This window comes from Cryobacterium sp. TMT2-15-1 (assembly GCF_004402345.1).
In the GTDB taxonomy this organism is placed as follows: Bacteria; Actinomycetota; Actinomycetes; order Actinomycetales; family Microbacteriaceae; genus Cryobacterium; species Cryobacterium sandaracinum.
Genome location: NZ_SOGD01000048.1, coordinates 113,943 through 167,395 on the forward strand (window position 1 = coordinate 113,943; position 53,453 = coordinate 167,395).

44 protein-coding genes (1 of these 44 only partly in view) are annotated in these 53,453 nt (G+C 68.5%); 22 read left to right on the forward strand and 22 right to left on the reverse strand.

What is annotated here, in order from left to right:
• From E3O62_RS12880 to E3O62_RS12915, 8 genes are all read right to left on the reverse strand, one after another.
• Nucleotides 1–396: the 5' portion of an FHA domain-containing protein gene (locus E3O62_RS12880; RefSeq protein WP_241973482.1), read on the reverse strand. 309 nt of this gene lie to the left of the window's left edge; only the first 396 of its 705 coding nucleotides appear in the window; its start codon is at nt 394–396; the stop codon falls past the left edge of the window.
• Nucleotides 393–2,789, reverse strand: coding sequence for a transglutaminase domain-containing protein (locus E3O62_RS12885; RefSeq protein WP_241973483.1), 2,397 nt, complete (start codon nt 2,787–2,789; stop codon nt 393–395). The genes E3O62_RS12880 and E3O62_RS12885 overlap by 4 nt, the downstream gene beginning before the upstream one ends.
• The gene (locus E3O62_RS12890) at nt 2,786–4,159 is read right to left on the reverse strand and encodes a DUF58 domain-containing protein (protein WP_241973484.1); all 1,374 of its coding nucleotides are present in this window, start codon (nt 4,157–4,159) and stop codon (nt 2,786–2,788) included. Before E3O62_RS12890 ends, E3O62_RS12885 begins: the two co-directional genes overlap by 4 nt.
• Nucleotides 4,156–5,127 (reverse strand): MoxR family ATPase, encoded by a 972-nt coding sequence (locus tag E3O62_RS12895; protein ID WP_134398761.1) that lies wholly within the window; start codon nt 5,125–5,127, stop codon nt 4,156–4,158. The genes E3O62_RS12890 and E3O62_RS12895 overlap by 4 nt, the downstream gene beginning before the upstream one ends.
• 21 nt (nt 5,128–5,148) lie before the next feature.
• Nucleotides 5,149–11,091, reverse strand: a complete 5,943-nt coding sequence (locus E3O62_RS16630; RefSeq protein ID WP_166786481.1) for an Ig-like domain-containing protein — start codon at nt 11,089–11,091, stop codon at nt 5,149–5,151.
• Entirely contained in the window at nt 11,088–12,542 is a 1,455-nt protein-coding gene (locus E3O62_RS12905; RefSeq protein ID WP_134398762.1) for a serine/threonine-protein kinase, read from the reverse strand. Before E3O62_RS12905 ends, E3O62_RS16630 begins: the two co-directional genes overlap by 4 nt.
• Nucleotides 12,543–12,660: 118 nt before the next feature.
• A complete protein-coding gene (locus tag E3O62_RS12910) occupies nt 12,661–13,467 on the reverse strand; it encodes a PP2C family serine/threonine-protein phosphatase (protein WP_134398763.1) in 807 nt (268 codons plus the stop codon).
• Nucleotides 13,468–13,495: 28 nt separating this feature from the next.
• Nucleotides 13,496–14,605: an FHA domain-containing protein gene (locus E3O62_RS12915; protein ID WP_166786482.1), complete on the reverse strand. Its 1,110-nt coding sequence runs from the start codon at nt 14,603–14,605 to the stop codon at nt 13,496–13,498.
• A 521-nt stretch (nt 14,606–15,126) separates the two neighbouring features.
• Here E3O62_RS12915 and E3O62_RS12920 point away from each other — a divergent pair.
• Together E3O62_RS12920 and E3O62_RS12925 are read left to right on the forward strand one after the other, a co-directional pair.
• Entirely contained in the window at nt 15,127–15,606 is a 480-nt protein-coding gene (locus E3O62_RS12920; RefSeq protein WP_134396423.1) for an Lrp/AsnC family transcriptional regulator, read from the forward strand.
• A 4-nt stretch (nt 15,607–15,610) separates the two neighbouring features.
• Nucleotides 15,611–17,116, forward strand: coding sequence for an aspartate aminotransferase family protein (locus tag E3O62_RS12925; protein WP_134396425.1), 1,506 nt, complete (start codon nt 15,611–15,613; stop codon nt 17,114–17,116).
• Between the two features lie 68 nt (nt 17,117–17,184).
• Here the strand turns inward: E3O62_RS12925 and E3O62_RS12930 are convergent, their stop codons facing one another.
• Nucleotides 17,185–18,381 (reverse strand): DUF4192 domain-containing protein, encoded by a 1,197-nt coding sequence (locus tag E3O62_RS12930; protein ID WP_134398765.1) that lies wholly within the window; start codon nt 18,379–18,381, stop codon nt 17,185–17,187.
• 162 nt (nt 18,382–18,543) lie between these two features.
• On the opposite strand from E3O62_RS12930, the gene E3O62_RS12935 reads away from it, so the two are divergent.
• Nucleotides 18,544–19,725, forward strand: a complete 1,182-nt coding sequence (locus E3O62_RS12935; RefSeq protein WP_134398766.1) for a MarP family serine protease — start codon at nt 18,544–18,546, stop codon at nt 19,723–19,725.
• A gap of 330 nt (nt 19,726–20,055) precedes the next feature.
• On the forward strand, nt 20,056–20,766 hold the full coding sequence (locus E3O62_RS17575) for an RNase H family protein (protein ID WP_134398767.1): 711 nt from the start codon (nt 20,056–20,058) through the stop codon (nt 20,764–20,766).
• Here the strand turns inward: E3O62_RS17575 and E3O62_RS12945 are convergent.
• Nucleotides 20,732–22,219 carry a sugar porter family MFS transporter gene (locus E3O62_RS12945; RefSeq protein ID WP_255573855.1) on the reverse strand — a complete coding sequence of 496 codons (1,488 nt, stop codon included), beginning with the start codon at nt 22,217–22,219 and terminating at the stop codon, nt 20,732–20,734. The genes E3O62_RS17575 and E3O62_RS12945 overlap by 35 nt on opposite strands.
• A 107-nt stretch (nt 22,220–22,326) precedes the next feature.
• On the opposite strand from E3O62_RS12945, the gene E3O62_RS12950 reads away from it, so the two are divergent.
• Nucleotides 22,327–23,190, forward strand: a complete 864-nt coding sequence (locus E3O62_RS12950; protein ID WP_134398769.1) for a DUF429 domain-containing protein — start codon at nt 22,327–22,329, stop codon at nt 23,188–23,190.
• Here E3O62_RS12950 and E3O62_RS12955 read toward each other — a convergent pair.
• On the reverse strand, nt 23,162–23,452 hold the full coding sequence (locus tag E3O62_RS12955; protein WP_134396434.1) for a hypothetical protein: 291 nt from the start codon (nt 23,450–23,452) through the stop codon (nt 23,162–23,164). The genes E3O62_RS12950 and E3O62_RS12955 overlap by 29 nt on opposite strands.
• 211 nt (nt 23,453–23,663) lie before the next feature.
• The gene (locus tag E3O62_RS12960) at nt 23,664–24,686 is read right to left on the reverse strand and encodes a Pvc16 family protein (RefSeq protein WP_166784671.1); all 1,023 of its coding nucleotides are present in this window, start codon (nt 24,684–24,686) and stop codon (nt 23,664–23,666) included.
• A 121-nt stretch (nt 24,687–24,807) separates the two neighbouring features.
• Between E3O62_RS12960 and E3O62_RS12965 the strand changes: the two genes are divergently transcribed.
• A complete protein-coding gene (locus E3O62_RS12965; protein WP_134396437.1) occupies nt 24,808–25,098 on the forward strand; it encodes a hypothetical protein in 291 nt (96 codons plus the stop codon).
• Between the two features lie 344 nt (nt 25,099–25,442).
• On the opposite strand, the gene E3O62_RS12970 is transcribed toward E3O62_RS12965, so the two are convergent.
• Nucleotides 25,443–26,906 (reverse strand): cryptochrome/photolyase family protein, encoded by a 1,464-nt coding sequence (locus E3O62_RS12970; protein ID WP_134398770.1) that lies wholly within the window; start codon nt 26,904–26,906, stop codon nt 25,443–25,445.
• A 75-nt stretch (nt 26,907–26,981) separates the two neighbouring features.
• Here E3O62_RS12970 and E3O62_RS12975 point away from each other — a divergent pair, with 75 nt between their 5' ends.
• From E3O62_RS12975 to E3O62_RS12985, 3 genes are all read left to right on the forward strand, one after another.
• Nucleotides 26,982–27,884: an oxygenase MpaB family protein gene (locus E3O62_RS12975; RefSeq protein ID WP_134396440.1), complete on the forward strand. Its 903-nt coding sequence runs from the start codon at nt 26,982–26,984 to the stop codon at nt 27,882–27,884.
• Nucleotides 27,885–27,893: 9 nt separating this feature from the next.
• Nucleotides 27,894–28,625 (forward strand): SGNH/GDSL hydrolase family protein, encoded by a 732-nt coding sequence (locus E3O62_RS12980; RefSeq protein ID WP_134396442.1) that lies wholly within the window; start codon nt 27,894–27,896, stop codon nt 28,623–28,625.
• A gap of 71 nt (nt 28,626–28,696) precedes the next feature.
• Nucleotides 28,697–28,900, forward strand: a complete 204-nt coding sequence (locus E3O62_RS12985; protein WP_134396444.1) for a hypothetical protein — start codon at nt 28,697–28,699, stop codon at nt 28,898–28,900.
• A 123-nt stretch (nt 28,901–29,023) separates the two neighbouring features.
• Here the strand turns inward: E3O62_RS12985 and E3O62_RS12990 are convergent, their stop codons facing one another.
• Nucleotides 29,024–30,298 (reverse strand): M18 family aminopeptidase, encoded by a 1,275-nt coding sequence (locus E3O62_RS12990; RefSeq protein WP_134398771.1) that lies wholly within the window; start codon nt 30,296–30,298, stop codon nt 29,024–29,026.
• Between the two features lie 86 nt (nt 30,299–30,384).
• Between E3O62_RS12990 and E3O62_RS12995 the strand changes: the two genes are divergently transcribed.
• Nucleotides 30,385–33,573 carry a beta-phosphoglucomutase family hydrolase gene (locus E3O62_RS12995; RefSeq protein ID WP_134398772.1) on the forward strand — a complete coding sequence of 1,063 codons (3,189 nt, stop codon included), beginning with the start codon at nt 30,385–30,387 and terminating at the stop codon, nt 33,571–33,573.
• 28 nt (nt 33,574–33,601) lie between these two features.
• On the opposite strand, the gene E3O62_RS13000 is transcribed toward E3O62_RS12995, so the two are convergent.
• Nucleotides 33,602–33,910 carry a winged helix-turn-helix domain-containing protein gene (locus E3O62_RS13000; RefSeq protein WP_134398773.1) on the reverse strand — a complete coding sequence of 103 codons (309 nt, stop codon included), beginning with the start codon at nt 33,908–33,910 and terminating at the stop codon, nt 33,602–33,604.
• A gap of 106 nt (nt 33,911–34,016) precedes the next feature.
• Here E3O62_RS13000 and E3O62_RS13005 point away from each other — a divergent pair, with 106 nt between their 5' ends.
• From E3O62_RS13005 to E3O62_RS13020, 4 genes are read left to right on the forward strand one after another with little or no spacing between them, the layout of a single operon-like run.
• Entirely contained in the window at nt 34,017–35,543 is a 1,527-nt protein-coding gene (locus E3O62_RS13005) for a proton-conducting transporter membrane subunit (RefSeq protein ID WP_134398774.1), read from the forward strand.
• Nucleotides 35,540–38,023 (forward strand): DUF2309 domain-containing protein, encoded by a 2,484-nt coding sequence (locus E3O62_RS13010; RefSeq protein WP_134398775.1) that lies wholly within the window; start codon nt 35,540–35,542, stop codon nt 38,021–38,023. Before E3O62_RS13005 ends, E3O62_RS13010 begins: the two co-directional genes overlap by 4 nt.
• Entirely contained in the window at nt 38,020–38,337 is a 318-nt protein-coding gene (locus E3O62_RS13015; RefSeq protein WP_104099654.1) for a DUF190 domain-containing protein, read from the forward strand. Before E3O62_RS13010 ends, E3O62_RS13015 begins: the two co-directional genes overlap by 4 nt.
• A gap of 47 nt (nt 38,338–38,384) precedes the next feature.
• The gene (locus E3O62_RS13020) at nt 38,385–39,176 is read left to right on the forward strand and encodes a DUF6671 family protein (RefSeq protein WP_134398776.1); all 792 of its coding nucleotides are present in this window, start codon (nt 38,385–38,387) and stop codon (nt 39,174–39,176) included.
• A gap of 60 nt (nt 39,177–39,236) precedes the next feature.
• Here the strand turns inward: E3O62_RS13020 and E3O62_RS13025 are convergent, their stop codons facing one another.
• Nucleotides 39,237–39,959 (reverse strand): hypothetical protein, encoded by a 723-nt coding sequence (locus tag E3O62_RS13025; RefSeq protein WP_104099656.1) that lies wholly within the window; start codon nt 39,957–39,959, stop codon nt 39,237–39,239.
• Nucleotides 39,960–40,040: 81 nt separating this feature from the next.
• Here E3O62_RS13025 and E3O62_RS13030 point away from each other — a divergent pair, with 81 nt between their 5' ends.
• A complete protein-coding gene (locus tag E3O62_RS13030; protein ID WP_134396456.1) occupies nt 40,041–40,520 on the forward strand; it encodes a PPOX class F420-dependent oxidoreductase in 480 nt (159 codons plus the stop codon).
• Nucleotides 40,521–40,586: 66 nt separating this feature from the next.
• A complete protein-coding gene (locus tag E3O62_RS13035) occupies nt 40,587–42,734 on the forward strand; it encodes a RecQ family ATP-dependent DNA helicase (RefSeq protein WP_134398777.1) in 2,148 nt (715 codons plus the stop codon).
• A gap of 32 nt (nt 42,735–42,766) precedes the next feature.
• Here the strand turns inward: E3O62_RS13035 and E3O62_RS13040 are convergent, their stop codons facing one another.
• Nucleotides 42,767–43,795: an ADP-ribosylglycohydrolase family protein gene (locus E3O62_RS13040; protein WP_134398778.1), complete on the reverse strand. Its 1,029-nt coding sequence runs from the start codon at nt 43,793–43,795 to the stop codon at nt 42,767–42,769.
• A 259-nt stretch (nt 43,796–44,054) separates the two neighbouring features.
• On the opposite strand from E3O62_RS13040, the gene E3O62_RS13045 reads away from it, so the two are divergent.
• The 3 genes from E3O62_RS13045 to E3O62_RS13055 are packed head-to-tail and all read left to right on the forward strand — an operon-like array spanning nt 44,055 to nt 46,350.
• On the forward strand, nt 44,055–44,867 hold the full coding sequence (locus E3O62_RS13045) for an amino acid ABC transporter substrate-binding protein (protein WP_134398779.1): 813 nt from the start codon (nt 44,055–44,057) through the stop codon (nt 44,865–44,867).
• Between the two features lie 12 nt (nt 44,868–44,879).
• Nucleotides 44,880–45,548 carry an amino acid ABC transporter permease gene (locus tag E3O62_RS13050; RefSeq protein ID WP_104170359.1) on the forward strand — a complete coding sequence of 223 codons (669 nt, stop codon included), beginning with the start codon at nt 44,880–44,882 and terminating at the stop codon, nt 45,546–45,548.
• Nucleotides 45,535–46,350, forward strand: coding sequence for an amino acid ABC transporter ATP-binding protein (locus E3O62_RS13055; protein WP_134398780.1), 816 nt, complete (start codon nt 45,535–45,537; stop codon nt 46,348–46,350). Before E3O62_RS13050 ends, E3O62_RS13055 begins: the two co-directional genes overlap by 14 nt.
• Nucleotides 46,351–46,410: 60 nt before the next feature.
• Here the strand turns inward: E3O62_RS13055 and E3O62_RS13060 are convergent, their stop codons facing one another.
• The gene (locus tag E3O62_RS13060) at nt 46,411–47,439 is read right to left on the reverse strand and encodes a TerC/Alx family metal homeostasis membrane protein (RefSeq protein ID WP_134396468.1); all 1,029 of its coding nucleotides are present in this window, start codon (nt 47,437–47,439) and stop codon (nt 46,411–46,413) included.
• 168 nt (nt 47,440–47,607) lie between these two features.
• Here E3O62_RS13060 and E3O62_RS13065 point away from each other — a divergent pair, with 168 nt between their 5' ends.
• Nucleotides 47,608–48,300 (forward strand): Pr6Pr family membrane protein, encoded by a 693-nt coding sequence (locus E3O62_RS13065; protein WP_134396469.1) that lies wholly within the window; start codon nt 47,608–47,610, stop codon nt 48,298–48,300.
• A gap of 13 nt (nt 48,301–48,313) precedes the next feature.
• Here E3O62_RS13065 and E3O62_RS13070 read toward each other — a convergent pair whose 3' ends face one another.
• Together E3O62_RS13070 and E3O62_RS13075 are read right to left on the reverse strand one after the other, a co-directional pair.
• Nucleotides 48,314–48,670 (reverse strand): winged helix-turn-helix domain-containing protein, encoded by a 357-nt coding sequence (locus tag E3O62_RS13070; RefSeq protein ID WP_134396471.1) that lies wholly within the window; start codon nt 48,668–48,670, stop codon nt 48,314–48,316.
• Nucleotides 48,667–49,758, reverse strand: a complete 1,092-nt coding sequence (locus E3O62_RS13075) for a TerC family protein (protein ID WP_134398781.1) — start codon at nt 49,756–49,758, stop codon at nt 48,667–48,669. Before E3O62_RS13075 ends, E3O62_RS13070 begins: the two co-directional genes overlap by 4 nt.
• Nucleotides 49,759–49,990: 232 nt before the next feature.
• Here E3O62_RS13075 and E3O62_RS13080 point away from each other — a divergent pair, with 232 nt between their 5' ends.
• Nucleotides 49,991–50,542, forward strand: a complete 552-nt coding sequence (locus E3O62_RS13080) for a cupin domain-containing protein (protein ID WP_134396475.1) — start codon at nt 49,991–49,993, stop codon at nt 50,540–50,542.
• Between the two features lie 131 nt (nt 50,543–50,673).
• Here the strand turns inward: E3O62_RS13080 and E3O62_RS13085 are convergent, their stop codons facing one another.
• The gene (locus E3O62_RS13085; protein WP_134398782.1) at nt 50,674–51,036 is read right to left on the reverse strand and encodes a DUF2834 domain-containing protein; all 363 of its coding nucleotides are present in this window, start codon (nt 51,034–51,036) and stop codon (nt 50,674–50,676) included.
• A gap of 267 nt (nt 51,037–51,303) precedes the next feature.
• Between E3O62_RS13085 and E3O62_RS17175 the strand changes: the two genes are divergently transcribed.
• A complete protein-coding gene (locus E3O62_RS17175; protein WP_370448930.1) occupies nt 51,304–51,678 on the forward strand; it encodes an HNH endonuclease family protein in 375 nt (124 codons plus the stop codon).
• Between the two features lie 146 nt (nt 51,679–51,824).
• On the opposite strand, the gene E3O62_RS13095 is transcribed toward E3O62_RS17175, so the two are convergent.
• A partial coding sequence (locus E3O62_RS13095; protein ID WP_304990587.1) for an SbcC/MukB-like Walker B domain-containing protein occupies nt 51,825–53,453 on the reverse strand: 1,629 nt, incomplete at its 5' end.

The following is a 53,453-nucleotide window of genomic DNA, read 5'->3' on the forward strand; positions in this document are numbered from 1 at the left end:
GAGCACGAACAGGGACGCGGAAGGGGCGGGGGCGGGTTCCGGAGCCTGGAGCGGCACGGGGGCGGGTTCCGGAGCCTGGACCGGCACGGGGGCGGAAGCCTCCACCGGAACGGCGACGACTGGAATATCAGCCGGGACGTCAACCGGAGCCGAGACAACCGGGAACTCGACCGGGGCGGACACGACCGGCACCACGACCGGCACCGACACGACCGGCACCGACACGACCGGCACCGAGATCACGGAGCGCCGACGGAGCGGCAGGATGACCGTTGTGTCGCTGGGCCGAGGGTCCGGTCGCTTCCGGGTTAGCGGGGTGGCTGTGCTCGAGCTGCCGCATTCGCCGCAGAACATGGCGCCGACGGGAAGCTGCGCACCGCAGATCAGACAGTTCATGGGTGGGCTCCTCCCGGTGCAGGGCCGCTCCCGCGCGGGGCTGTTCGGTGAACGGATGCCCCTCCAGCGTACCGACCCAGCGAACGCAACGACACGAGGGCCCGAAGCCGGTCGGTGCGCCTGCTCCCCGCGTTGAGCGAGCGGCGCAGGTCGGTGACCGCGGTCCACACGTCCTCGGCGGCGGCATTGCCCGGCCGTTCCGGGGAGAACACGGCACGGTCAACGGCGACCGCCAGAGTCAGAGGTTCCGCTCCCGGCACCAGCGCGGCCAGTTCCGTGCGGGTCGCCCCCACCGGAACATCGATGCCGTGGTCCACGGCGGCGTCGGCGAATTCTCGCCAGCCGCCCCGAATCCGGTCGAGCGGTGTGGACCGGGTGCGGCGCAGGTAACGCCTGCGTGCCTTGGCCAGGGCGATCAGCAGGAGGGGTGAGATCAGCACGCCGAGACCGAGGAGTGTCCAGGCGGCGACGGTCGCCGCGGCGAGCAGGAAGACCAGCAGCGGGTTGGGCGGTTCCGGCGGGTCGTTGCTGGTGCTCTCCGGCGGGGCTGGCTCGCGCAGTTCCACCGGGTCGGGGAGGGCCGGGGGCACAACCGACTGTGGCCGGGAAACCACCGACGGGTCATCGGGGGCCCGAGCCGGGATGTCCCGCACGGCCGGATTCGGATCGATCGTGGCCCAGCCCTCGGTGGAGGAAACCTCAATCCACGCCGAGATGTCGGAACCGACGACGGGGACCGCCTCGGCCTCGGCGGCCGCCTGCGGCACGAAGCCGATGACGACCCGGGCCGGGAAGCCGAGCCGGCGCGCCATCAGGGCCGCGGCCACGGCGTACTGCTCGGCGTCGCCGAGCATGGGCTGGTCGGTGAACAGCTCGCTGATGCGGTCGGCGCCGTGCCCGGACCGGCTCGCCGGTTCGTCCGGGAGGATACCGTGGCTGATGTAACCATCCGTTTTCAGGCCGTCGAGCATGGCCTGCAGCTGCACACCGGGCGGGTCGCCGGCTTGCACGTAGCGGGCGAGCGCCTGTTCGACCTCGTCCGGCAGAACGGCGGGCGCAGGCAGCACGGCGCTGCCGGGGCGCAGGTCGGCCAGGCTGTCCGGTGACCGCGGGATGACGCCCACGCTCCGGTAATTATCGCCCCGGACCAGCCCGGTGAGCACCGCGGCCGTGCCGCTGTTGTCGTTGTAGTAGAAGGAGTCGGAGCGCAGGATCCGGGTGGGGCCGGTGAACGTGATGCGTTCGAGCTGGCCGGCGCCGGGCACCCAGACGCCGGTGTAGCCCTCGACGGTCACCATGAGGGTGGCCGGGTCGCCGTCGACCAGGGACTGGTCGAGACGGTCCGGCAACCGGGTGAAGGAGCCGGACGCGCTGCTGACCTGGTCGCTGCCGACCGAGTAGACGATCCCGTCGTAGCTGTCCAGGGTGGCCAGGCGGAGGCGGCCGCCGCTCGGGAGGCCGGTCACCTCGAGGAGCACCGCATCCGCCCGCCCGGCCTGCAGGTAACCGCGGAACTCGCTCAGCGGGCTCGGGTAGGCCCGAGGGTCGAACGGCTGCTGCACCCGAGCGCGCAGCACGTCGCGCGGCACGTCGACCGGCAGCACGACCGCGGCCCCGGTTCCGGCGGCGATCGCCACCGCCACGATCACGGCGGCGCTGACCAGCCCGCGGGCCGCCGCGAGCCGCCGGTCGGACGACGACGCCGTGCTGCGGCGGGATTGCTGCAGGGCGAGCCGCACGCCGGAACGGCGGCGCATCCAGCGAAACCAGAGCAGCCAGAGCAGGAGCACGACGAAGAGGCCGAGACCGGTTCCGATCGGCATGGTCGCGACCGTCGGCCCCAGCACGATGCCGCTGACGAACAGGGTGGCGGGGGCCAGTGTGCCGAGCTCGCCGACCGGGGCGCGGAGGGCGACCGACAGCCCGATCACGGTGCTGAGTAGCACCAGGATGAAGGCTGGCACGAGCAGCGCCTGATAGGAACCGACCGGAAGCACGATGGTGACGAGCTGTTTCCAGCTCAGCGCGGTCGCGGCGAGCAGGTCGAGCAGGCCGTCCGGGGTGGGCAGGATGCCGCGCACCGCCCGACCGGGAACGGCCAGTGGCACCCCGGCGAGAAGGTAGACCCCCACGGTGGAAAGCGCCACCAGCCAGGTGCCCCAGCGGAACAGCGCCCCCAGTATGGCGACGACGGTACCCAGCCCGAAGGTGACGCCGACCAACACGATGAACTCGCGGCTCTGATAAACCGGCCAGAGCGAGGCGCTCGCGATCAGGGTCGCCAGGAGCAGCCCGACGGTGTTGCCGACGATGAAGCGCCAGTCCAGGCGGATGCTGCGGACCGCCATCCCGTCTCGGCGCGCGCCACCCTTCCTCACCCCCCGTGCGCTCATGCCGCCTTCGTTCGGGCGAGACTGTGCTGGAGGTCGTCGAGGTAGCCGATGGTAAGCACACTCAGCTCGGCCACGCGGCGGAGGCTGGGGACGGTTTCCGGGGCGCAGATCACGGCGACCACGTCGACACCGGCCGGGAAACGGCTAGCGGCCGTGCGCACCTGGGTGAGGGTGGTGGCCGACCCGCACACCAGGAAGGCCACCGAGATGCCGGCCACGGTGTCCGCTGCGGCCCTGGCCAGCTCGCCGACCGGCAGGGCGGCCAGGGAGCGCTCCACGCCACTCAGATCGTCGAGCAGCCGGGTGCGGGTGAGGGTGCTCAGCGGACGGAGTCCCGGCATCCGTTGTCGGCTGGAGTCCGGCGGCACCGCACTGGCGACAACGGAGACCGTGCGCGCGTCGCGGATGGCCCGCACCCCCAGGCTGCCGGCGACGCTGACGGCCATCTCGAATTCGTCCTCGCCGGCATAGTCGGACTCCGCCAGGCTGAGAGCGACCATGAGGTGGCTGCGGCGGGATTCCTCGAACTGGCGCACCATATAGCGGCCGGTCTTCGCGGTGCTCTTCCAGTGGATGGTGCGCCGCTCATCGCCAGGCACGTATTCGCGCAGCGCGTGGAACGAGACGTCGCTGTTGGTCAGGTCGCGGGTGGGATTGCCCTCAAGGTCACGGATGAAGCCCGTGCTCATGCTCGGGATCGAGACCGTACGCGGGTGCACGAACAGCGAGACCTGTTCGGCCCAGACGATCTCCCGGCGCAGCAGCCCGATCGGGTCGGCGCGCGCCGTCCGCACCGGCCCGATCGGGATCACGCCGCGTCTGCGGGTCGGCACGATGAAGACGTCCGAGAAGTCCTCGCCGCGGGCGAGGCTCGGCATCGAGAATTCGGCCAGCCCGGAGCCGACCGGCACCTCGACGCCCACGCCCGGCAGCCTCCGGCGGGTCGGGTTCCGCACGCTCACTTGGCCGGGCACCCGCTCCCCCACGACCACCCGATCCACGGTCAGGTGCAGGTGGATCTCGAACGCGTTCCGACCGATCAGGAAACAGGATGCCGCCACCAGGAGCACGAGCCCGGTCCAGCCGACCACGATCAGCTCGGTCCAGCCCAGCGCATAGCCGAACAGGAACGAGACCCCCACGACCGCCAGGACGGCCCAGCCGAGCGGGGTGACCACGGACAAGACGGCACGCAGGGTGCCGGCGACACGAGCGCCGCATTCCCGCCCGAACCGGACTCCCGCCGCGACGAAGTCGGCCAGCCGACCGTCACCGGAGACTTTGACCGGCAGAGCAGCGGGCGGCGCGGGCACGAGCAGCGCAGGCACGGTAGCTGTGCCTGCGCCCGGACCCGGCGCGATCTGCGTCACGCAGCCTGCCTGTCGCTGGGCGGCGGAGTCTCGATCAGTACCCGGGCGATCACACTGGAGGCGGTGACGCCGTCGAATTCGGCTTCGGGGTCGAGCACGAGCCGGTGCGCGAGCACGGCGTCAGCCAGCTCCTTGATGTCGTCGGGCACCACGTAGTGGCGGCCGTTCGCGGCGGCGAGCGTCTTCGCGGTGCGGATCAGCGCGAGCGCCCCGCGCACGCTGACGCCCAGCCGCACCTCGGAGCTCGTGCGGGTGCCGTCGATCAGTCGCGCCACGTAGTCGTTGATGGTGGCGTCGACGTAGACGGTGCGGGCCAGGGCGGCGAGTTCGACGACGGTCGCCGCGGACACCACCGGGGGCACGGTCGCCTCGTGCGCGCGCTGCCCGGCACCTTCGAGGATGCGAATGGTCGAGGCGTGGTCCGGGTAGCCGATGGAGGCCTTCATGATGAATCGGTCCAACTGCGCCTCGGGTAGCCGGTATGTGCCGGCCTGCTCGATCGGGTTCTGGGTGGCGATCACCATGAACGGGGCCGCCACCGGGTGGGTGACGCCGTCGGCGGTGATCTGACCCTCCTCCATCACCTCGAGCAACGCGGCCTGGGTCTTCGGGCTGGCCCGGTTGATCTCGTCCGCCAGCACGATGTTGGCGAAGACCGGCCCGCGGTGGAATTCGAACGCCCCGCTGCGCTGGTCGTAAATGCTCACCCCGGTGATGTCACCCGGCAGCAGGTCGGGGGTGAACTGCACCCGGTTGCTGGTACCGCGCACGCTCTGTGCGATGGCGCGCGCCAGCGAGGTCTTGCCGGTACCGGGCACATCTTCGAGCAGCAGGTGTCCGCCGCTGAGAAGCGCGGTGAACGACATCCGGATGACGTGGTGCTTGCCCAGCAGCACCTGCTCGACCCCGATCACCAGTCGGTCGAAAACGTCGGCGAACTGGGTCGCCTGCTCCGCGGTCATCGTCATGGGGTGATCACTTTCGTTGGTTCACGGCGCATAGGTATAGGTCTGATTATTCACGGTCACCGCCAGAAGCACGGTGCCGGCCGGCGGGGGCGGCGCGTCGGTGCCGAACCTGCAGGTGTTCGGGGAGTCGGCATCCCGCGGGGTCACCGTGGCGTCGCCGGGCACCGAGCAGCTGTAGGCGGCGGGAAGGCCGTTGTTCTGCGGCCCGTTGGTCCAGCTGATGACTCCGGTGGCCGGGTCGTAGGCAAGCCCGGTCACGGTGAAGCTGACGGAGGCCTCGGGCGCGGTCAGCGTGCCCGACCACGGCCCGCACGAGCCCCAGTCGGTACAGGCCGAAACCTGATAACGCACGATCTCACCGAACGGGAGACCCAGAAGCTCGCGCGGCCAGCCGGCCCCGCCGAAGACGACCTCGGATCTCGGAACGACCCCGCCGGAGCCGTCGACCGCGCGCAGCCGGTAGTCCCGGATGCCCGAACTCGGGTTGATCCCGTCGACGCGCAGATCCCAGGCATCGCCCCGCGCCGCCATGGTGCTCTGCACATCGGTGACCGGTCCGGGCGCCGGGCGCACGAGCACGCTCGCCACCGCCGTCGGGGCGCAGCCGGCCTTGTTGTACCCCCAGACGGCGAAGTAGTAGCGGCCGTTGTCCGCGAGGAGGCTGTCGAACACGGTGCTGGTCGCGTCGCCGCCGAGCGTCCTCTGCTGGGCGACGATGCCGCCCTCTGTCGGTGGCCGAAGCTCCCCCGACGCGGACACCGTGCACGCCTGCGCACCCGTGGGAACCTGATCTTCGCGCAGCCGCTGCACGAAGTAGCCGCCGATGAGGGCGCCGCGACCGTCGAACCCGTCCCACGTCACGGTCACCGCTCCGGCGGAGTCGGCCGCGCTGGCCGTGATCGCGCCGGCGCGGGCCGGGCCGAACGGCGTCGCGCTCCCGGCCGCGCTGTTCCAACCGGCCAGAGCCGGGTAGGCGTCGTTGCGGGCACTGACCGTGAAGGGGGTGTTCACGCCGTTGACGAGGCCCATCACGTCGACAGAGCAGGTTCCCGCCGCGCAACTCGATCCGGAAGCGCTGACCTCCTCCTGGACGGCGCCGTTCCGGGTCACCACGTAGCCGCGAATCGCCGTCCCGCCGCCCACCGGGGCAACGATGTTCCAGCGCAGGCGCAGCCCGCCGTCGAGCGGCTCCGCAACCAGGCCGGTCGGCGCGGTCGGCACCGAGTCGGACCAGACCAGATCGGACAGCACGGTCGCCTCGGACAGCCCGATCCCGTTCTGCGCGGCGACCGACACTCGCAGAGCATTGCCCTGGCCGTTGCCGGGCGTTGCGACCTGGCAGGACGTCGCTGAGCAGAGTGAGGTGGACAGCACGGCCCCCGACGCGGCGTCGAGGAGAGAAATCTGATACCCCGTGATCGCCGAGTTGTTGAAGGCCCCGGCGTTGAACGAGAGGGACAGGCCCCGATCGAAGAAGCCGGTGACGCGCAGGCTGGACACCGGATCGGGTTTGTCCTGCACCGAGATGCGCACGGTGCCCCAGGCGTAGCGGGCAGGGTCGTTCGTCGCGTCGGCCACCTGGTACTGCAGGGTCAGGTCGGTCGGCGCAGCGTCCGAGGCCACCCGGACCGACAGCCGACTTCGGTCCGTGCTGGGCGTGATGCTCACCCCGGCCGGAACGGCGCCGCCGTCCAGGCCGCGCACCGCGAGCACGCGCAGCGGCACGGACGGGAACGGATTGGTGGCGCCGTCGTTCGCGAGCACGTCGACGACGGTCGTGCGACCGCGGGGAGCGACCGCGGCATCCGTCACGGGGATGGCGACGGGTCGCGTTGACGCGACCACGCGCAGGTCGATCCGGCCGGCTCGGCCCTCCTGAACGCCGTCGCGCACGCCGATCGTGATCGTGCTCCGCGCGCCCTTCGGGGTGGATTCCGTGGCGCGCAGGGTGAGCGTCTGACCGTCGAGCTCGTAGCTGAAACCGGTCGGGAGCGGGTCGAGCACGGTGTACGCCAGCTCAGGCTGGTCGTTCGGGTACGGGTAACTGGTGAGTCGGGGCAGGTCGATGACCTTCTCCTGATCGGGCTCGAACTCGAGCACCGCTCCACTGAAGCCGGGCGGCTGGTTCTCGCGGGGCGTGACCTCGATGGGCAGCACGATGGTCGCCGTACGCCCATCCGGGTCTTCAGGCCCCGAACCGTCGGTGACCTCGAACGAAATGGACGCCGGCCCGAAGTATTTGTCAGTGCTCGTGAACGCGAGGCCGGTGTCGTTCCGGGCCAGGTCGGCCCCATCCGAATGCGTCGCCCGCACGAGGCTGCGGTCGGTGAGGCGCACCTTTTTTCCGCCGACCGCGACGACGTAGTCGTTGATGTCGATGGAGAGCAGCGCCTCGCTCTGCACGGTCAGCGGTGGGGCACCGCGGCGCACCTGGGGTAGGGCGTCGTCGGTCCCGGGAACCCAGATGAACGCGTAGGACACGATGCTCGCGTCCTCCGGGTGGGCCACCGCGAACGGGATGATCTGGCTGGTCGGGCCCACTGTGACCCGGATGCGCCGGGCCGGCGTCACCTCGGCGATTCCCGAGAAACGCTCGGGCACCGTCAGAGCCAATGCGGCGGCCGGCCCTTCCGCGAAGAAGACGTTGGCCAGCACGTCGACGTCGACGGTCCGGGCCTCGAGCACGTCGGACAGCGGCACGTGGGTGTCGCGTGCATCCGGACGCGAGCGCGGGGCGTCCTCGCGGACCACGACCGTGAGGAAGGTGGAACTCGTTCCGCCGCGCACGTTCTGGATTTCATAGATGAAGCCGTAGCGACCCGGTGTCACGGGTGAGGTCACGGCCACGGTGTCGCCGTCGACGACGGCGGTGCCGGGGTCGGCCTGGCCGCTCGCCTGGCCGCTCGCCTCCACGCCGGTGATGCTCAGGGTGCCGCCGTCGGGGTCGGAGTCGTTGCCGAGCACCCGCACGGCAACCGTGCTGCCGGGGCGCACCACGACCTCGTCCGGAGCGGCGACCGGGTTGCGGGCGCCGTCGAGGCGCGGGCTGATCCCCACCCGCACGGTGCCGACGGCCCGGGCCCCGAGCGCGTCGACCACCGAGTAACTGAACGTGTCCGTGCCGGCCGAGTACTCCCCGGCCGTGTAGTCGAGCGAGTCCACGCCTGTGACCGTGACCGACCCCTTCTCCGGACTGGTCTCCTGGCCGACCAGTTGCACGGAGTCGCCGTCGGGGTCGATGCCGGACAGCGGGATCGGGATGCTCACCGTGTCCCCGGCGAGCACGCGGGCCGTCACGGTTTTCGGCACGGGGGCGCTGTTCGAGGTGGGATCGGCTTCCCGCACCGCGATGCTGACCTCGGCGTTCGCGAACTGGCCGTCCGGGGCGTTCACTCGGTAGACGGCGGTGACGTTGCCGGCCGTGTCCGGCGCCAGGAACCGCAGCACCCGGCCCGAGACGAAGAGCAGACCGCCGCCGGCGGGCAGTTCGGTCGCGAGCTCCGGCGCCAGGGTGAGGGTGTCACCCTCGGGATGCTCGTCGTTCGCGAGCACGGGGATGTCGATGGCGTCGCCGACGCGCACGGAGATCGAGTCCGGCACGGCGATCGGAGCCTGCTTCTGGGCCGGCGGCGGGATCTCGATCACGGTCACCGTGCCCGCGGCGTCGGCGAGGCCGTTGCTGACCCGGTAGCCGAACACGGCCGTTCCGCCCTCGAGGGGTTTGGTCAGGGTCACGCGCAGGATGCGCTGGTCGAGGATCTCGATTCGAAGCCCGCTGTCGGCGGGGACATCCGTGATGCCCGTCACTAAAAGCACCCCACCGGCCGGATCGGAGTCCGTGGCGAGCACGTCCACGAGGGTGGCCTGCTGGCCACGGATGAAGGCGGTGTGCGGCACGGTGACGGGGGCGCTGCTGGCGTCGGGCGCGGCCGTCACGTTCACTCGGATGCGTCCGGTGGCGGTGAGTTCGCCATCCGTCACCGCGTACTCGATCTCGTGCACCCCCACCACGCTGCTCTGCAACCGGAAGGTGCCGGCGTCGAAGTCCGCGGTGATGTTCACCTCGGGTTTGGCCGGCACGCTGCTCAGACGCAGCGGCGCCGATCCGCCGCGCACATGCTCCAGCGGCAACACGGTCACCTCGCTGCCGGCGGTCGCAAGCACCACGAACGCCTCGGCGACGATGGGCACCGAGCCGCTCGGCCGCACCATCACCGAGAGCGCGCCGGCCCCGCCGGCACGGCCGTCGGAGACGGTGAGGCCCACCGTTTTCGCGCCCCCACCCGCGCCGGCATCCGTGTAGACGACGGACCCGGCCGGCGTGAAGCTGACCTGGTCCGGTGCGGGAGCGGTCGCCGCCGCCAGATAGAACGGGTCGCCGTCCGGGTCGACCCAGTCGCCGAGCACCGCTGTGGTCACCCGCCCACTGGCGCGCACCGTGGTGTTCGTCGTGCGGGCCTGCACGGGTGCGGCGTTCTCCTCGGGGGAGCGCACCGCGACCGTGACCGTGGCCGAGGCACTCCCGCCGCGCCCGTCGTCGATGGTGTAGTCGAAGCTCAGTGATCCGGATGCCTCCGGCGTGAGGGTCAGCTGCACCTGCTGAGTGTCCGCCACGAGCTCGAGCCGCCCGGCCGACTCGGGCACGGGGGTGAGCGCCGAGATCACCAGCACGTCGCCGTTGGGGTCGAAGTCGTTGAGCAGCACGGGCAGGGTGACGGTGCGTCCCGGCCGGCCGCCGAAAGCGTCGTCGACAGCGACGGGTGGCACCTGGGACTTCTCGAACTCCGGCGGGGTGTCGTCAGCCGCCTGCTCGACCTGCTGCTGATCGGGGTCGGTGTCGATCAGTTCGGCCCAGTTGTCGATCAGTTCGTTGTCCCGCTGCACTGCCCAGGTCGTGCCGTTGCGGGCGTCGTTCAGCACGAGTCCGGTTCCGTTCCGCCGGAAGGCCAGCCGGGCGTCCCCGGCGAAGCCGGACAGGGTGGCGGTGGCGCCGTCGCTTCCGGTGCCGCCTTCCGCGCCGTCCGCGCCGTCCGCCGCGCAGTCGCGCCAGACGGTGCCGTCCGACCAGGCGGCATGGGCGCAGGAGGCGTCCTCGACGGGCGCGGCGGCGTCTCCGCTCCGGCCGGTGACGAGCGGGGTCAGGCGTCCGCCGGCACGGGGCACCGCAATGAGCCCCTCACGGTGGGCGATGAGAACGCGGTCGCCCGTCACGCTCGGCTCCGACAGGACCGGCTCATCCCCGGAACGGATGCTCCCGGAGAGGTCTTCAACCCCCTCCGCCTGGAACAGTCGCCGGCTCGACGCGTTGAGCAGCGCCCACCGGCCGTCGACGCTGGTCAGCTGGTAGCTGTCATCCGTTTCGCCGGCCGTGAGCGTGACCGTGCTGGTAATGGTGTCCGCGGTGAGCAGGTCGACCTGGGAGAGTTCCCCCGTCGCCGGCGTGAAGGCGAACAGCACGCCGGCCTCGTCGACGCTGACCACGGAGCCGGCACCGAAGGCCAGCGTCGGCTCAGTGGTGCTGTCGAACTCGGAGAGCTGGCTCGCGGCCACGCTCCAGACGTCGCCGTTCGCGGTGACCACCGCCCGGTCGCCGGCCAGGAAGACCGAGGCAGCGTCCGGCGGCAGGGCGACGCTGTCGGCCACCTCCGCGGTCGCGGGGTCGAGGATGTCGAGGGCGCTGTTGCCACGGTCCAGCACCAGTACGGTGGCGCCCCGTTGCACCACGTCGAGGCTGGTGCTTCCGGCGCTGACCACCGTGTTCAGTTCGAAGACGGCCGTATTGGCTCGCCCGACGACCTGGCGGGCCTCGTTACTCACCCAGACGGCCGCGTCTCCGAGGTCGAGGCGCTGCGCGGTGTACCCACCGGAGACGATGGCCACGGTGGCAATGACGGCCACGACCACGGTGCCGCTGAGCGCGGTGGCGAAGAGCGAGCGGTGGCGGGTGAGCCAGCGACGGATCACCCGGCGCCGCCGGACGCGCCCGGAAGGCCGGTATCGACGCATTTTTCCCCGCTCGGAGCACCGAGCTTGCCGTCCCGGTTGACCGTGACGGTCGCACAGACCCGAGATTGTCCCTGTGGGTCGACCCGGAATTCCGTTCCCCGCTGGATGCTGCTCTGACCGCTGCGCAGGGTCACCACGAACGTGTCGCCGTCCCGGACCCCGGGGTCGGCCCAGCTGAACACGATGGTTCCGGAGCGGAGCGCGCCATCCACATCACTGACCAGAGGGATGTCGGTGCCGGCCTGGGTCACCAGCACGGTCGTCGCCGTGGTCGCCAGTCCCACGATGATCACCGCCGCTGACACGAGTCCCCATACCGTGAGCGTGCGCCTCCGCTTCTTGGGCCGGGTGGTCACAGTGTCCCCCTGCGGGCCGGTGGTCAGCTGCCCGGTACTCAGCAGTGCCGAGGTCGCCGAGCGCGCGCCGAGGCCGGTTGGCGACGCCTTCCGGCGGCGGCGGCCGGCGTAGGCGTCGACTGAGTTGATGCCCGTGATCCGGGTCCGGTCCTCCTGGTCGGCGAGGGCAGCGACGGCCCAGCTGTCCTGCTCCACCTCGAGGGGCGTCTGCGCGAGACCGAGTTCGGCCTCCACCGATTGAAGCTCTCGGATGAGTTCCAGCACGCTCGGCTGCCGCAGTTCCGGCCGCCGCGACATCGAGCGATTCAGGATGGCGCCGAGCCGGGCCGGCACGTCGGCGCGGTCGAGCGGCGGCACGCGGGCCTTGTTGATGCGGGCCATCATCTGGGCCGAACCGTTCTCGGTACCGGCCACCTCGAACGGGGACCTACCGGCCAGGAGCGAGTAGAGGGTGGCGCCGAGCGACCACACCTCCGAGGCGACCGACCCGGAGATCTCGCCGAGCAGCACCTCAGGGGCCGACCACGGAATGGAGAGCCCGATGGCGTCGCTCCTCTCGGCCTCGCCGAGGGTTGCGGCGATCCCGAAGTCCGACAGCACCGGGTGCCCATACGCGGTGACCAGGATGTTGGACGGCTTCAGGTCCCGGTGGAGCACCCCGGACCGGTGCGCGGTCTCGACGGCGCTCGCTATCTTCACACCGATCCGCAGGGTATCCGGCACGGAGAGCGGTTCATTACGGTAGCGCTGGCTGAGGGTCGAGGAGCAGTACTCCATGACGAGATAGGGTCGACCGTCCGCGGAGACGCTCGCCTGGAAAACCGTGAGAATCGACGGATGCGAGCTTAGCTGGGCCATCAGGTTGGCCTCGGCCTGGAACAGCTGACGCACGTGATCGTTGACGATCTCGGACAGCAGTACCTTGACGGCGACCTGGCGCCTGGGCATGTTCTGCTCGTAGAGGAACACGTCGGCGAAACCGCCGGATCCGAGCGGACGGAGATAGGAGAATCCCGGTAGGTTCGGCGGCGTGGAGGGTAAGCGCCGTGCCATGTCGCCTCCCGGTGTCAACATTAGTGCGGGTCGTGCGTGAGTAGGCGCAAATCGACCGGGTGACTCGACAGGCGTCCCCTAATTTTAGGTGTCTCGCTGCCGGACGGACGCTAGAAAACTACCCCAACTCTGGGGGTACGACATCGTCGACGGCGACCACGTCGAGCACGATCACCGTGACGTTGTCGCGGCCGCCGTTGTCGAGCGCGGCTTCCAGGAGAGCCCTGGCCGCGTCATCCGCCCGCGGGTTGGAGATCAAGAAATGACGGATGCCGTACGCCGTCAGCTCCTTGGTCAGGCCGTCGGAGCAGATCAGGAGCCGCATTCCGGCCTGCAGGGGGCGGATGCGATAGTCGGGCACGGGCGGTTCGTGGAAGCCCACGGCGCGGGTGACGATGTTGCCGTGCGGGTGCACATCCGCTTCGTCCCTGGTGATCCGGCCCGCGTCCACAAGCTCCTGGACCACGGAGTGGTCGGTGGTGACCTGCTCCAGCACGCCGGAGGTGAGCTGGTACACCCGGGAGTCGCCGATGTTGAACACGATCCACTGCGGCTCGCCGGAGACGACGGCCAGCGCGGCCCCCGTCACGGTCGTTCCGGTGCCGAGGTCGGTAACACCCTCGCCCGAGGCCATGTCGACGACGGAACGGCTGAGCGCTTCGTTGATCGCCTCCGCTTCGACGTGGTCCGTTCCGGCGAGCTCGGCCAGCCGGGTCACGACGGCGGCGCTGGCGACGTCGCCGGCGGAGTGACCGCCCATGCCGTCGGCAACCGCGAAGACGGGAATTTCGGCGACGAGGCTGTCTTCGTTGATCTGGCGGCGGTGCCCGGTGTCGGTGATCGCCGCCCAGGCCAGCGTCACGGTCTTCCGCACCGACGGAAGTACGACGATGGAACCGGTTGAGCCTTGACCAATCTGGGTCACGGTTGTGCCTTCCGAAATTGCCGTGCGATTACTGACCGGGCGTGTTGCCGGCTGCGGGGAGGATCTCGATGATATTACCGTCCCCTAAGTGCACCGTCGTACCGGGCAGCACTGCGAGCGACTGGCCGGAATGAAGCCGTTGCCTGCGCCCGCGTGGCGGAGCCACCACGGTGCCGTTCGTGGAACCGAGGTCGGTGACGACGACAGAGCCGCCCTCCTGTCGTATTTCCACGTGGGTGCCGGAGACGGCGGAGGTGGGCGAGGCAACCTCGATCAGCCGCACCGGCGCGTCGCCACTGATGCGCGGCGCTCGCGGTCGACGTCCGAGCCGGCAGGGAAGGTCCAGCGGGATCTCCTCCCCGTTCGGCAGCCGGAACGCGAAGCGAGCCTCGGCGGCCCGGGCCCGTGCGCCGGCCGCAGGCCCGGACGCGGGCTGCCCGGGCGCCCGCACGTCGGTGATCAGGGTGTCGGTCCCGGCCGGGCCGGCGAGAACGGTGTCGGCGCCCGCCGCGCGGCCCGGGGCGCCGGAGCGCACGATCGTGGCATCGTCGGCAGATGAGTCGTCGGTCAGCCCGGCGTCAGTCAGCGCAGCGTCGGCCTGCGCTGCGTCGGCCTGCGCTGCCTCGGCCTGCGCTGCCTCGGCCTGGCTGTGCTCTGCCAGCGACCAGAACAGCGTGTTCGCGAACACGGATCCGAGCCCGAATGGCCGGCCGGAGTCGAGGGCGCGCGAGGAGGCCACGGGTCGCCCGGTGGAACCCACCGTGAAACCGGTCACGGCCCGGAAGTCGGCCAGCAGCCAGGGGCGGATGCTGACGTCCGAGAACCGGCGCGACCCACCGACCGAGTACACGTCGACCGCGACCTCGCCGCGAACGACCACGGAGACCGGGATGCCGTCCTCATCCGTGGGAGCGCGCTGAATGATCACCGCAAAATGCTCGACGGCGTGCTCGCCACCGAGCGGCAACAGGGCGACGAGCTCTTCGGCTTCGACGTGGGGTGCCGTCACGAGCGCGGCCAGGGTCAGGGTGATGCCCGACGGGGTGCCGGCGGGCAGTGCGGCGATGAAGCCGCGCCCCACGACGAAGGTCCAGGCGGCTTCGGTGCCGAGACCGGTTTCGTATCCGACGCGCCCCACGGGAATGGTGCCTTTCCGTTACGTTGACGATCAATATTCGGACGCCGATTCAGTGGCCGTTCAGGTCGGTGGTCAATAAGTGACAGGGCGCGCGTGATTCGCGTGTAGTCCTCGAGCACGTACATCGACACGTCTTTACCGTAGCCGGAGTGCGTGAATCCGCCGTGCGGCATCTCCGCGACCAGGCGACTGCTCCCGCCGCCGCCGCAATCGAGCAGAGAACCGCGGCGCGGGATGAACGTCCGTTCCGGCCACCACGTCGATCCGAGCCGAGCCGAGCCGAGGATCAACTCCGTCCCGAACGAATTCGACGGTGCCCGCCGTTGACGACATTGCGAAGGTCGCGAGCGCTCAAGGGACTCCCGAGTGGTTCGATGGCCCGCGGAACCTCCCCATCAGCGACCATCCCAGCGGCGGGAAACGAGCCTGAACCAGGCAATCTTCCAAGGATTCCGTTGTGTTTGGCGTGAATTGCTGCGGAATCGCTTGCCTGAGGTCACTCCCGCTGGCATACTCGCTGGATGAGCGTAAACGGGCGCAATGCGGGCAGGCCGGCCCCACTGGATGAGGTCTCGAAGAAGATCATCGAGCAGCTCCAGAACGACGGCCGACGCTCGTATGCCGAAATCGGCAAGGCGGTGGGCCTGAGTGAGGCCGCAGTGCGACAGCGCGTGCAGAAATTGACGGATGCCGGCGTCATGCAGGTCGTCGCCGTCACCGACCCGATGCAGCTGGGCTTCTTCCGCCAGGCCATGATCGGCATCCGCGCGACCGGGGACACTCGACTGCTCGCGGACCGACTGTCCGCCATTCCGGCCGTCGACTACGTCGTCCTGACGGCCGGATCCTTCGACCTGCTGGTCGAAGTTGTCTGCGAGGACGACGACGAGCTGATCGACCTCCTCAATTCACAGATCCGTGGTCTCGAGGGCGTCAGCTCCACCGAGACCTTCGTTTATCTCAAACTCCACAAGCAGTTCTACAACTGGGGAACACGGTAAGAAAATGACAATCACATCAGCCACCACCGACTCCGCCGCGTCCGACACCGCAGTCGCCGCCGAAGTTGCCACCGACAGCACCGGCGACACCACAGCCGAGGCGTCGGCCACCCCCCGCGTCTACACGGATGCAGAGAACGCCACCCTGCAGCAGAAGGCGAAAGACCACCTCTGGATGCACTTCTCGCGCCAGTCCGTGCTCGAATCCGGCCACGGCGTGCCGATCATCACCAAGGGTGTCGGCCACCACATCTGGGACTCGAATGGCAAGAAGTACATCGACGGCCTGAGCGGGCTGTTCACCGTCAACGCCGGCCACGGCCGCAAGCGGCTCGCCCAGGTGGCGGCGAAGCAGGCCGAGGAACTCGCGTTCTTCCCAATCTGGTCCTACGCCCACCCGAGCGCCATCGAGCTAGCCGATCGTCTGGCCGCAAACGCGCCCGGCGACCTCAACCGGGTCTTCTACTCGACCGGAGGCGGCGAGGCCGTGGAGACCGCCTTCAAGCTGGCCAAGTACTACTGGAAGCTGCAGGGCCGCCCCACCAAGCACAAGGTCATCTCCCGCAACGTGGCCTACCACGGCACCCCGCAGGGCGCCTTGGCCATTACGGGCATCCCGGCCATGAAGGAAATGTTCGAACCGGTCACCCCCGGCGGATTCCGCGTCCCGAACACCAACTTCTATCGCGCCGACGAGCTGGGTTCCGGGTTCGGCGACGACGTGGAGAAGTTCGGCCTGTGGGCCGCCAACCGCATCGAAGAGATGATTCAGTTCGAGGGCCCGGAGACCGTGGCCGCGGTGTTCCTGGAACCCGTGCAGAACTCTGGCGGCTGCTTCCCGCCGCCCCCCGGCTACTTCAAGCGGGTGCGCGAGATCTGCGACCAGTACGACGTGCTGCTGGTGGCCGACGAGGTCATCACCGCTTTCGGACGCATCGGCAACATGTTCGCGTCCACGACCTTCGGGATCGAGCCGGACATGATCACCTGCGCGAAGGGCATGACCAGCGGCTACTCCCCGATCGGCGCCACCATTATCAGCGACCGCATCTACGAGCCCTTCAAGCACGGTGACACGACCTTTTATCACGGTTACACATTCGGTGGCCACCCGGTTTCCGCGGCCGTGGCCATGGCCAACCTCGACATCTTCGAGGAGGAAAAGCTCAACGAGAACGTGCGTGAGAACTCGCCGCTTTTCCGGGCCGAGCTGGAGAAGCTGCTCGCCCTGCCGATCGTCGGCGACGTGCGCGGCGAGGGCTACTTCTTCGGAATCGAGCTGGTGAAGGACAAGGTCACCAAGGAGACCTTCAACGACGCCGAGTCTGAGCGCCTGCTGCGCGGCTACCTCTCCAAGGCGCTGTTCGAGGCCGGGCTGTACTGCCGTGCCGACGACCGCGGCGACCCCGTCGTGCAGCTCGCTCCCCCGCTGACGATCGGCCCGGCCGAATTCAGTGAGATCGGCGACATCCTGTACGGCGTGCTGTCGGAGGCGCCCAAGTACCTGTAGCCGCTACCGGCCAACCGGATGCCTGAAGCCGGTCACCTGCCGCCGGAAGTCCGATTGTGGCATTCGGCTCAGGCGTTTTCGGTTTCGTCCGGAGGGACCGCGAACGCCCAGTCTGGTAAATGCCCCGAACCGAAAACGGTGTGGAGCAGCTCAGCCATGCCGTAGTGCCGGTCAATGGCGAGTGCCTGGTCGACGAAGATTCCGGCGACCGACCCGCGCCCCATCGCCCACGACAGCCAGGCCAGCATGCACAGCGGCGCCGGTCTGGCCGTGCGCGGCGCCAGAGCGACCAGCACCTTCAGCAGTCGGATCGCCGGCTCGATGCGTTCGGGGTCGGGGCGCTCCCGGCCGAGCCCGAGCATAAGGTCGCTCGTGACCCGGGAGTGCGGGCTGTCGAGTCCGTCGGACTGCTCCTCAGCGATGATGTCGTCCAGGCTCCGCCCCGTGGATCGCTGCAGGATGGCATACCGCAGGTTGAGGCAGTGCGTGTTGCGGCCGACCGTCTCTCCGAAGGCGAATTGCAGCATCATCTGGTCCCGGCAGGCCGGCCCCTGCATCAGGAACAGCAACGCGGCCGCGTCGTCAAGCCCCAGGTTCTGCGGGTCACAATCGAGCGCCGCCTCCGCGGCCACCACCGGGTCGAGGATGTCGCCGGCCAACTCAAGCAGTTCCGGCACCGTGCCGGCCTGGCCACCGAGGCGTTGATAGCGCGCCAGCCGGCGGCCGAGCCGCTCTCTCATCGACGGGTCGACCGCCGGCAGGTCCGCGCGACTCTGCAGCGTCGCGAGGTCGCGGCGAACCTCTTCGGGGATGGCCCGGTGCACCTCGGAGGCGGCGATCGCGCAGAGCGGATGCCCGCCGGCCGGGCAGTCCGGGTCGAAGTACGAGCCCCACCCGTCGGCGGCCACGCACAGGGCGTCGCGAAGCAGGAACCCGGAGAGCCGGGCGCGAGCGCACAGCACCTCGACGAAGCGTTCCTGCGGCAGGCCGGCCACAGCCGCGATGTTCTCGTCGCTGTAGACGACGGGCACCAGCGCGTCGACGTCCGGGATCTTGCAGAGCGTTCCCACGAGCGTGGTGGCGATGCGCTTGAGCACCTTCTCCGGTGCCGCAGGGTCGGGCAGGTTGAACCGCATCGCCCCGCAGGTGCGGTTGCCGCGGAAGGCGACGAGCACCAGGCTCTTCTCGGGCAAGAACCCGGCGAGCTGCGGCACGAGCGCGAGGAAGTCATGTGCTTCCCTGGTCTTGACGATTGTCCTGTTCATGGGTCCACCCTCTCCAGAACCGCCTCCACCTCCCGATCCGGGTCGGGTCGGTGCACGACTCGGCGGATTCACATTCTGGGGAGGACTGGCCACGTACTCTGGAACAGACGGATGCGGCCGGTGGGCAAGCGCACGACACCGACAACAGAACGAGGTGCACGGATGGCATTTTCAACCTTTCTGGATGTGTTGCTGCTGGTCGTGTTGTTCGGCTACCTGATTTCCGGATACCGCAGCGGCCTCATCGGCAGCATCGCCGGAATCGCCGGACTCGCAGCGGGTGCCGTCGCGGCCTACTTTCTGGTGCCGCTCGTGGGCACCTGGGTTCCCGCCGCGGAGTGGCGCACGGCCGCGACCCTCGCGGCCGCAGCTGTTTTGCTGATCGGCGGCCTCTCGCTCGGACGCTCCATCGGCAGGATCCTGACTCCCCAGGGCACTCGCAACAAGCTCCGGGTCGTCGACCGCGTGCTCGGCGCCGGCGCAGCCGTCGCGGTGTCGGCCCTCGTGGTCTCGATGATCGCCTTCAGCATCGGTGCCCTCGGGGTCCCGGTGGTGTCGTCGGCGGTGAGCTCGTCGAGCGTGATCCGCTCGATCGACTCCCTGACCCCCGATCAGGTGAAGAGCTTCCTGGCCCAACTGCGCTCCATCGTGGTGACCGAGGGCATCCCGCGTGTCGTGGAGGCCTTCAACGGCGAGGCCCCGGTCGTGCCGAGCGTAGGCACCGACAGTGACGCCCTGCGCGCGGCGAGCGCGTCGGTGATGAAGATCAACGGCACCGCCTATGCGTGCGGACAGAACCAGTCCGGCAGCGGTTTCGTGATCGCTCCGGATCGGGTTCTCACCAACGCTCACGTCGTCGCCGGGGTGGAGGAGCCCGTCGTCGTCACGCCCGACGGCAGGTCCCGTTCTGGTCAGATCGTCTACTTCGACCCGATCGTGGACCTCGCCGTGATCGCAGTGCCGGGGCTCGAGGCTCCCCCGCTCTCCCTTGGCGACAATCTTCCGCCGGGCAGCCTCGCGGTGAGCAGCGGCTATCCCTTCGGCGGGCCATTCGAATCGGCGCCGGCCGAGGTCGTCGCCGTGGCCCCAGCCCTGGTCGCCGACATCTACGGGCAGGACCCGTCCTCCCGGCAGATCTACACGCTGGCTGCCAACGTCGACCACGGCGAATCGGGCGGCCCCCTGCTCAGCGAGGCCGGCATCGTGACGGGCGTCATCTTCGCGAAGTCGACCACCACCGAGAACCTCGGCTACGCCCTCGCCATGGAGGAAGTCGACCCGGTCGCAGAGCAGGCCGCCACGCTCGGCTCCCCGGTCTCGTCCGGCACCTGCATCAGCGGCTAACTGAGTGAGTCCGCGTCGACTGACTGTGTCGCTGCCTACGGTCAAAACTGACTGTGCCCGGTGGACTCTGGTGCTCCAAAGCGGAACGCCGCACCGGGTACCGAACCAATTCGACGGAGGTTCTCGCGTAAGACTGCTCTTTCGGAGTGGGGTGACCCGTGGTTTCCGGCAGAATCTCCGTCGGATTCGTTCGGGGTGGGCGGAAGAGCCAGTCGCAAACCCCCGTCCGCGAACTCTCAGCGCCGGCGGCCATGAGCACTCACCCATCTGGTCCGCGATGGCAGACTAGACAGGTCCTGAACCAGCGGGACCACAGGAAAGGCCCACCGTATGACGATCATCGCCGCCGCCGACGGTTCGGCCCTGGGCAATCCCGGCCCCGCCGGATGGGCCTGGTTCGTCAACGATTCCTGCTGGGCCGCCGGCGGCTGGAAGCACGCCACGAACAATCAGGGCGAACTGAAGGCCGTGCTCGAACTGTTCCGGGCAACCGCCCACCTCGACGACGACCTGCTCGTGCTGTGCGACAGCCAGTATGTGATCAACTCCATCACCAAGTGGATGCGCGGTTGGAAGGCCAAGGGCTGGCGCAAGGCGGACGGCAAGCCCGTGATGAACCTGGACCTGCTCCAGGAGCTCGACGAAGCTCTGGCCGGACGCCGCTACCGGTTCGAATGGGTCAAGGGCCACGCTAACCACCCGCTCAACGAGGCCGCGGACAGCAGGGCCCGAGCCGTGTCGGAGGCGTACCAGCGGAACGCGCCGATCAAAGCCGGCCCCGGCTGGGTGCGGGATGGCGATGCCGCACCCGTTCGGCGCTCCGCGCTGACCTCGGCCACGAAAGCACGGACCGTCGCTTCGCCTACCGCCACTCTGAAGCTGCCGGCCGGCCCGTCGCATCCGAAGCTGTTCGCGTTCGACGAGCTGGATGCCTCCCACACCGTGTCACTGGAACTCTCCGCCGACGAGCACGCGCGTCTGACCGAACGTGCCGCCAGGCTCGGCGTCAGCGTCGAAGAACTTCTTCACGGCCTGATCTGACCTCGGTCTGCTTCGCCACGTTCTTCGCCGCGTTCTTCGGCGGCAGAAGGGTGTTCGCCTCGTCGAGGGACATGCCGTTGGTCTCCGGAATCTTGGTCAGCACGAACACGAATGACAGCGCCGCGAACAGCGTGTACAGGCCGTAGGTCATGGGCAGCGAGACTGCCGCCAGCGGCGGGAACGTGACGGCGATCAGGAAGTTCGCGATCCACTGGGCCGCTGCGGCGATGCCGAGCGCCTTCACCCGGATGGTGTTAGGGAACATCTCGCCGAGCAGCACCCAGACCACCGGGCCCCAGGACGCACCGAAGAAGACCACGAACACGTTGGCCGAGACCAGGGCGATCCCACCCCACGCACCGGGCAGGCTGATCTCGCCGTTCACGGTGACCGCCTGGCTGAAGGCGATCGCCATCGTAGCCAGCGACAGCGTCATACCGATGGAACCGGTCATCAGGATCGGCCGACGTCCGATCCGGTCGATCAGGGCGATGGCGATGAAGGTAACCGCGATGTTGGTCAGGCCGGTGAACACCGAGATGGTGAGCGAGCTCGACTCCTCGAAGCCGACCGCCTTCCACAGGGTGGTCGAGTAGAAGAAGATCACGTTGATGCCGACGAACTGCTGGAACATCGACAAGAGGATGCCGATCCAGACGATCGGGCGCAGGCCGAAGGCCGTGCCGCGCAGTGACCCGGAACGCTGACCCAGAGTGTCGGCCTTGATCGAGGCACGGATGTCGCGGATCTCGCGGTCCACATCGCCGTTGGGCCACACCTTCTGGAAGACCGCGCGGGCCTCCGTCTCACGGTCTTTCAGCACCAGGAACCGGGGGGACTCCGGAAGGATCTTCGCGATCACGAAGTACACGGCGGCGGGCAGCGCGCAGGCCAGGAACATCAAGCGCCAGGCGTCGATCCCGAACAGGGAGGGCTCACCCGCGCCTCCCGCGGTGTTGGCGAACACGGCGTCGGACAGTAGAGCGGAGAAAATACCGATCGTGATGGCGAGTTGCTGGAGCGATCCGAGGCGTCCCCGAATGGCTCGCGGTGAGATCTCGGCGATGTACGCCGGGGCCACCACGGATGCGAGCCCGATGCCGAGACCGCCGACGATGCGCCAGAGCACGAGGTCGTAGATGCTGAAGGCGAAGGCGGAACCGACCGAACTGACGAAGAACATGATCGAGCCCAGAAGCATCACCGGGATTCGACCGTAGCGATCGCCGACCCGGCCGCCCAGGTAGGCCCCGGCTGCGGCACCCAGTAGCGCGCTCGCGACCGCGAATCCGGTGAGGGTCGCCGTGAGCGCGTACTCGTCTTGAATGGCATTCACCGCGCCGTTGATCACGGACGCGTCGAACCCGAAAAGGAACCCGCCGAAGGCTCCCGCCACCGCCAGCGCGATGACCTTTCCGTTCGTGGATGGTTTCGCAGTCTCGGTCATCGTCAAGGCCTCTGTCTCATTGTTGAACAATCCAAAAAGCCTACGCCCCAACGACAGGGTGCCGAACCTCGGCGGAACCTGCGCCCATCAGCTCCCTGTGCTATCCATGACCCATGACTCGATTCCTCGGAGTTGACCTGGCCTGGGCCGAAGGCAGCACGTCGAAACCGGCCAATGAATCCGGCCTGGCGTGCATCGATGAGACCGGCCGGGTGCTCGACGCCGGTTGGGCCCGCGGCACGGATGCCGTGATGCGCTGGATCGACTCCCTGTGGGAACCCGGCGCCGTGCTGGCGGTCGACGCGCCCCTGGTGGTGAACAACCCCACCGGCATGCGCCTGTGCGAGCGGGAAACCGGCAGTCGCTACGGCCGCTGGCATGTCTCCGCGAACGCCTCGAACCTCGGCCGCCCCTGGGCAGGCGGGGTGACGATCCGACGCCGATTGGAAGCCTCCGGCTGGACCTACACCGACGGCCTCGCGCCGGTGGATAAGGCCACCCCCAGCTTCTTCGAGTGCTACCCCTACACGACGCTCGTGGGCGCGGCGGAGTTCGGTTACCTCGACAAGCGACCCCGCTACAAGCGCATGGGCACCTCCCTTCCGCCGGACGAACGCCGGACGAAGCGGGCCATGGTCTGCGATGACCTCATCCAGCGGATCTGGGGGCTCACCCGAGCGTCGCCGCCGCTCGACCTGGGCTCCCATCCCGTCTCGGACGCCCTGGTGACGGAGCATTCACCGTTGGTCGACCGAGCCTACAAACACCGCGAAGACCTGATCGACGCCCTGCTCTGCGCCTGGACGGCCTCGCTCTGGTGGCACCGGGGCACGGAGCGCTGCCAGGTTCTCGGCGCCTCGGACACCGTGTCGGAGCTCGGTCACCGACCGACCATCATCGCGCCGGCCCGGCCGGAGCAGCGCCGCAGCGACGAGGGGGCGCGGCTCGTCACCGCACCGGGTACCAGCGCGTCCTGACCCGCTCGGTCACCTGCCACGACACCGGCTCCACGCGGGTGCGAGCCGTGGCGAGCACTCGGTCGCCGACCAGGAGGGCCATCGCGGCATCATCCGCCGTGAACCGCACGATCGCGCGCGGAGAACCAGCCACCACGGCGAGATCGGATGCCTCCACGGTCGTCAGCTCCGCGGCGGCAGCCGTCAGGTGCGGCAGGACGGAGTCCGGGGCGATGCCCGAATGGAGAGCACCGATGATCAGGGTGATACGGAAAGACGGCATCCAGTCAGCGTAGGCGGGTACGCACGAACAGGTGTCCACACTGATCGCAGCTGTCCACTGGTCGCAGGTGTCCTCAGGTCAAGGCACGCCCGACGTCCCGACAGAGTCGAGGCCCACCATGATCTGGCGCGCCCCACTTCTGGCACCGCCCGCGTTCCTGACACTCACCTCCTGGTCGGGAGGTCTGACCCGGAGTTCGGCCCCGACGCGCTCAGTCCCCGGTGGCCGACGCGGAATCCGGCTCCGGCTCCGGAAAGCGCACCTCGACCGGTGTCCGGTCCGCCAGCTCGTCCCCGGCTGGATGAGTCAACTCAATGATCACGACGCTCGGTGCCTGGCCGAGCAGGTCGAGGATGGATCCGATCTCCAACCCGGAGTAGGGGTCGTCGACATCGAGCACCTCCGGCCGCACCCCGAACAGACGGTCGGACGCGGCGATCATCAGCACGGCGCCGCGGTGTTCGGCCTGGTCGAAGATGCGGCCGAGGTTGTCCTCAGTGGCGGCGGCACTGGCTCCCACGACCTCGTTCAGGGGTACCGTCACAAGAGACTTGCCCAGTTCGTTCGCGACGGATGCCGCGGCCTCGGCCTTCGCCACGGCATCCGCTCCCGTGAACACGGCGAGCGCACCTGCCCCGGCCAGCTTCACGACATCACGGACGGTGCCGACCACTGCCGTGCGCTCGGCTGCGTCCAGGGTGAAGGAGGCCATCACGCCGAAGGACAGTCGCAGCGGCGCGTTGGATGCCAGCCAGAGGGAGGTCAGCACCTCGTTGGTCAGCGGCGAGGGTGAGAGCCAGACCTGCAGGTTGTCTGCCGAGCCGATCGGGACGTTCAGCACGGGATGGCGTTCGATGGCGGCGCGCGCTGCACCGAAGGCACGGTGGCTGCCGGCATCCGTGTCGACGTCGTCGCCGGGAAAAGCACTCACCAGGTAGTGCAGTTCCGAAATCACTCGGCTGGGTCCCCGCTGGGTCTCCTCCCGATAACTGATCAGGCTGTCGTAGTAGAGGAACAGGTTGATGGAGGGGCCGGCGACACCGGTGCGGGGTGCGCCGAGCGCGTAGGCCGTGACCTGCAACCCGATCGGCGGGGAAGACAGCAGTCGTTGGAGCGCGACGGTCGTCGAGGCGATGGCCTGGCCGTAGTTGGTGAGCGACGACATGGGGACCCCGGCTTCTGAGAGCTTCTGGATGCGAAAGTGAGCAGCCAGAGCCACGGTACTCCGGCTCACCAACCAGGTCGAGGAGTTCGGCTGCGCCACGGCGGAACCGGCCCGGTGCCGGTCCCGTGAATGCCGTAGCCTGCTTCGATAGATGTGTTCCTCGCGGTATCCGCCGCAGTGAAGGAGTTCCATGGACTACTCGGCAACGATCGTGGCCCAGGCCCACGTCACCAAGCCCGACGCACTGCGGCTGATCGCGGAGGCGGCCGGGTCGACCGTGCGGGATGCCGGGACGGCACATCCGTTCGTGCCGCTCGTCGGCGGCGGTCGCGTCGAAGTGGAGATTCCCAAGTTCGGCGAGGGCCCGCCGCTCGCGATCGATGTCTTCAACCCCCACGGGGCCGCGCAGGCCCGGGCTTCGGCACTGTCAGTGCAGGCTGCCCTCGCCGGTGTGACCGATTGGCCGACCGAGGTCAGGTAGCCGCGTGCGCGGCAACCGGCCCAGGTAGACCCTCACCCGCCGCTGCACTCCTCCCCCCTTCCCGATGCGGATCAAGCCGCAGCGAACCTCGGTGCGACGACCGCGTCCCGATGACGCGCTCCCGAGGTCTCCCTCCCGCGTGCCCTCCGCGGCGAGACCCCTGCACGCGTCGCGGTGCACCTTATGGAGGCCGGCGCACGGTAGAGAGCCGGTTGCCTGGTGGGGTGTCCTTTGGGTCGTTTTGTGGGGTGTGTCGTTTCTTGGGCGTGGTTCGGTGGTCTGGGAAAACGGTTCATGGCCCGGAAGGGCCGCGTCGGACTCATGAGGCGCCCCACGGGCGACGCTCACCACTCGGTGCGTGCACGCTCCTGCTCGACGACCTCTTCCCGGTCGACCAGGCGGCGCAGTCCGGCGAGCGGCTGCGCCATACGGTGATTGCCTCGGATGCGTGGCTCCACCCGGTCGAGGAAGGCCCAGTACCCGGCGGTGAACGGGCATGCGTCCTCGCCCAACCGTTTCTTCGGGTTGAACGTGCACGCGCCGCAGAAGTCGCTCATCTTCGAGATGTAGGCGCCCCCGGAGGCGTACGGCTTCGTGGCGACGATCCCGCCGTCGGCGTGCTGGGACATCCCGACCACATTGGCGGGCATCACCCACGGGGCGCCGTCGACGAAGGCGTTCGTGAACCATTCGGTGAGCTCGGCCGGTTGGTAACCGCGCTGCAGCGCCCAGTTGCCGAGCACCATCAGCCGCTGAATGTGGTGCGCATAGCCCGTGCGGCGCACTTCGTCGAGCACGTGGCTGAGGCACTTCGCCCGCACGGAACTGCCGTCGAGCTCGAGGAACTCCCGCGGCAGGGCCACCTGCGCCTCGAGGTGGTTGCTGCGCCGCACGTAGTCCTCACCCAGGTGCCAGTACAGGTGCCAGACCCAGTCCCGCCAGCCCATGATTTGGCGCACCACGGCCTCCACGCTCTGCAGCGGGGCTCCCCCGGCCTCGTACGCGGCGACGACGGCGTCGATCACCTCCCGCGGATGTAGCAGCCCCAAATTAAGGGGAACGCTCAGCCTGGCATGGGCCATCGTCTCGTCCCCGAGCAGCGAGGCATCCTCGAAGGGGCCGAAGTCGCTCAAACGCGTCTCGACGAAATCGGCGAGCGCCATGAGTGCTTCCGCCCGGGTGGCGGCGAACCGGCGGGGTCCGTCCTCGCCGATCAGCCGAATGCGCCCCTCGGCCTGCCACCGGTCGAGGTCGGCGCGCACCTGCTCGTCGATGTCGTCCTCCACCGGATGGAAGGGGTCCGGCAGCCCCAGGCCCACCGCTCCCTTCGGCGGCGGCTGACGGTTGTCGTGGTCGAAGTTGAACCGGCCGCCCTCGGGATCGGGCCCGCGCATGAGCAGCCCGGTTTCCGTGCGGGCATGGCGATAGAACTGGTCCATGATCAGCCGGGATGGCGGTCTCCCCGCGACCCAGACGGCGAAGTCGGCCTCACTGGTCACGAAGCCGCGGCTGGGCAGCACCCGCGCGCCGAGCTCGTGAACCAACGCGCGGGAACCCCACGAGGTGGGGTTGACCACCTCGAGGTCACGGCGGGCCAGCACATCCCGGTAGTGCTCGGCGCGCAGGTACTCGACTCGATCACCGAGCTCCCTGGCCCGGTGCCTGAGGGCGGTGAGAATGAGGTGCGCTTTGGCTCGGTGGTAGGGGCGCCGACCGAGAACGCCGACCGACTCCACCATCAGGATCGGTCCGCCGTCATCGAAATGGGGGCCGAGCTGGTCGGCGAAGAGAAAGCGAGGCACTGCCATGGCTTCGAGTCTAGATGCCGTGCCGCACGCGAGGTTCGAGGCCGATGCCCAGCCGCGACGGGTTAGCCTCGGTCCATGGGCAGGTTCGTGGACAGTTGGCGGTCGCACCTTCTGGTGACCTTTTCGGGGAACGGGTCAGGTCGCCCGCAGTGGGTCGAAAAAATCGAAGAGGGCGACGATATCGGCTTCTTCGGTCCGGGCTCCGCCTCCTGGGCCGTGCACGGTGGGATGGCAACGATGGTCGCCGGCATCCGTGCCCTGCTGATGCAGACCCTTCATCCCGGCGCGATGGCCGGCGTACACGATTGGTCGCGCTATCGGGAAGACCCGCTCGGGCGGCTCTCCGGCACCATTCAGTGGCTCGTCACCGTGACCTTCGCCGACACGACCCTGGCCGAGCACGAGTCGTCCCGCGTGGGGCGCTTCCACGACCGGGTCACCGGCACCTACCGCGACGCCCAGGGCATCGAGCGCCCCTATGCCGCCGGGGACCCCGAACTGCTCGCCTGGGTGCACATCGTTTTCACCGACGCCTTCCTGGCCTCGCACACGATCTGGGGTGACCCCATCCCCGGCGGGGCCGACGGCTACGTGCGCGAATGGGCCAAGGCCGGAGAACTCGTCGGCGTGCACAATCCGCCGCGCTCCGCGTCCGAACTGCAGGCACAGCTGGATGCGTTCAAGGATGCCGGCATCCTCAAGAGCGACGAGCGCGTGGCCGAGGCTGTGCGCTTCATTCGCAATCCCCCGCTCCGGCCCGCCATGATGCCCTTCTACCGGGTCATGTTCGCCGGCGCCGTCGCCTCGATCCCCCGCGAATACCGCGAGCTGCTCGGCCTGCGGCGCTCCCTGCTCCCGGCGGTCTGGGGCACCGGCGCCGTTCTCCGCCTGGTGCGCCTGCTGCTCGGCCGGTCGTCGACCTCAGAGGATGCCGCCCGGGCCCGTATCGCGCGTCTCTCCGCCGAGAACCCCGCGTAAACTGATCGGATGCCTCCGCGCCCTGACCGCTCGCGCACGGGCGCGACTCGCTCTCGCCGCTTCCCCTTCCGACTGCTGGTGATCGGGCTGGCTGCCCTCGTTCTGACCTCACTGGGAATCTTCGCAGCCGTCAACCCCGACCTTTCGGAGACCGACGGGGACGTGCAGGTGACCCGCCCCGAAGGTCGCCCCCTGCGCGTGCTGTTCGTGGGCGATTCGATCAGCTACGGCCTCAACGCGCAACTGCAGGACCTGGGCTTCCGTCCACTGATGGTCGATGCGCTCGCAGAGGACGGCCCGGTTCAGGAATTCCACAAGAATCGGGCCGGTGCCACCACCCGCACGGTATCCAGGCTGGTCGATGTGCCGGAGAACCTCGACCTGGCCGTGGTCGAACTGGGCACCAACGACGTGCTCGACCAGACCGCGCCCGACAAGTTCGCGCTCAGCTATCGGGCACTCCTGAACCGCGTGCACACCGAATCTCCGGGCGTCCCCCTCGTCTGCGTTGGCACCTGGGGAACCGCGGATGAGACCGACGCGTACAACGACATCATCGACCACGAGTGCGCCCGAGAAGGCGGCGCCTTCGTCAGTCTCTACGACCTCTATCCGATCGAGGCCAATCGCGGCCCCGCCGGACGGGATGTCTTCGGCGGCACGAGCGATCGTTTCCACCCCAACGACGCAGGCTACCGAGCGATTGCCGAGCACCTTCTGGGCCGCATCAGCATACGCTGAACTGCGTCGCATATCGCGGGGCGAAAGTACACCCCCTTGATGATTTCCTCTCCGTGAGGAAACCTCCAAGCATGAGACAAAACGACTGGGTACTCACCGTCCACTGCCGGGAGTGCGGGATCGGCGGCACAGCCCAAGTCGGAACCGACCGGCGCATCGTCTGGCCGGTGATCGTGCACGAGGGCGACTGCGAACTCGCCGATGACAAGGACCTCGTGGAGTCCCGCTCCGGGCATCCTGCGCATGGAGTCCGCCAGTCGGCTTACGCGCGCTGACGGGCTCACCCCCGGCAGGATTATCGCCAGAGAAAGCACGAGCACGTCCGGGCGAACGATCGACTGCCCGGCCATCTGCAGTGCTGCAGAGGGTGAAGCCGTGCCGACGGCGCCCGCCGGTCGTTACCGCTCCGAGGCGAAGAACGCGCCGATCGCAGCGCTCAGGGCCACCGGGTCGCTCACGTGGCACAATTCGCGGGCGGAATGCATCGAGAGCAGCGGGATGCCCACGTCGACCGTGCGGATGCCGAGCCGCGTGGCGGTCAGCGGGCCGATGGTGGAGCCGCACGGCACCGTGTTGTTCGACACGAATTCCTGGTATTCCACGCCGGCCTGCACGCAGATTCGGGCCCACAGGGCCGCACCCGCCGCATCTGTCGCGTAGCGCTGCGTGGCGTTGATTTTCAGCAGCGGGCCGCCCCCGGCGACGACCATGTTCGCCGGGTCGTGCTTCTCCGGGTAGTTCGGGTGCACCGAGTGACCCGCGTCGGCCGACACGCACCACGAGCCGGCGTAGGCGCGCAGGCGATCACTGACGGATGCCCCGAGTCCTGCCCCGATCCGGGTCAGAATGTCGTCCAGCAGCGGCCCGCTCGCACCCGTTCGGGTCTCGGAACCGAGTTCCTCGTGATCGAAGGCCGCGAGCACCAGGATCTGACCGGCCGGTGCCGGGGCTCCGATCAGGGCGACCAGGCCGGCGTGCACCGAGGAGAGGTTGTCCATGCGCCCCGCGGCGAAGAGCTCGCAGCCGAGGCCGAACCGGGCCGGATGGGCCGTGTCGGCCGTGAGGATGTCGTAGCCGGCGACCTCCTCTCCCGCCAGCCCGGCCAGGCCCGCCAGGTGCCCGACCAGGTCGGCCTGACTCGTTTCCCCCAACCCGAACACCGGGGTCAGGTGCCGCTGACGGTCGAGAGTGAGGCCGGTGTTGGCGTCCCGGTCCAGGTGGATGGCCAGCTGCGGGATGCGGCAGAACGGGCCCGTGCGCACGAGGTGCTCGGTGCCGTCGATGGTGGTGAGCCGGCCGGCGAGTTCGAGTTCGCGGTCGAGCCAGGAGTTGAGCAGAGGACCGCCGTAAACCTCGACCCCGGCCTGCAGCCAGCCGTGGGCGCCGATGGTCGGCTTCGGCTTCAGCTTGAAACCGGGCGAGTCGGTGTGCGCCCCCAGAATGCGAAACGGTGTCGTCGGGCCGGCCCCGTCCGGCTGCACCCAGGCGACGACCGCGCCGTCGCGCACGAGGTAGCGCCGTCCGGGCGCACCGGACCACTCCTCGGTTTCGCTCACCCGGTCGAAGCCGGCGGTGTCCAGGCGGCGGGCAACCTCCGCGGCAGCGTGGTACGACGACGGGGAGGCGGTGATGAACTCGGCGAAATCGTCGATGTAGTCCGGTGTGGATGTCATGGGTCATATCCAACCACCCTGCGTACTATGTCCACATTCAGGGCCGAGCAGTCACGGCCCGGCATTCACGGCCCAGAGGAGCGCCCATGAACCAGCCGAGCCAGCCGAGCCAGCCGCCGCACCCGGCCCGCGCCGCCTTCGACGCCGTGATCTTCGACCTCGACGGCGTGGTCACCGACACGGCCGCCGTGCACGCCCGGGCGTGGAAAGCCCTGTTCGACGAGGCACTGCCGGGGCTGACGAAGTCGCCGGTGCCTTCGTTCGAAATCGAGAGCGACTACCGGCGGTACGTCGACGGGCGGGCGCGGGAGGACGGCATCCGTGCGTTCCTGGCCTCGCGCGGGATCGAACCGGCGCATGGCCGGGCGACCATCGACGCTCTCGCCGGCCGCAAGCAGGAGCTGTTCACCCGCGAGCTCGCCGTCGGCGGCGTGCAGGCGTTCCCCGGCACGCTGGCGCTGTTGCGCCGGTTGAAAGAGCAGGGGCTGCCGGTGGCCCTCGTGACAGCGAGCCGCAACAGCGCCGCCGTGCTGACCGCGGCGCGCCTCACGGGCCTATTCGACGTCACGGTCGACGGCACCGACGCCGTGCGGATGCGCCTGGCCGGCAAACCCGACCCGGCCCTGTTCCTCGAGGCGGCCCGGCGACTGCACGTGACGCCGGACCGCACAGTGGTCGTCGAAGACTCCGAGGCCGGGGTGCAGGCCGCGGCGCGCGGCGGATTCGCCCTGGTCATCGGCATGGAGCGTACGGGCGACACCCGGCTGCGCTCGGCCGGCGCCGATCTGGTGCTCACCGACCTCGCCGACCTGGACCTGGCCGGCCTGGACCCCGCTCTGACCGGGAAAAACCGCGGCTGGGCCGGAGGCGAGACCGGCAGCGACCCGTGGTTGCTGCGCTACATCGGCTATGACCACGCAACCGAGGGGCTGCGGGAGGCGCTCTGCACACTCGGAAACGGCTACTGGGGCACTCGCGGCGCGGCGGCCGAGTCCACCGACGACGGCGTGCACTACCCCGGAACCTACCTCGCCGGCGTCTACAACCGGGTGCAGACGACCCTCGGCGAGCGCACCGTCGAAGACGAGCACCTGGTCAACGCCCCCAACTGGCTGCCGCTGGGATTCAGGGTGGCCGACGGGGACTGGTTCGACGTCGGCCACACCGAGCTGGTCACCTATCTGCAGGAGCTGGACCTGCGGCGCGGCGTGCTGACCCGGGTCATCCGTTTGCGCGACGAAGCGGGGCGCACCACCCGGGTGACCTCCCGGCGGTTCGTGTCCCAGGCCGCCCCGCATGTGGCCGTGCTCGACACCACGTTCGAGGCGGAGGACTGGACCGGCCCGGTGACCGTGCGCTCGGCCCTCGAGGGCCGGGTCTTCAACCGCAATGTTGCCGCCGACCGGCTTCTCACCAACGCTCACCTGATTCCCCACACCGGCACGCAAATCGACGCCGAGACCGTGCTGCTCGAGATGGAGACCACGCAGTCCGGCATCCACATCGCCCTGGCGGCCCGCACCCGGGTGCAGAGGGACGAGCAGCCGGTCGAGCCCCCGCGGCACCTGCTCACCGACGACGCCGGCTGGGTGGCGCACGAATTCACCCTGGATCTGGAGCCGGGGCATCCGGTCAGGGTGGAGAAGACGGTCGTCGTCAGCACCTCCCGCGACCGGGCCATCGCCTCGCCGGCGCGGGCGGTTGCCCTCTGGATGCGGCGCCTGCCGCACCCGGCGGACCTGTTGGAGGCGCACGAACGGGCCTGGCAGGTGCTCTGGGACGAGTTCGCGGTGGACATGCGCGCGAGCGATCACCAGTCGCTCGCACTCAACCTGAACACCTTCCACGTGCTGCAGACGGTGGCGGCCGTCGACGCCGACCTCGACGCGAGCATGCCGGCCCGAGGGCTGCATGGCGAGGGGTACCGCGGGCACGTCTTCTGGGACGAGCTGTTCGTCTACCCGATTCTCACCCTGCGCCGCCCCGACCTGAGCCGCGCCCTGCTCGGCTACCGGTACCGGCGCCTGGGCGAGGCCCGCGCGGCCGCACGGGGCATCGGTCGCGAGGGCGCGATGTTCCCCTGGCAGAGCGGCATCGACGGGCGTGAGGAGACCCCGACGAACCTCTTCAACCCGCTGAACCAGCAGTGGATGCCCGACAATTCGCAAAACCAGCGGCATGTGGGCCTCGCCGTGGCCTACAGCGTCTGGGAGTATTACCAGTCCACCGGCAACACCGAATTCCTGATTCAGCAGGGTGCCGAGATGCTGCTCGAAGTGGCTCGTTTCTTCGCCAGCCTGGCCCGCTACGACGAGGTGGACGACCGCTACGACATTGACGGGGTGATGGGGCCGGACGAGTTCCACGACGGGTACCCCGGGGCGTCGGGCCACGGCCTCCGCAACAACGCGTACACGAACGTGATGACCGCGTGGGTGCTGCGCCGCGCGATCGACACCGTGGCTCTGTTGCAGAACCGGTACTGTCGGCCCCTCTGGAACCGGCTGCGACTGCGGCCGGACGAGGTCGACCAGTGGGTCCGGATCAGCCTGCGGCTGCGGGTGCCGTTCCACGCCGACGGCGTGATCAGCCAGTTCGAGGGCTACGAGGGCCTGCCCGAGTTCGACTGGGACGCCTACCGGGCCCGGTATCCCTCGATCGCCCGCCTCGACCTGATCCTCAACGCCGAGGGCGACAGCACGAACAACTACCGGCTCTCCAAGCAGGCCGATGTGCTCATGCTGCTCTACCTGCTCTCCGCCGAGGAGCTGCGCGAACTGCTCGAGACCATGGGCTACGAAATGCCGCCGGAGGCGATTGTGCGAACGGTCGAGTTCTACTCGGCACGCTCCACGCACGGCTCCACGCTCAGCAACGTGGTGCACTCCTGGCTGGACGCCCGGCGCGACCGGGAACGGTCGTGGGACTACCTGACCCGGGCCCTCGACAGCGACCTTGGCGACATCCTCGGCGGCTCCACCCACGAGGGCATCCACCTCGGCGCGATGGCCGGATCGGTCGACATGGTCGTGCGCTGCTACACCGGGCTGGAGATCCGGGAGAACATGCTCTGGCTGCATCCCGTACTGCCGAAGGAGCTCGCGGAGGTCACCTTCGCCATCAACTACCGGGAACAGCCGATCCGGCTGAAACTGACGCCCGGCAACGTGCGCCTACAGCTGCAGGCAGGCGGCGCCGCTCCGATCCGGGTGCGGGTCGAGGGCCGGGAGGCCGTGCTTGCACCCGGCGAGACCCGCGATTTCCCGCTCGGTTAGCGTCGGTCGTCCCGGACTCCTGAAACCACTATCCCTGTGGGCCAACGCCGCTCGGGGCAGCCTCGGGGTTGGCGAAGGCGGCCAGCAATTCCCCAATGCGGTGACCACGATCCAGAGGGTGGCGAAGCGGCATCCCCGTGTTAAGGCGATAGATGTTGCGCCGTCCCTCCCGTTCGCGCTCGAGATAACCGGCGTCTTCGAGTTCGGTGACGATGCGTTGAGCCGCCCGCTCCGTGATGCCCACCTGGGCCGCGACGTCGCGCAATCGCACATTCGGGTTCTCCGCCACGCACAACAGCACGTGCGCGTGATTGGTTAATAACGTCCGCTGCGCCATTCTCCTATTCTCACCCAACTGACCATTGTTTCCTCACACGCGAATCCCGACACTCAACACGTGCTATGTTTTTCGTGTTTTATGAATCGTGAGAAAAGGAGCATTTTTGAACGAGAATGTTACGGTGGCAATGGTCCTGGCGGGACCGTGGGTTGCCGTGCTCGCCTCAGCGATCGCCGGGCGTCTCGGCCGGAGCGGTGAACTGGTTGCTCGCATTGCCGCAGCGGTCGTCAGTCTGGGGTTCGTCTTTACGGCAGCCGTCGCCGTTGCCGTGTCGACCCTGTGGACGGGTTCCATCCAGGTGGGCTTCGGGGAGACAAGCGTGCAACTCGATACCCTGGCACTGATCATGTCGATGCTTGTTCTGGGGCTGTCCTCCCTCATTCAGGGGTTCGCCGTGCGCTACCTGCGCGGGGATCCTCGTCAAATCTGGTTCGTGGTGACCGCGAACCTGCTCACCGGGTTCACCGTGCTGATGGTGTGTGCAGGGTCCGTGGCCCTGTTCGCGTGCGCCTGGGTCGGCGCCGGCGCCGCACTTGTGTTGCTTCTGGCCACCTACTGGCCGCTGGCACAGGCGCGGGAGGGTGTGTGGCGCACCGTGGTTCGCTTTGGTGCCGCCGACACCGCGTTCCTCCTCGCGGTGGCAGTGCTGCTCGTTGGTGCCGGCGGGGACCTGTCCTTCGATCAGCTCGGTGCCGGTGCGTCCGGCCTGAGCGCGCCGGCCCAGCTCACCCTCGCGGTGCTGTTGGTCCTCGCCGCCCTGGCCCGATCCAGCCAGATCCCATTCCAGGGCTGGTTGCCGTTCACTCTCGGCGCCCCGACACCGGTCTCTGCTCTGTTGCATGCCGGGGTGGTCAACGCGGGCGCCATCCTGCTTCTGCGGTTCGCGCCGGCGATCGCCCCTCACCGGTCCGTGATGATCGTCGTCTGCGTGGTGGGCGCGGCCACCCTGGTGTTCGCGTCGGCGGTGCGCCTGGCACGCCCGGACGTGAAGGGCCGACTGGTATTCTCCACGATGGCGCAGATGGGGTTCATGATCATGGCCTGCGGGTTGGGCCTGTTCGCGGCTGCGATCTTCCACCTGGTTGCCCACTCCCTGTACAAATCGACACTCTTCCTCGGCGCGGGAACCGGAGTGCGTCAGCATGCCACCGACCGCGACCTTCCTACCCGCACAGCCCCGTCGCGCCTGGTGGCGGGCCTCGCGGTGGCCATCTCCGTGACCGTAACGGTTGCCGTACTCGTGGCAGCCAAACTGGTGCTCTCCCCCGCCGTGTCGCCCTCCAGCATCGGCCTGTTGGCGTTCGTCGCCCTGACCGCCGGCGTCACCCTGGCCGTGGCACTGGCAACCCACTTCTCGATCCGCACGACGGTGGTCGGCACCACGGTGACGGCGGCCGTCGGAATCGGCTACGTAGCCTTCCTGCACCTGTTCACGGGAGCACTGGAACCCGGGGTGCCGGTCCAGGGGGCCCCTGGCTGGCTGCTCGTTCTGCCCGCGGTCGGCCTGATCGCCGTCGAGCTGCTGGCTCGAAGCAGCACCGGTGCGGTCTGGCTGCGCGATCGTGTCTACACGTCCGCACTTGCCGCATCCCTGCCCCGTAACCCCATCAGAACTGGAGCACCCCTGTGAGTCTGATCCTACGCGCGCAGGTCGCTGCCGCCGCCCACGACATCGTTCCGGCCTGGCCGTTGGACTCCTTCATCGCCGTGAACCCGCTGGCCGGCCGCGAATCTTACCCATTCGAGACCGAAACAACCGCGGAAGCGGCAACCACCCGCCCCGGGAGCGCCTACCTGGCTGACTATCAGCGCGGTCGAATCACCCGTGATGACATCGACGCAGCACTCCTCGAACGCATCCCCCAGCTGGCCGACCGACGCTTGCGGATCGGCACCGCAGCCGTGTCCGCGGTCCGGGTTGCCGAACTCGATATGCGCCTGGTCGCAGCCGCACCTGCCCCCGAACCGGTTGCGGTGGCGGAGCTGACGTGGCTCGATGAATACCTGGCCGTCTGGGTTGCCGGCTATCTGTGCCCGGACCCGGCGTGGCCCATGCCACACCATGCCGACGGGTTCTACCGGGCCTGGCGAACCCTGGCCTGCCTCGATCCGTCCCTCCCCCGCACGGTTCGGCGCACCCTCACCACACTTTCGCCCGAACCGGACGCGGCGCTGGCGCACGCCCTGCAATGCCTCGGCATCGCGGCGGCCGACGTCCCACGTGCCCTTCGGACCGCACTCGGGCACCTGCCCGGGTGGGTCGGGCACATCAAATGGCGGGCCGAGAAGGTCGGCGACATCGACCTGACCTCGTACCTGGCCGTCCGATTCACGGTCCAGGTTGCGCTCGGAATTACCCCAGCGGCCGACCAGACAACACAGACGGCACAGCCCGACCACACCACGCTGACCTCGGCACCGTTCTGGTTGCGGGCCGAACGGGTTGCGCAGGCGCTCACCGCCGCACGGCCGAGCCGCGAGGACGTCGCCGCGGTCGCTCGGGTCCTGTCCACGCATCCGATAACCGACCAGCGGTACACCTGGCAGAAAGCCTACGAACTGAACTACCGCACCGCCCTGATCGGGGCACTCCGCTCCACCGTCGAGACCCGGGACGGCCGCAACGTGCAGTTGGTGATGTGCATCGACCCCCGGTCCGAGGGGTTGCGCCGCCACCTCGAAGAAAGCTCCTCAGTCGAGACGTTCGGTTTCGCTGGCTTCTTCGGCGTCCCCATCCGGTTCGCCCGCTACCAGGCGCGCGGAGCAATCGACTCGCTCCCGGCACTGCTGAGCGCGCGCCACCACATCACCGAGATCCCCGTCGACCACGAACAAGCACACAGAGTCGTTGCCGCTGGAAAATTCCGAGACGCCCTGCGGCATGCCGTGCATACGGCGGACTCGACAGCGGCGACACCGTTCGCGTTCGCGGAGACGGCGGGATGGTTCTACGGCGGCATCAGCATCCTGCGCACCCTCACCCCGCGCATCCACGCACGGATCGTGCGCGCCCTCTCCCTCTCGCCCCGGGACCTGCGCAGTGACGTGACGATCGCGGACGCGTTCACGCTGGACGAACGTGCCACGTTGGCCGAAACGGCCTTGCGGATGATGGGCCTGGCCCAGTTCGCCCCGCTGGTCGTTTTGGCAGGTCACGGCTCCGAATCGGAGAACAACCTCTACCAGTCCGCACTGGACTGCGGCGCGTGCGGCGGAAATCCGGGGCACGCCAACGCCCGCGCCGCCGCCGCCATCTTCAACGACCCCGAGGTGCGACTGCTGCTCGCCGACCGCGGGCTGCCGATTCCCTTCGACACGTTCTTCGTGGCCGCCGAACACAACACCGTCAGCGACATGGTCACCGTGCTCGACCGCCACCTGATCCCCGACAGCCACACGAGTTCGGCAGACCGCTTCGAGCAGCTTCAGCGCACCGCGGCGGACAAATTGGTGACCGAACGCGCCCGGCACCTACCGGGAGCATCCCCCCGGCATTCCCCCGCACGACTGCGCGGACGTGCCCACGACTGGGCTGAGGTGTATCCAGAGCTCGGGTTGGCGGGAAACGCCACCATGATCATCGGACCCCGCGACATGACCAGGAACGTTGATTTGGGCCGGCGGGTGTTCCTGCACTCCTACCGCACCGAACTGGATCCCACCGGGGCCGCCCTGGAGACGATCATGACCGCCCCCCTCGTCGTGGCGCAGTGGATCAACCACCAGTACTACTTCACAGCCCTGAACCCCGACACTCTCGGCGCCGGAACGAAAACCATCCACAACGCCATCGGCACACTCGGCGTGATCTCGGGCCACAGCGGCGACCTCCGCCGCGGCCTGCCGTGGCAATCCGTGGGTTTGGGCACGGAGCTGTTCCATGAGCCGATGCGCCTCACTGTCGTTGTCGAAGCACCGCTGGCCCGCATCGGAGAGATCATCTCGCGCAACCAAGTCCTGCGAGATCTTTTCGACAATGACTGGATCACCCTCACCGCACGAGATCACCCCACTGCCCTCTGGCACCGCTATACCGCCTACGGCTTCACAGCGACCGCAACCGCTACTCCCGCCGCCACTGCCACCCCGATGGAAGGACCACACACATGAACAATCTCACCAAGATGACCCGACTGGAGATCGTCGTGCCTGCCCGCGACGCCCCCGCCATCCGCGAGCTGGTTTCCTCCGCCGGCGCCACCGGGTACACCTCCGTCTCCGGTGTCTCCGGCATCGGACACCACGGACAACACTCTGGATCCCTGCTCTTCAACGAGTACGACACCCTCACCATGCTCATCACCGTGTTGCCCCCCGACAAGGCCGACGAACTCATCAACGCCGTGCGCGAGCTGCTTAACACCTCCAGCGGCGTCATGTTCGTCGCCGAGACCTACGTCTCAAGGCCCGACTACTTTCAATGACTTCCTCCCACTCCTACTATGCTGGGCGCCTGATCACCTTCGCCACCATGCACGGCAAGGAGCACCTCGCTCAACAGGCATTCCACGACGTTCTCGGCGCGACAGTCAGCGCTTCGGGGGGCCTGAACACTGACCAGTTCGGGACCTTCGCCGGCGATATCCCACGCACCCTCAGCCCCCGCTCGGCAGCCCGCGCCAAAGCGCGGCTGGGTATGCAAATCGCCGGCACCACTCTTGGACTTGCCTCCGAAGGCAGCTTCAGCTCCGGATTCGGTCCTCTCGTTGAAAACATGGAGATTCTCCTGTTCATCGACAAAACCCTGGGGTTGGAACTCGTCGAGGGCGCCGTGAATATCTCCGCGCTGCCCGGAGGCAGACGCGTCGACAACGCCGACAGCGCTCTAGCGTTCGCGTCAGCCGCGGGATTCCCCGAACAGGGAGTGATCGTGCAGAGCACAAACGATAATCACCTGACTGTCTACAAGAACTTCACGCAACTCAGCGACCTCGAGGAAACCGTCGACATGCTTCTGACGGACCAGTCCTCCGTCACGATTCTGCCGGACTACCGAGCGCACAAATCGCCAGCGCGGGCAGAGACCATTCGCAGGCTGAGTTATCAGATGGCTCGTCGCCTCGCTACACCCTGCTCCCTGTGTCAAGCACCTGGGTTCGGTCAGGTAGACATCGAACGCGGCGTTCCCTGTTCCGACTGTAGATCAGCGACCGCATTGATCGCCGCGGACCTCCACGGCTGCGGACGCTGTACCCACAGGACCCGGATACCGCGTGGCCAGGCCACCGCCGACCCGCAATGGTGCGACTATTGCAACCCGTAGTGAGGTCAGGCGTTATTCGTGCTCCCCGTCGGCCTCATGCATGGTGGTCCGCGGCGCGCCTCAGACCTCGGACTGCAGGGCCGCCCGGGCGAACGCGGCACCACCGGGCGTGACGATCCAGCGCGTGTAACTGCTCGTGCCGGCATCGAACACACCGAGTCGGCGCAGCAAGCGCCACTTCGGCAGCACCAGGTTGAACGCCGCGTCACTGGAGAGCGGGGCACCATCGGCCCGCACCCAACCGATGGTCTCCAAACTGAGGGCCAGCAGCTGTTTGAACAGTTCGGCCTCGTCAAAACCCCGCCGCGCGATGAGTAGGAGCAGCAGCCTGGTGGCGTCGGACTCGGCCGGGTCGCGGCTCTGGTGCGCGGTTCTGGCCAGATGCCACCACAGATCGCGCGGCGCCTCGACGAGCGCCCGGCCGCGACTGGTCTGCAGCAGCATCCCCTTGCTCACTCGGAGCAGGCCCACGCTGCGCAGGTGTGCGCGCAACTCCAGCAGAGGCAGGAAGTGGCTCTCCCGGCTCGCCGTGACGGGCCAGCCCCAGTCGAGCTGGGTCGAGGCTTCCACGACCACCGCGGGCGGGAGGTAGCCGGCCTGGGTCAGACGGATGCCGTGCTCACCGACACGGCGCAGCATCCACTGCACGGGCGCCACCATGCGCTCCATCGCCCGTACCGGCAGCAGAATGGAGTCGGTCACCCGTGCCTCCGCGAGCACCAGGCGGAACCCGGCGACGGAGTCGGGGTGCATGCGTGTTTCGAGTTCCTGGACGACCTTCACTGTGCGAGCATAGCGAGGAGTGGCCGCGGAGCCTGATGCGACCGATCGTGTCGGGTATCCGCTCTGCCGTAGCCTTGGATCATGGCCAGAGACATTGCAACCACCACCACAGTCGACCTCGCCGCGATGCTCGCTTTCGTGCGCCCGAGGCACCGGATGCTGCTGGCCACCACCCGCACCGACGGCCGCCCGCAGATCTCGCCCGTGACCGGCGGGGTCGACCCCTCCGGCCGAATCGTGATCTCCTCCTATCCCGCCCGGGCGAAAACCCGCAACGCGGAGCGAAATGTGCTTGCCTCCGTACTGGTGCTCTCGGACGACTGGGACGGAGGCTGGATCCAGGTCGACGGCGACGCCGAGGTGCTGCACATGCCTGAGGCCGGCGACGGGCTGGTCGAGTACTTCCGCTGCATCTCCGGCGAGCACTCCGACTGGGCCGAGTACCGGGCGGCGATGGCGCTTCAGGACAAGTCCCTGATCCGCATCACCCCCAGCCGGTGGAGCCCGATCGGCACGGGCGGCTTCCCGGCCGACGTCGCCGCCCGGCTCGACGCACTGTAGCCGCGCTCGCAGGATCGGCGTCGTGGCGCCCGGCGCACTGTCACCAGCATCTGCGAAGCTGGACGGATGACCGACACCCGCGCCGCCGCTCTCGAGATTCTGCGCAACCTGGTCGGCCGTGACGACGCCGACTTCCACGAGGGACAGTTCGAGGCGATCGAGACCCTCGTCGACCAGCGCCGACGGGCCCTGGTCGTGCAGCGCACCGGGTGGGGCAAATCGGCCGTCTACTTCGTCGCCACGCTGCTGCTGCGCCGCCAGGGAGCCGGCCCCACCATCCTGGTGTCGCCGCTGCTCGCCCTGATGCGCGACCAGGTGGCCGCGGCAGCCCGGGCCGGGGTGCGCGCCGTATCGATCAACTCCTCCAACCCGCACGAGTGGGCAGAGGTGCAGCAGCAGCTGATCGACGACGAGGTCGATGTGCTGCTGGTGTCGCCGGAGCGGCTTAACAACCCGAAGTTCCGCGACGAGCAGCTCCCCGCGCTCCTCGCCCGGGTGGGCCTGCTCGTCGTCGACGAGGCCCACTGCATCTCCGACTGGGGCCACGATTTCCGGCCCGACTATCGGCGCCTGCGCGACCTGATCGCCCAGATGCCCGCCGGGGTGCCGGTGCTGGCGACCACGGCCACGGCGAACAGCCGCGTGGTGACGGATGTCGCGGCACAGCTGGTTTCGACCGGCCCGACCACCGTGGCAGGCGCTGAGGTGGTCACCATCCGCGGCCCGCTCGCCCGGGCATCCCTGCGCCTCGGCGTACTGCGCCTGCCCGACTCGCGCACCCGGCTGGCCTGGCTGCTCAGCCACATCGACGAGTTGCCCGGTAGCGGCATCATCTACACCCTCACCGTCTCGGCGGCGGAAGACACCGCACGTCTGCTGCGGGAGGCCGGGCACCCGGTGCGTGCCTACACCGGGCAGACCGACACCGCGGAACGGGAGGAGTCCGAGGGCATGCTCAAGCGCAACACGGTCAAGGCCCTCGTCGCCACCAGCGCCCTGGGCATGGGGTTCGACAAGCCCGACCTCGGCTTCGTGTTGCACCTGGGTGCCCCGTCCTCCCCCGTGGCCTACTACCAGCAGGTCGGCCGCGCCGGCCGCGCCACCGAGAACGCCGACGTGCTGCTGCTGCCCGGAGTCGAGGACGAAGACATCTGGCAGTACTTCGCCACCTCCTCGATGCCCAGCCAGCACAAGGCGGAAGCCGTGATCGGGGCGCTCACGGAGCATGGATTGGCCCCGCTGTCCACACCGGCGCTCGAGGCCCGTGTCGACCTCAAGCGCAGCCCGCTCGAGCTGCTGCTGAAAGTGCTCGACGTCGACGGCGCCGTGCGCCGCGTCACCGGCGGCTGGGTGTCCACCGGCCGTCCCTGGTTCTACGACCGGGAACGCTACGAACGCATCGCCGCCGCCCGGGTGAGCGAGCAGCAGGCGATGCTGGACTATGAGCGCACCACCGGCTGCCGGATGGAATTCCTGCAGCGCGCGCTCGACGACGACACCGCGGTGGCCTGCGGCCGCTGCGACAACTGCACCACGGCCTGGTTCCCCGGCGACGTGCAGCCCGAGATGGCCTCGGCCGCCGCCCGATCCCTCGACCGGGTCGGCGTGGCTCTCGAGCCGCGCGCGCAGTGGCCCACCGGGGTGGCGAGCCTGGGCGTGAACGTGCGCGGCAACATCCCGACCGGCGAACGGATGCTGCCCGGCCGCGCCCTCGCCCGCCTCACCGATCTGGGCTGGGGCGGCCCGCTACGCGACCTGTTCGCCAACCAGTCCTCCGACGCGACGTCCACGGATGCCCCGGCGAGCCCGGCCCTGATCCAGGCCTGCATCCGCGTGCTGGCGGAGTGGGGCTGGGACGAACGGCCGGCTGCGGTGGTGAGCGTGCCCTCGCGGCGGCATCCGTTGCTGGTCGGATCGGTGGCTCAGGCGTTCGCCGAGGCCGGCCGCCTGCCCTGGCTCGGCTCGCTCGACCTCGTGAACGGCGGCCCCACCGGCACGGCGGGCGGCAACAGCGCCTACCGGCTCTCCAACATCTGGGACCGTTTCGCGGTGGGACCGAAGCTGGCCGCGGCCCTCGACACGGTGCAGGGCCGACCGATCCTGCTCGTCGACGACCTCGCCGACAGCCGCTGGACGCTCACGGTCGCGGGCCGCCTACTGCGTCGCCAGGGGGTGGCGGCCGTGCTGCCGTTCGCGTTGGCGTTGAAGTCCTGAGCTGCCGGAGAACTGAAGCTTTCGCCCTGACGTCAACGCAGCGCGCGCAGCTTGACCGTGCGCTGCAAGCCGACCTCGTCGGCCTGGACTCCCCCGACCGCTCCGCAGTGGGCTGACTGCATGGACAGGCGCACCAGGTCAACGCCGCGCAACCCGGGCCAACCCTGCACCAGGTGGCGCCAGGTTGTTGGCACAGCTCCCAGCCCCCAGCGGGCGGCGGTCAGCGCGCCAGCGAGACCTGCTACGGCGTCGGTGTCGCCGCCGCCGCGCGCAGCGACTTCGATGGCGCGACGCACCTGACCGGCATCCGTTCCCCGGGCGTACGTGATCGCCGACCAGGCGGCCTGCAGGGTCTGCACGACCCAGCCGTTACCCGGGAAATCCGCGGACCGTTCACGCTCGGCATCGTCAAACCGGGCCGACCAGTCCGCGCGGCGCTCGCTCGGCAGGGCGGACAGGCCCACCCGAATGTCGAGTTCGCCCTCGAGCACGGCGTGCCGCAAAGCGAGCCCGAACAGCACGCAGGCATCGCCTGCCTCGGTTTCACGGTGCGTCAGCTCGCTGACCAGGCGCGCGGCCTCGGCCAGGGCGACCGGATCGCCGAGGAACGCCAGCGCCACCGGCGCGGTTCTCAGGAGCGATCCGTTGCCGGCGCTGCGCCCGCTGCGCCCGCTGCGCCCGCTGCGGTCATGCTGCTCCCTCGCCCCGCGACGAACGGACTCGGCGTTCGGCTCGCTGCCCGAGAGCACCGCCCCCAGCTGCACACCCGCGTACGGTGCCGATTTCGCCCCGGCCGCCCAATGGGCCACGACGATGTCGAGGACCGAGTCGTCTCTGAGATCCCCGCCCTCCGCCGCGGCCATCGCGAGCGGCACCGCCATGGCCGTGTAGTCGGTCCACTCGCCGGGTGCCCAGTGGAAGCCGCCGCCGCCGCGCATGCTGACCGGGGTGGTTTTCGGTAGCGGCCCGGCGAACTCGTAGCCGGCCCCGAGCGCGTCCCCGCAGGCCATGCCCAGCAGCACCGCTGCTGATCGGTCGTGTTGGTCGGCAGTCAGCTTCATTGCAGGCTCCTTCGGGTCGGGCCGATTCGGGTCGGGTAAGGACCGGAGTACCTGCACATCCGAGAATGAACGCCGGATGTGCGGGGCGAACGTAGCCTATTCCGGCCGAAAATCCCCGGCAAGGCCATTGACCGGGGCCTAACCGGTGTGTGACGCGGCGCGTCACGGGAATACTTACCGGGGCGCACTCCTTGTTAGTCTTCGGACGTCGCTTTTCGGCGATGAATGCGCACCTGCAACCTCGGTTAGGTCAGAAAAAATGAAGCTCAAGATCCTGTCGGCGGTACTACTCACAGCGCTCACCGTGTCGCTGGCCGGCTGCTCCGCGAGCACCGACACCGACGATGCAGCCACCACCGGCGCCGACACCTCGCTGTCCTCCGTCACAGACGCGGGCGTGCTCACCATCGGCACCGAGGGCACGTACCGCCCGTTCACCTTCCACGAGGGTGGCTCCGGCGCACTGACCGGTTACGACGTCGAGATCATCGAGGCCGTCGCAGCCGAGCTCGGAGTCAAGGCCAAGTTCGAGGAAACCCAGTGGGACGGCATCTTCGCCGGCCTCGAGGCCGGCCGCTTCGACGTCATCGCCAACCAGGTCACGGCCACCCCGGAACGCGTTGCCAAGTACAACTTTTCGACCCCCTACACGTTCTCGACCGGCGTGATCGTGGTCAAGAGCGACAACACCTCGATCACCTCCTTCGAGACCCTGGCCGGCAAGACCACGGCCCAGTCGCTCACCAGCAACTGGAACACCCTCGCCACCGAGAGCGGCGCACGTGTGCAGGCCGTCGAGGGCTGGGCCCAGTCGGTCGCCCTGGTCGAACAGGGCCGCGTCGACGCGACCGTGAACGACAATCTCACCTTCCTCGACTACCAGAAGCAGACCGGCGCCACCGGGCTCAAGGTCGCCGCGAACACCGACGAGGAGTCCGCGACCTCGTTCGCCTTCGTCAAGGGCAGCACGGAGCTGACGGATGCCGTCGACGCGGCCCTCGAAAAGCTCGCGGCCGCCGGCACCCTGACGTCGATCTCGGAGAAGTACTTCGGGTCCGACGTTTCCCAGTAACCCCGTCCAGCCATGAACCAATCCGCCTGGGACCTGTTCTGGACCTCGCTCGGTCCCATCGTGCAGGGGGCGATCCTCGGCACCATCCCGCTGGCGCTCGCCTCGTTCACGATCGGTCTGGCGCTCGCGCTCGGGCTGGCGTTGATGCGCCTCTCCCGGCGCCGGTGGGTGTCCGGCATCGCCCGGGTCTACATCTCGATCGTGCGCGGTACCCCACTGTTGGTCCAGTTGTTCGTGATCTTCTACGGCCTGCCGTCGCTGGGCATCCTGATCGATCCGTGGCCGAGCGCCGTGGTGGCGTTCTCACTCAACGTCGGCGGCTACGCCGCCGAAGTGATTCGGGCGGCCATCCTCTCGGTGCCCAAGGGGCAATGGGAGGCGGCCTACATGATCGGCATGTCGCACCGTCGCGCGCTGACCCGGATCATCCTGCCGCAGGCCGCCCGTGTCTCGGTCCCGCCCCTGTCGAACACCTTCATCAGCCTGGTCAAGGACACCTCCCTTGCCTCGCTGATCCTGGTCACGGAGCTGTTCCGCGAAGCACAGCAGGTGGCCGCCTTCAGCCAGGAATTCATGCTGCTCTACCTCGAGGCCGCCCTGGTCTACTGGGTGATCTGCCTGGGCCTGTCCTCGGTGCAGAGCGTTCTCGAGAAGCGATTGGACCGCTATGTCCCCCACTGATCCGATTGATCCGACCGAACCGACGGCCCCGAATGCCGCGGCGACCTCCGACGCCCTGCTCCGCGTGCGCGGGCTCCAGAAGAGTTTCGGCGCCAACCAGGTGTTGCAATCCATCGACCTGACGGTGAATCGCGGCCACGTGCTCGCCCTGATCGGACCCTCCGGTTCCGGCAAGACCACCATCCTGCGCTGCCTGAACGGCCTGGAACTGGCCGACGGCGGAACGATCGACGTGGACGACGAACTGTCGGTCGACTTCGCGGCCATACCGGGGAAGAATCAGCGTGCGGCTCTGCGCGACCGGTCGGCCATGGTCTTCCAGCACTACAACCTGTTCCCGCACAAGACCGTACTGGAGAACGTGCTGGAGGGGCCCGTGGTGGTGCAGCGCCGCCCGAAGGCGGAGGTCGAAGCGGAGGCGCTCGCGTTGCTCGACCGCGTGGGCCTCAGCACCAAGAAGGACAGCTACCCGTTCGAGCTCTCCGGCGGCCAGCAGCAGCGTGTGGGCATCGTGCGCGCGCTTGCCCTGCGCCCGCAGCTGCTGCTCTTCGACGAGCCCACGTCGTCCCTCGACCCGGAACTCGTGGGCGATGTTCTGCGCCTGATCAAGGAACTGGCGGTGGAGGGCTGGAGCATGGTGATCGTGACCCACGAACTCGAATTCGCGCGCGAGGTAGCCACCGAGGTGGCCTTCGTCGACGGTGGCCGGATCGTCGAGCACGGCGACCCGAATCAAATGCTGCGTCACCCGAAAGAGGAACGCACCCGGCAGTTCCTGCACCGGCTGCTGTTCCCCTTCTAGGTGCACCTCTAGGCATGGGGCCGACCTCGCCGGGCAGCGGCTCAGCCCCTCACCTGCCCGTCAACTCTTGCGCCCGGAGTCGGGCTGATCCGCTGGTTCAGTCTCGGAATGATCCGCTGCCCGGAGTGAGCCGGCATGAGCTCGCACCGTGGGATCCTGGCGTGTCTTGATCAGGCTGGCAACCGTGGTCACGGTCAAGACCACACCGATGACGATCAGGCTGAGATTCGTGCTGATCTCCGGCACTCGGCCATCAAGGCCGTGCGCCCAATGCAGAACGAGTTTCACACCGATGAAGGCCAGGATGAGGGACAGGCCGGTCGACAGGTAGACCAGCCGGTCGAGGAGCCCCTTGACGAGGAAGAAGAGCGCCCGGAGCCCGAGCAGTGCGAAGGCGTTGGCGGTGAAGACGATGTACGCCTCATCGGTGATTCCGAAGATCGCCGGGATCGAATCGAGTGCGAACAGAAGATCGGTGCTGCCGATCGCTATCAGAACGATAAACAGCGGTGTCACCGCGCGGCGGCCGGCGCTCCGCGTGAACATTCGACCGTCGACATAGTCGTCGGTAACGGTCAGGCCCCGACGGGCCACCCTGACCAGTACGTTGTCTTGCACGTCAGGGTCGACGTTACGGTGCCGGAAGAGCTGTACGGCTGTGAAGATCAGCACCAGACCGAAGATCAGGAACATGAAGGAGAACAGCGAAAGCAGGGCGGAACCCAGTGCAATGAAGATCGCCCGCAGAATGAGTGCCAGCAGGATCCCGAAGATGAGAACTTTCTGCTGGTATTTCTCCGGGACCGCGAAGGTCGACATGATGATCACGAAAACGAAGAGGTTATCGATGGACAGGCTCTTCTCAACGATGTACCCGGCGAAGTATTCCGCGCCGAACCCCCAGCCCACCTGCGCCGCGAAAACGAGGCCGAACAGGATCGCGACCGCGATGTACAGCACCGACGAGAGTGCGGCCTCCCGAAACTTAACGACGTGCGGCCGGGCGATGGCCAACCCCAGGTCCAACGCGAGCAGACCCAGAATGACGGCGATGGTGAGCGTCCAGCGGAGCGCAGTTACTTCCAGCAACTGTGACCTTCCTGTCGTGTCCTCAGCGAGAATTTCAGCGTAAGCCTACTCATAAGAGGAACCAAATAAGCATGAACGTCAACAGTATCCTGCCTCTGCTGCTGACCCCCTTCCGGGCAAGCGGCCTGCCCTGCTGAATCCCCAGCTCGTCAGCACTATTCTTTTCCAGTGACTTCAACAGCGATTTCTCCGGTGGCCTCCGACTCAGCATCGCCCTCCACCTTCCGGCGTCTTTCCGGTCTGCTGCGGATCGGCATAGGACTGCTGCTCTTCGCGAGCATCATTACGCAGATCACCGACCAGCTCTGGAACGACGCCTTCGTGGCGACCGAGTACTTCGGCTACTTCACCATCCAGTCGAGCCTGATGAACGTGGTCGTGTTGCTCGTGGGAGGTTCCCTCGCCCTGCGCCGAGGCACGGATTCCCAGCTCCTCACCGGGGTGCGAATGTCGGTACTCACCTACGCGGTCGTCACCGGGGTCGTCTACAACGCGCTGCTGCGCAACGTCGTCTCCGATGGCTTCATCGGTGTCGGCTGGCCCAACGAGGTGTTGCACGTCTGGGCGCCGATCTTCATCGCGCTGGACTGGATCCTCTCGCCGGGGCGCCCGGCCCTGGCCTGGAAGCGCCTCGGTGTGGCCCTGATCTACCCGCTGGCTTGGGTGGCATACGCCGTGGTGCGGGGCACCCTGACCGGCTTCTACACCTATCCCTTCCTCGAACCTGCCCAGCCGGGCGGCTACGTGACCGTGATCTTCTACGTGCTCGGCATCGCGACCTTCATCACCGGTCTCGCCGCGGCCGCAATCGCCGCGAGCCGCCTCCGGCCACAGGTTCTGACGACCGAACCCGTGGCCTGATCCGCTCTCGCGGTCAGACCGATCGCGGCGGCGGCGCGAATGTGCTGAACGCGGCGATCATCTCGTCGACGCTGTGCGCCGCGGTCGACGGATGCCGGAACGGCCGGTTCCGCTCGATGCTGTAGTGATTGCGCCGCCCCACCCGTTCGCGCCGGATATAGCCGGCCTTGACCAGGTCCGCCATGATGCTCAGCGCCGCCCGGGACGACACCCCCACCGTGTCGGCGAGCTCCTGCACCCGCGCATCGGGGTTCCCCGCGATGGCCAGGAGCAGGTGCGCGTGGTGGGTGAGGAACGTCCACGGCTTGCCGGGGGCATCCGTCGGTCCAGGCGGCGGAACGGGCAGCGGTTCGGGCAGCATCTCGGTCATCGGAGGGTCTCGTTCACCTTCTTCTGCTCGGCCTTCTGTTCGGCCTTCTGCACGGCTTTCTGTGCCTTCTGCTCGGGCGTGCGGGCCGATCGGCGCCAGACCGGCTCCATCTGGGCGAGTTCCTCAGGGGTGGCCTCGCGGAACGAGCCGACGGGAGCGGCCTCGAACTCGCGCCGCCCCTGGCCCCGCGTGGCCCGGAGGCTGAGCATGACCGACACCGCGATGATCAGCGCGATCACAGAGAGGGAAAGGGTCGTCGGGATGTAGAAGACGTCGAACAGCAGCATCTTGACGCCCACCCAGATCAGCACCAGCGAGAGACCGATCTTCAGGTAGACGAATCGGTGCATGAGGTCGGCGAGCAGGAAGTACATCGCCCGGAGGCCGAGGATTGCAAAGGCGTTGGCGGTGAAGACGATGAACGGTTCACTGGTGACCGCGAAGATGGCCGGGATGGAGTCCACGGCGAACACGACATCCGTCACCTCGACGAGCACGAGAACCGCCAGCAGCGGTGTGGCGAGCAGAATGCCGTTCTTGCGCACGAGTAAGCGCTGGCCGTGGAACGTCTCGGTCATCGGGATGAAGCGGCGGAAGAGGCGCAGCACTTGGGATTTCTCGGGGTGCGCGTGTTCGTTGCGGGTGCGGATCATGCGGTAGCCGGTGAAGATCAGAAACGCGGCGAAGACGTAGAGGATCCAGGAGAAGTTCTCGATCAGCACGGCGCCCGCGGCGATGAAGATACCGCGCAGCACGAGCGCGCCAAGCACACCGAGGAACAGCACCCGGTGCTGGTACTGGCGCGGCACGGCGAAGGCGGCGAAGATAATCGCCCAGACGAAGACGTTGTCGACCGCGAGCGACTTCTCGATCAGGTAGCCGGCGTAGTACTGCTGCCCGAACTCGGCGCCGGCCGTGATCCAGATCACGACGCCGAAGGCGATGCCGATCACCACCCAGACCACGGACCAGATCGCGGCCTCGCGCACCCCGATCACATGGGCCTTGCGGTGAGCGAACAGGTCGACAGCCAGCATGACGGCGATCACACCGAACACCGCCAGCCAGGCGTAGAGGGGAACGTTCATGGATGATGCCTTCCAGTCAGTGCTGCGACTGGAGGTCTGGTCCAACCCGGATCGGGTTCCTGCGGCCGGGCTCCGATGACGGAACCGTAATGACGACCACACGCTGGGGATTACTCCCCTCCGAAAACAAGTGAAGCATACTTCACCCTTTGGGGCAAACCGCGGGGTTGACTGAGGCGGTTGAGCACTTCCGCCGCCGCGACTACCGTGCACTGGAACAATGGAGGATCCCATGAAGGGTTTTGTCGACAACATCGAGGACGCGGCCATCCGCAACTCGAATTTCCGCCAAGTGCTTTACACCGCCCGGGGGCTGCAGCTGGTCGTGATGGCGCTGGAGCCGGGCGAGGACATCGGTGAAGAGGTGCACCCGGATCGAGACCAGTACTTTCGGGTGGAGAAGGGCAAGGGCGAGATCTGGATCGACGGCACCAAGACGAAGATCAGGAAGAACTCGGCCATGGTCGTGCCGGCCGGCGCTCGGCACAATGTGCTGAACACGGGCGGCAAGGTGCTGCGGCTCGCCACGATCTACGCGCCGCCGGAGCATCAGGACGCCGTCGTGCACCTGACCAAGGCGGACGCCCAGGCGTCAGCGGAACACTTCGACGGCACCGTCACGGAGCCGAAGCAGAAGCAGAAATCACGCCAGGTGAAGCCAGCCGCCGCGCAGGCTACGGCAAAGCCGACGTCGAAGACGGCCGCCAAGCCCGCCGCGAAGAAACCACGCAAGCCGGCGAAGAAGCGCCCCTCGACGAGGGCGCGGTCCGCCGACACCAACTAGCCGAGTGCGGCCTAACGAATGCGAGGGAGATTTTAAGCGTTTCGGGCTGAAATGGATGTTCGGGGTCGGTTGTGAGCAAAATCTCCGTCGTATTGGTTCGAGACCGCCGGGCTGGTCCGCCTGGCTGGCGCCTAGCGGGTCCGGGCTCCGGCGTTCGCCGCCCGCACCCGCTGCGCCTGCAGGGTGCGTTCCCGCATCGCGAGGAAGAGCGGGAAGGTGAAGGCGAACGCTGTCAGACCCGAGAGCACCACGTAGAGCCAGCCCCGCTTCATCCCGATCCGCCTGGCCTCGACGATGATCAGGATGCTGCCGGCCACCGCCACAACCAGCAGGTCAACAGCCAGTGACGACACCGCCGGACCGCTGTTGACCCAGTCGCCGACGAAGTCGCGTAGCTGCACGATCGCCAGCAGGTTGAAGGTCCAGGTGCCCACGAGGCCGCCGAGGCTGAGCGCCAGGTAGACGGCGGCGAGCGGGGTCCAGTTTTTGGTCATACGTCATTATTGCCGCCCGGTAGGGTCGAAAGCCGACCCTGGGAGCACCATGCCACACGCATCTCGCACGCCTGCGTCAACCCGCAGCCGGCGTTCCAGACGACGGCCCGTCACCGCCCTGATGGTGGTCCTGCCGCTCCTGGCTCTGATCTGGGCGATCGTGGTCGGCGTGGTCGGCGTCACGCCGGGCGAGACATCCGTCCCCTTCCCGGTCGGATCCGCGGCCGCGGCCCCGGCCCCGGCGAATTCGGCTCCGCCTGGTGCGACGTGGACGACAACGGCTGCGACACCCGCAACGATATCCTGGCCCGCGACCTGACCGCGATCGTGACCGAGGCGTCCTGCCGGGTCTTGAGCGGCGAGCTGCTGGCGCCGTACACGGGCGAATCGGTGTCGTTCGAGCGCGGCGAGACCACCTCGATGCTCGTGCAGATCGACCACCTGGTCGCTTTGTCGAACTCCTGGCAAACCGGCGCCGCGCAACTGACCCGGGAGGAGCGGATCGCCCTGGCCAACGACCCGCTGAACCTGCGGGCCTCCGACGGTGTCTCCAACTCGCAGAAGGGCGACGGGGACGCCGCCACCTGGCTGCCCGCGGAAAGTCGTTCCGCTTTGAATATGTGGCCCGCCAGATCTCCGTGAAGGCCACCTACGGCCTGCGGGTGGCCCCGGCCGAGCAGGACGCCATGGCGCGCGTGCTCGCGACCTGCCCCGGCCAGCCTGACTACTCGGCCGCGCCCGGTCTGGGCTAGTTCCGCGCCGGCACAGCACGAACCGGCACAGCCCGGCTACACCGACACGAGGACCTCACCGATCTCGCTGAAGCCCTGGTCGGTGACGGTGATGACCAGCTTGGCCGGGATCTGCTCCTTCATGGAGTCGACGTGGCTGATCAGACCGATGGTGCGGCCGCCGGCGCGGAGGCCGTCCAGGGTGCTCATCGCCGTCTCCAGGGTGGCGCCGTCGAGGGACCCGAAGCCCTCGTCGACGAACAGGGTGTCAAGGGCGATGCCACCGGCCTGATTCGACACGATCTCCGCCAGCCCGAGGGCGAGGGCCAGTGACGCCAGGAACGTCTCGCCGCCGGAGAGCGACTGGGTGGGGCGAGCCCGCCCGGTGTGCGCGTCCCGGATCATCAGCCCGAGCCCGGACTGACCACCACGGAACTGCACCGAGTCGTCGTGTTCGAGGGTGTAGCGGCCGCCGGTCATGGTGCGTAGCCGGTTGTTGGCCGCCGCAATGATCTGCTCGAGCTGCGCGGCGAGAACGTAGGTCTCCAGGCGCATCCGTTTCGTGTTGGGTTCGTCACCGTGCACGGCCGCCGCCAACTCCCGAACCTGCGTCTGCGTGGACAGAAGCTCCGCGCCGGCGTCGAAGTGCACGCGGGCATCCGTGACCAGGCCGGTCATGACAGCCACCCGCTCCCCCAGAGAGCCGCGTTCGGCCAGCGCCGCATCCCGTTCCGCCGCCGCCCTCACCAGGGTTTCCCGGGCCGGACCGACATCGGTCAGGCCGGCGGGAAGACCCGTGAGCGCCGGTTCGGCCAGCAGCGAGCGCGCCGCCGCGCGCGAATCGTCGTGGCCGCGGATCAGCTCTTCCAGCTGCCGCACGTCGGCGTCGTCCCGGTGGGCGGCGGCCACGTCCTGCTCGTCGACGAAACCTTCGCGGTCCAGCTGGGCCTGAACGGATGCGCCGGCGGCGTTTCGCAGGCTCCGGCGCTCACGGCTGTGGTCGAGGGCCTCGTCGAGGGCCCGCGCGGAGACCAGCTCGGCCCGCAGCCGATCGACCCGGTAGCCCACCGAGGCGAAGTCGCCGCGCAGGGCGGACACTCGGTCGTCGATGGCCTGTCGGGCGCTGCGGCGCTCGGCGAGCTGCGCGGCCGCCTCATCGCGGGCGGAGCAGAGGTCTGCCAGGGCACGGCCGGCCTCGTCGAGTTCGGCCCGCAGCCGGCTCTTGTCGAGGCCGAGCGCTGCCGCCCGCACGCCCGCGTTCACGGCCGCGGCCAGGGCCACATCGGACGCGGCCATCTCGGCGACGATTTCGTCGATGGTGCGCTCCCCGGCCCGGGCCCGGGCCCGGGCCAGGTTGGTGGCCACGGTGCCTGCGGCGGAGTGCGTCTGATCGAGTCGGGTCTGCGCCTGCTTCAGGCGTGCCCGTGCCGCCACGATGTCGGCTTCGGTGACCGGTTCATCGTCGCCGGTGGCGGGAGCCGGATGCGCGGTCGAGCCGCATACCTCGCACGGCTCCCCCGCCACGAGGTGCGAGGCCAACTCGACGGCGTGGCCGGCCAGCCGCCGGTCCACGAGGGTCTGGTAGCGCACCGCCGCCGCCGCGTTCTCGCCGGCGGCGGCCGCGTCGGCCCGGTGCGCCACCTCCAGCTCCGCGTCGAGACGCCGCACCTGGCCGGCCGCGTCCAC

Coding starts and splice junctions, on each gene's coding strand:
- E3O62_RS13015 (WP_104099654.1), top strand. CDS start 38,020: ATGAACAATCTCACCAAGATGACCCGACTGGAGATCGTCGTGCCTGCC.
- E3O62_RS12920 (WP_134396423.1), top strand. CDS start 15,127: ATGAGCGTAAACGGGCGCAATGCGGGCAGGCCGGCCCCACTGGATGAG.
- E3O62_RS12935 (WP_134398766.1), top strand. CDS start 18,544: ATGGCATTTTCAACCTTTCTGGATGTGTTGCTGCTGGTCGTGTTGTTC.
- E3O62_RS13020 (WP_134398776.1), top strand. CDS start 38,385: ATGCACGGCAAGGAGCACCTCGCTCAACAGGCATTCCACGACGTTCTC.
- E3O62_RS12980 (WP_134396442.1), top strand. CDS start 27,894: ATGCCTCCGCGCCCTGACCGCTCGCGCACGGGCGCGACTCGCTCTCGC.
- E3O62_RS17575 (WP_134398767.1), top strand. CDS start 20,056: ATGACGATCATCGCCGCCGCCGACGGTTCGGCCCTGGGCAATCCCGGC.
- E3O62_RS13080 (WP_134396475.1), top strand. CDS start 49,991: ATGAAGGGTTTTGTCGACAACATCGAGGACGCGGCCATCCGCAACTCG.
- E3O62_RS13055 (WP_134398780.1), top strand. CDS start 45,535: ATGTCCCCCACTGATCCGATTGATCCGACCGAACCGACGGCCCCGAAT.
- E3O62_RS12990 (WP_134398771.1), bottom strand. CDS start 30,298: ATGACATCCACACCGGACTACATCGACGATTTCGCCGAGTTCATCACC.
- E3O62_RS13040 (WP_134398778.1), bottom strand. CDS start 43,795: ATGAAGCTGACTGCCGACCAACACGACCGATCAGCAGCGGTGCTGCTG.
- E3O62_RS13085 (WP_134398782.1), bottom strand. CDS start 51,036: ATGACCAAAAACTGGACCCCGCTCGCCGCCGTCTACCTGGCGCTCAGC.
- E3O62_RS12885 (WP_241973483.1), bottom strand. CDS start 2,789: ATGAGCGCACGGGGGGTGAGGAAGGGTGGCGCGCGCCGAGACGGGATG.
- E3O62_RS13035 (WP_134398777.1), top strand. CDS start 40,587: ATGACCGACACCCGCGCCGCCGCTCTCGAGATTCTGCGCAACCTGGTC.
- E3O62_RS13070 (WP_134396471.1), bottom strand. CDS start 48,670: ATGACCGAGATGCTGCCCGAACCGCTGCCCGTTCCGCCGCCTGGACCG.
- E3O62_RS12955 (WP_134396434.1), bottom strand. CDS start 23,452: ATGCCGTCTTTCCGTATCACCCTGATCATCGGTGCTCTCCATTCGGGC.
- E3O62_RS12985 (WP_134396444.1), top strand. CDS start 28,697: ATGAGACAAAACGACTGGGTACTCACCGTCCACTGCCGGGAGTGCGGG.
- E3O62_RS13045 (WP_134398779.1), top strand. CDS start 44,055: ATGAAGCTCAAGATCCTGTCGGCGGTACTACTCACAGCGCTCACCGTG.
- E3O62_RS13000 (WP_134398773.1), bottom strand. CDS start 33,910: ATGGCGCAGCGGACGTTATTAACCAATCACGCGCACGTGCTGTTGTGC.
- E3O62_RS12950 (WP_134398769.1), top strand. CDS start 22,327: ATGACTCGATTCCTCGGAGTTGACCTGGCCTGGGCCGAAGGCAGCACG.
- E3O62_RS12965 (WP_134396437.1), top strand. CDS start 24,808: ATGGACTACTCGGCAACGATCGTGGCCCAGGCCCACGTCACCAAGCCC.
- E3O62_RS12970 (WP_134398770.1), bottom strand. CDS start 26,906: ATGGCAGTGCCTCGCTTTCTCTTCGCCGACCAGCTCGGCCCCCATTTC.
- E3O62_RS13030 (WP_134396456.1), top strand. CDS start 40,041: ATGGCCAGAGACATTGCAACCACCACCACAGTCGACCTCGCCGCGATG.
- E3O62_RS13075 (WP_134398781.1), bottom strand. CDS start 49,758: ATGAACGTTCCCCTCTACGCCTGGCTGGCGGTGTTCGGTGTGATCGCC.
- E3O62_RS12925 (WP_134396425.1), top strand. CDS start 15,611: ATGACAATCACATCAGCCACCACCGACTCCGCCGCGTCCGACACCGCA.
- E3O62_RS12930 (WP_134398765.1), bottom strand. CDS start 18,381: ATGAACAGGACAATCGTCAAGACCAGGGAAGCACATGACTTCCTCGCG.
- E3O62_RS13050 (WP_104170359.1), top strand. CDS start 44,880: ATGAACCAATCCGCCTGGGACCTGTTCTGGACCTCGCTCGGTCCCATC.
- E3O62_RS12905 (WP_134398762.1), bottom strand. CDS start 12,542: ATGGCACGGCGCTTACCCTCCACGCCGCCGAACCTACCGGGATTCTCC.
- E3O62_RS12975 (WP_134396440.1), top strand. CDS start 26,982: ATGGGCAGGTTCGTGGACAGTTGGCGGTCGCACCTTCTGGTGACCTTT.
- E3O62_RS12895 (WP_134398761.1), bottom strand. CDS start 5,127: ATGACGATGACCGCGGAGCAGGCGACCCAGTTCGCCGACGTTTTCGAC.
- E3O62_RS12995 (WP_134398772.1), top strand. CDS start 30,385: ATGAACCAGCCGAGCCAGCCGAGCCAGCCGCCGCACCCGGCCCGCGCC.